Annotated in this window: 42 protein-coding genes; 23 read left to right on the plus strand and 19 right to left on the minus strand. The window is 42.3% G+C overall.

Annotated elements, in window-relative coordinates:
- Positions 1-182: 182 nt before the first annotated feature.
- Together Q0081_RS03885 and epsC are read left to right on the plus strand one after the other, a co-directional pair.
- Positions 183-503, plus strand: coding sequence for a hypothetical protein (locus Q0081_RS03885; RefSeq protein ID WP_298349561.1), 321 nt, complete (start codon positions 183-185; stop codon positions 501-503).
- Between the two features lie 205 nt (positions 504-708).
- Entirely contained in the window at positions 709-1536 is an 828-nt protein-coding gene (gene epsC / locus Q0081_RS03890) for a serine O-acetyltransferase EpsC (RefSeq protein ID WP_298349566.1), read from the plus strand.
- Positions 1537-1619: 83 nt separating this feature from the next.
- Here the strand turns inward: epsC and Q0081_RS03895 are convergent, their stop codons facing one another.
- Both Q0081_RS03895 and Q0081_RS03900 read right to left on the minus strand, forming a co-directional pair.
- On the minus strand, positions 1620-2216 hold the full coding sequence (locus Q0081_RS03895; protein ID WP_298349569.1) for a TetR/AcrR family transcriptional regulator: 597 nt from the start codon (positions 2214-2216) through the stop codon (positions 1620-1622).
- Positions 2217-2377: 161 nt separating this feature from the next.
- Positions 2378-2845, minus strand: coding sequence for a redoxin domain-containing protein (locus tag Q0081_RS03900; RefSeq protein ID WP_298349571.1), 468 nt, complete (start codon positions 2843-2845; stop codon positions 2378-2380).
- Between the two features lie 178 nt (positions 2846-3023).
- On the opposite strand from Q0081_RS03900, the gene Q0081_RS03905 reads away from it, so the two are divergent.
- The 4 genes from Q0081_RS03905 to Q0081_RS03920 all read left to right on the plus strand — a co-directional run bounded on the left by Q0081_RS03905 (position 3024) and on the right by Q0081_RS03920 (position 7061).
- Positions 3024-3950, plus strand: coding sequence for an ROK family protein (locus tag Q0081_RS03905; protein WP_298349573.1), 927 nt, complete (start codon positions 3024-3026; stop codon positions 3948-3950).
- Between the two features lie 68 nt (positions 3951-4018).
- The gene (locus Q0081_RS03910) at positions 4019-4435 is read left to right on the plus strand and encodes an EVE domain-containing protein (protein WP_298349575.1); all 417 of its coding nucleotides are present in this window, start codon (positions 4019-4021) and stop codon (positions 4433-4435) included.
- 100 nt (positions 4436-4535) lie between these two features.
- Positions 4536-6032 (plus strand): hypothetical protein, encoded by a 1497-nt coding sequence (locus Q0081_RS03915; protein ID WP_298349577.1) that lies wholly within the window; start codon positions 4536-4538, stop codon positions 6030-6032.
- A gap of 147 nt (positions 6033-6179) precedes the next feature.
- The gene (locus Q0081_RS03920; protein ID WP_298349580.1) at positions 6180-7061 is read left to right on the plus strand and encodes a class I SAM-dependent methyltransferase; all 882 of its coding nucleotides are present in this window, start codon (positions 6180-6182) and stop codon (positions 7059-7061) included.
- Between the two features lie 47 nt (positions 7062-7108).
- Here Q0081_RS03920 and Q0081_RS03925 read toward each other — a convergent pair whose 3' ends face one another.
- From Q0081_RS03925 to Q0081_RS03945, 5 genes are all read right to left on the minus strand, one after another.
- A complete protein-coding gene (locus Q0081_RS03925; RefSeq protein ID WP_298349583.1) occupies positions 7109-8080 on the minus strand; it encodes a Smr/MutS family protein in 972 nt (323 codons plus the stop codon).
- Positions 8077-8433 carry a DUF5615 family PIN-like protein gene (locus tag Q0081_RS03930; protein ID WP_298349586.1) on the minus strand — a complete coding sequence of 119 codons (357 nt, stop codon included), beginning with the start codon at positions 8431-8433 and terminating at the stop codon, positions 8077-8079. The genes Q0081_RS03925 and Q0081_RS03930 overlap by 4 nt, the downstream gene beginning before the upstream one ends.
- Positions 8430-8678, minus strand: a complete 249-nt coding sequence (locus Q0081_RS03935; RefSeq protein ID WP_298349588.1) for a DUF433 domain-containing protein — start codon at positions 8676-8678, stop codon at positions 8430-8432. Before Q0081_RS03935 ends, Q0081_RS03930 begins: the two co-directional genes overlap by 4 nt.
- A 229-nt stretch (positions 8679-8907) precedes the next feature.
- Positions 8908-10224, minus strand: coding sequence for an adenosylhomocysteinase (gene ahcY, locus Q0081_RS03940; RefSeq protein ID WP_298349589.1), 1317 nt, complete (start codon positions 10222-10224; stop codon positions 8908-8910).
- A gap of 614 nt (positions 10225-10838) precedes the next feature.
- Positions 10839-12605, minus strand: coding sequence for a DNA polymerase III subunit gamma/tau (locus Q0081_RS03945; RefSeq protein WP_298349591.1), 1767 nt, complete (start codon positions 12603-12605; stop codon positions 10839-10841).
- A gap of 119 nt (positions 12606-12724) precedes the next feature.
- Between Q0081_RS03945 and Q0081_RS03950 the strand changes: the two genes are divergently transcribed.
- Together Q0081_RS03950 and Q0081_RS03955 are read left to right on the plus strand one after the other, a co-directional pair.
- A complete protein-coding gene (locus Q0081_RS03950) occupies positions 12725-13444 on the plus strand; it encodes a hypothetical protein (RefSeq protein WP_298349592.1) in 720 nt (239 codons plus the stop codon).
- Between the two features lie 107 nt (positions 13445-13551).
- Positions 13552-14397, plus strand: a complete 846-nt coding sequence (locus Q0081_RS03955; protein WP_298349594.1) for an MIP/aquaporin family protein — start codon at positions 13552-13554, stop codon at positions 14395-14397.
- Positions 14398-14401: 4 nt separating this feature from the next.
- Here the strand turns inward: Q0081_RS03955 and Q0081_RS03960 are convergent, their stop codons facing one another.
- From Q0081_RS03960 to Q0081_RS03975, 4 genes are all read right to left on the minus strand, one after another.
- Entirely contained in the window at positions 14402-14893 is a 492-nt protein-coding gene (locus Q0081_RS03960) for an MOSC domain-containing protein (RefSeq protein WP_298349597.1), read from the minus strand.
- Positions 14894-14946: 53 nt separating this feature from the next.
- Positions 14947-15495, minus strand: a complete 549-nt coding sequence (locus tag Q0081_RS03965; RefSeq protein WP_298349599.1) for an REP-associated tyrosine transposase — start codon at positions 15493-15495, stop codon at positions 14947-14949.
- 143 nt (positions 15496-15638) lie between these two features.
- Positions 15639-16235 (minus strand): ACP phosphodiesterase, encoded by a 597-nt coding sequence (locus tag Q0081_RS03970; RefSeq protein ID WP_298349601.1) that lies wholly within the window; start codon positions 16233-16235, stop codon positions 15639-15641.
- 36 nt (positions 16236-16271) lie between these two features.
- Entirely contained in the window at positions 16272-16754 is a 483-nt protein-coding gene (locus tag Q0081_RS03975; RefSeq protein WP_298349602.1) for a dCMP deaminase family protein, read from the minus strand.
- Positions 16755-16887: 133 nt separating this feature from the next.
- On the opposite strand from Q0081_RS03975, the gene Q0081_RS03980 reads away from it, so the two are divergent.
- Positions 16888-17949 carry a hypothetical protein gene (locus Q0081_RS03980; protein ID WP_298349605.1) on the plus strand — a complete coding sequence of 354 codons (1062 nt, stop codon included), beginning with the start codon at positions 16888-16890 and terminating at the stop codon, positions 17947-17949.
- 13 nt (positions 17950-17962) lie between these two features.
- Here the strand turns inward: Q0081_RS03980 and Q0081_RS03985 are convergent, their stop codons facing one another.
- Positions 17963-18421, minus strand: coding sequence for an FKBP-type peptidyl-prolyl cis-trans isomerase (locus tag Q0081_RS03985; RefSeq protein ID WP_298349607.1), 459 nt, complete (start codon positions 18419-18421; stop codon positions 17963-17965).
- Positions 18422-18536: 115 nt separating this feature from the next.
- Between Q0081_RS03985 and Q0081_RS03990 the strand changes: the two genes are divergently transcribed.
- Genes Q0081_RS03990 through Q0081_RS04000 form a run of 3 tightly spaced genes read left to right on the plus strand, consistent with a single transcriptional unit; the run spans position 18537 to position 19684 of the window.
- The gene (locus Q0081_RS03990; RefSeq protein WP_298349608.1) at positions 18537-18773 is read left to right on the plus strand and encodes a hypothetical protein; all 237 of its coding nucleotides are present in this window, start codon (positions 18537-18539) and stop codon (positions 18771-18773) included.
- Positions 18770-19165: an HNH endonuclease gene (locus tag Q0081_RS03995; RefSeq protein WP_298349610.1), complete on the plus strand. Its 396-nt coding sequence runs from the start codon at positions 18770-18772 to the stop codon at positions 19163-19165. The genes Q0081_RS03990 and Q0081_RS03995 overlap by 4 nt, the downstream gene beginning before the upstream one ends.
- A gap of 3 nt (positions 19166-19168) precedes the next feature.
- Positions 19169-19684: an N-acetyltransferase gene (locus Q0081_RS04000; RefSeq protein WP_298349612.1), complete on the plus strand. Its 516-nt coding sequence runs from the start codon at positions 19169-19171 to the stop codon at positions 19682-19684.
- A gap of 33 nt (positions 19685-19717) precedes the next feature.
- Here Q0081_RS04000 and Q0081_RS04005 read toward each other — a convergent pair whose 3' ends face one another.
- Positions 19718-20164 carry a response regulator gene (locus Q0081_RS04005; RefSeq protein WP_298349614.1) on the minus strand — a complete coding sequence of 149 codons (447 nt, stop codon included), beginning with the start codon at positions 20162-20164 and terminating at the stop codon, positions 19718-19720.
- A gap of 11 nt (positions 20165-20175) precedes the next feature.
- Positions 20176-22044, minus strand: a complete 1869-nt coding sequence (locus Q0081_RS04010; RefSeq protein WP_298349616.1) for an ATP-binding protein — start codon at positions 22042-22044, stop codon at positions 20176-20178.
- A 356-nt stretch (positions 22045-22400) separates the two neighbouring features.
- Here Q0081_RS04010 and Q0081_RS04015 point away from each other — a divergent pair, with 356 nt between their 5' ends.
- The 6 genes from Q0081_RS04015 to Q0081_RS04040 all read left to right on the plus strand — a co-directional run bounded on the left by Q0081_RS04015 (position 22401) and on the right by Q0081_RS04040 (position 29431).
- Complete coding sequence (locus Q0081_RS04015) at positions 22401-23666, plus strand: asparagine synthetase B (protein ID WP_298349618.1); 1266 nt, start codon at positions 22401-22403, stop codon at positions 23664-23666.
- Positions 23667-23983: 317 nt separating this feature from the next.
- Positions 23984-25618 carry a hypothetical protein gene (locus Q0081_RS04020; protein ID WP_298349620.1) on the plus strand — a complete coding sequence of 545 codons (1635 nt, stop codon included), beginning with the start codon at positions 23984-23986 and terminating at the stop codon, positions 25616-25618.
- A gap of 284 nt (positions 25619-25902) precedes the next feature.
- A complete protein-coding gene (locus tag Q0081_RS04025; protein ID WP_298349624.1) occupies positions 25903-26895 on the plus strand; it encodes an alpha/beta hydrolase in 993 nt (330 codons plus the stop codon).
- Positions 26896-26934: 39 nt separating this feature from the next.
- Positions 26935-27579 (plus strand): M949_RS01915 family surface polysaccharide biosynthesis protein, encoded by a 645-nt coding sequence (locus tag Q0081_RS04030; protein ID WP_298349626.1) that lies wholly within the window; start codon positions 26935-26937, stop codon positions 27577-27579.
- 78 nt (positions 27580-27657) lie between these two features.
- Positions 27658-28794, plus strand: a complete 1137-nt coding sequence (locus tag Q0081_RS04035; RefSeq protein ID WP_298349628.1) for an aminotransferase class I/II-fold pyridoxal phosphate-dependent enzyme — start codon at positions 27658-27660, stop codon at positions 28792-28794.
- Between the two features lie 25 nt (positions 28795-28819).
- Positions 28820-29431 (plus strand): Crp/Fnr family transcriptional regulator, encoded by a 612-nt coding sequence (locus Q0081_RS04040; protein WP_298349630.1) that lies wholly within the window; start codon positions 28820-28822, stop codon positions 29429-29431.
- A 25-nt stretch (positions 29432-29456) separates the two neighbouring features.
- Here the strand turns inward: Q0081_RS04040 and Q0081_RS04045 are convergent, their stop codons facing one another.
- The gene (locus Q0081_RS04045) at positions 29457-30479 is read right to left on the minus strand and encodes an NAD(P)-dependent alcohol dehydrogenase (RefSeq protein WP_298349632.1); all 1023 of its coding nucleotides are present in this window, start codon (positions 30477-30479) and stop codon (positions 29457-29459) included.
- Between the two features lie 226 nt (positions 30480-30705).
- Between Q0081_RS04045 and Q0081_RS04050 the strand changes: the two genes are divergently transcribed.
- Entirely contained in the window at positions 30706-30942 is a 237-nt protein-coding gene (locus tag Q0081_RS04050) for a DUF6515 family protein (protein WP_310586474.1), read from the plus strand.
- 85 nt (positions 30943-31027) lie between these two features.
- Positions 31028-32113: a Gfo/Idh/MocA family protein gene (locus Q0081_RS04055; RefSeq protein ID WP_298349637.1), complete on the plus strand. Its 1086-nt coding sequence runs from the start codon at positions 31028-31030 to the stop codon at positions 32111-32113.
- 170 nt (positions 32114-32283) lie between these two features.
- Here Q0081_RS04055 and Q0081_RS04060 read toward each other — a convergent pair whose 3' ends face one another.
- The 4 genes from Q0081_RS04060 to Q0081_RS04075 all read right to left on the minus strand — a co-directional run bounded on the left by Q0081_RS04060 (position 32284) and on the right by Q0081_RS04075 (position 35691).
- Entirely contained in the window at positions 32284-32475 is a 192-nt protein-coding gene (locus Q0081_RS04060) for a hypothetical protein (protein WP_298349638.1), read from the minus strand.
- A 64-nt stretch (positions 32476-32539) separates the two neighbouring features.
- Complete coding sequence (locus Q0081_RS04065) at positions 32540-33673, minus strand: hypothetical protein (protein ID WP_298349639.1); 1134 nt, start codon at positions 33671-33673, stop codon at positions 32540-32542.
- Positions 33674-33687: 14 nt separating this feature from the next.
- Positions 33688-34329 carry an ABC transporter ATP-binding protein gene (locus Q0081_RS04070; RefSeq protein WP_298349642.1) on the minus strand — a complete coding sequence of 214 codons (642 nt, stop codon included), beginning with the start codon at positions 34327-34329 and terminating at the stop codon, positions 33688-33690.
- A gap of 9 nt (positions 34330-34338) precedes the next feature.
- Positions 34339-35691 carry a vanadium-dependent haloperoxidase gene (locus Q0081_RS04075; RefSeq protein WP_298349653.1) on the minus strand — a complete coding sequence of 451 codons (1353 nt, stop codon included), beginning with the start codon at positions 35689-35691 and terminating at the stop codon, positions 34339-34341.
- 499 nt (positions 35692-36190) lie between these two features.
- Here Q0081_RS04075 and Q0081_RS04080 point away from each other — a divergent pair, with 499 nt between their 5' ends.
- The 3 genes from Q0081_RS04080 to Q0081_RS04090 are packed head-to-tail and all read left to right on the plus strand — an operon-like array spanning position 36191 to position 40615.
- A complete protein-coding gene (locus Q0081_RS04080; RefSeq protein ID WP_298349645.1) occupies positions 36191-37147 on the plus strand; it encodes a PhoH family protein in 957 nt (318 codons plus the stop codon).
- Positions 37140-38561 (plus strand): M43 family zinc metalloprotease, encoded by a 1422-nt coding sequence (locus Q0081_RS04085; protein ID WP_298349647.1) that lies wholly within the window; start codon positions 37140-37142, stop codon positions 38559-38561. Before Q0081_RS04080 ends, Q0081_RS04085 begins: the two co-directional genes overlap by 8 nt.
- Positions 38558-40615 (plus strand): ComEC/Rec2 family competence protein, encoded by a 2058-nt coding sequence (locus Q0081_RS04090; RefSeq protein WP_298349650.1) that lies wholly within the window; start codon positions 38558-38560, stop codon positions 40613-40615. The genes Q0081_RS04085 and Q0081_RS04090 overlap by 4 nt, the downstream gene beginning before the upstream one ends.
- Positions 40616-40773 lie beyond the last annotated feature (158 nt).

Genomic DNA, 40773 nt, shown 5'->3' on the forward strand with positions numbered 1-40773 from the left:
CAACGGGGGCATCTTTCGGGTGTATTACACATCAGGTAGGTTATTTAGGTTCTTGGTAAAACAAAAATAACACCCCGATTGCCCCTTACAAAATCAGCACCATAATTGGCGCACTACCCTTTTTTTGAAAGTTAAAAAATAGTCACTAATTGGCTCATTCACCCATTCACTCATTAGTCACAATGAAACTCTACGACATCGCACACAGTCGCGCCGGCGACAAAGGCAATACCTCAACCTTATCTTTGATTCCGTTCAAAGAAGAAGATTTTGCCTTTTTGTGCCACCAAATCACGGTAGAACGAGTCACCGAGCACTTAAAAAACATCGTTTCAGGCTCTATCACCCGTTATGAATTACTCAATATCTCTTCTTTACTATTTGTCTGTGAGCAAGCTTTACTTACGGGCGTTACTACTTCTCCGGCAGTTGATACCCACGGTAAAGCATTGAGTTATGCGTTGCTGGAAATGGAGGTTGACGGCTATCTGAAAAAATTCTAACTTTTTTTTCGGAAATGAACCTTTTTGCACGGTTTTTAGTATGAGAGTTATAAAAACTTTCTCTATGAAATCTATCCGAATCGCTGCGTGTTGTTGCTGTTTTCATTACTAAGCGATGGAAGGGGGAAATGTATTCATCGAAATCAAGAAATTGAGGCGCCCTTTCCCGCAAGAAAGGGCTTATTTTTGCAATCCAACCAATGCCATGACTTTAACTGAACAAGATTTATCTATCCCTTTTTTCGAGCGTCTTGCAGAACAAAACAGGCGTTATCAGTACCGACTTCCTTCCCGCAATGATGTTGGGAAATTTGTGGAAGAAATCATGTGCTTTTTGTTTCCAATTACCCAAGACTGCGGGAATTCTTCGACGGACTTGCCCGAAGCATATCAGCGACTGCAAAAACGTCTTTTGTGTTTGTTGGAACCCTTAAACGTAAATCTGGAAACGGGTAAAATTGCGGTTGCTGAGCAGTTTTTGACGCAACTCCCAACCATATACGAAAATCTTTTGCTGGATGCGCAGGCCATTACCGACAATGATCCTGCTTCGATTGGGATTGAAGAAGTAATCGCTGTGTATCCGGGTTTTTATGCTATTGCTGTGTATCGGTTAGCCCATGCCTTGGTAGATTTGGGCGTCCCGCTTCTCCCGCGGATGCTCACGGAACACGCTCATGGACTGACGGGGATTGATATTCATCCGAAAGCCAATATTGGACAATCGTTTTTTATTGACCACGGGACAGGAGTAGTGATTGGGGAAACCACCGACATTGGTAATAATGTTAAAGTGTATCAGGGGGTTACTTTGGGGGCACTGAGCGTTTCTAAATCGTTGGCAGAGACCAAACGCCACCCTACGATTGAAAATAACGTGGTGATTTATGCCAATGCGACTATTCTGGGCGGTAAAACCGTCATTGGAAATGATTCCATCATTGGCGGAAATGCGTGGCTAACTGCAAGTGTACCTCCTTTCTCGCAAGTCTATCACCAGAGTGACATCAAAATTCGGCAAACAAGTTTATAATTAGGAGTCAGAAGTGAGGAGTCAGTAACGAGAAATAAAATCATTACTGTTAACTTCTCACTTCTGAAGTCTCTCTTCTAAAACTAAGCCAATCCTCTCAAAAATCGCCTTACTGATTCCATAAAAATGGGTTCCAAATTGGGTAGATTAGGATGGGGTTGGGTTACCACAGACACCATCAAAAAGCCGTACGTTAGGCACCACCACTCGTAGAAAGTTTTAGAAACCATTTCAGCAGAGCGGGGACGGATTTGTACCAATGCTTCCCAAATCGGGTGGTTATTGAGCATGGCAAATTCGATTTGATACGCCTGTTTTGACTGGCAAAGCGCCCCTTCAATGTTGAACATAACCTGAAAAACCTCCGTTTGTTCTAGCATAAAACGCCACTGAATTTGGGCAAATTCAATGAACAGTTTTTCGGGGCTTCGGTATAAATTTTTGAGCTTCAGCAGTTCGTCGTGTAAGTAAGTAAACCCTTCGTTTCGGATGGTTTCCAATAATTTATCTTTATTATCGAAGTATTCGTAGAGAATCGGAGGGCTGTATTCAATCACCTCGGCAATTTTGCGGATAGAAACGGCTTGCCAGCCCTCTTCGCGGGCAATGTCGCGGGCGGTTTTGAGGATATCAGTACGAACCTGCTTACGCAGCCGCTCCCGACGTTCAATGATTCCCATGCAAGAAATTTTATGAGTTAGAGAAAATATCACACTGTTAAATTAAGTACAAAGAAAGCCAAATGTTGTAAAAAACCAAATGTTTTGCCAACAAAAAAGCCCCTCAATGTGCTGATTGAGAGGCTTTTTATGTCGAATAAGACAAAGGCGCTCTGGCCTTACTATAAAGATTCCAAAGAAGCTTTGATAGCTAAGAAATCCGGGAGATTGCCGGGATTGTCAAGAACTTCGGCGTATTGAATGGTTCCTTCACCGTCAATCACAAAAGCGGCACGTTTAGCTACGCCCGTCATTCCGAAAACAAAATTTTCAAAATAAACGCCATAGTCCTGAATGGTTTTTTTATTGAAATCTGAAAGTAAATCAAAGGTGTAGTTTTGCTCAGCCTTGAATTTTCCCAGACTGAAAACCGTATCAATCGAAATCCCTACCACTGCGGCGTTGAGTTTGGTATAATACTCAATGTCGTCGCGCATGGTACAGAGTTGGGCGGTGCATACACCCGTAAATGCCGCTGGGAAAAAATGGATAATGAGATTTGTATCTTTAAAATCTTCGAGCGAAACTTGTTTTTTATCAGAGTTGAAAAGTGTAAATGAGGGGGCTTTATCGCCTTTTTGTAATGCCATGATGGTTTTTGTTTGGTTTTATTTTTGCAAAAATAGAAATACCCCATTGAAAACTTGACAAATGCGTAAATGTTCGTAATTATGCCAAAAAAAATTCGCAAACAGTAGTCCACAGTTGGCGGTTTGCAGTCTCTATTTTTAATCAATCATTCATTTAACCATTCAATACCAATAAAAAATGCAGACCATTTGGGGAATAGACCTCGGCGGAACCAAAATCGAGGGAGTCGTTTTATCATCACCATCACCGGATGCGGTTATCATTAGTAAACGGATAGATACCGAGTCGCACAAAGGCTACCAACACATTGCTAATCAGATAGTAAGGCTAATTCGCGAATTGGAGGCAGAAACCGGTTATCGTGCCGAAAGTGTCGGCATCGGAACGCCGGGTACGGTAGAGCCTGCTACTGATTTGATGAAAAACTGTAATACAACTTGCCTGAATGGGATGCCGCTCAGAGCTGATTTGATGAAAACTCTGAATATTCCTGTTGCCATTGCCAATGATGCCAATTGTTTTGCCCTTGCCGAAGCTACGATGGGAATTGTTCCTGATGTAGTTCCTGATTTCAATTGTGTTTTTGGAGTTATTATGGGAACGGGCGTTGGTGGTGGTGTGGTCTTTCGTGGAAAAGACGGTCAACCTTTTGTGCTAAACGGTCGGCAGGGGATTGGTGGTGAGTGGGGGCATAATGAACTGGAATTCAATGGGTACGATTGCTATTGCGGCAAAAAAGGCTGCGTAGAGCAAGTACTTTCCGGACTGGCACTGCAACGATATTATGCCCAAATCAGCGGGAAAGAATTGAAAATGAAAGAAATTGTTGCTCGTTATTATGCTGATTCTGACCCGTATGCTTCCCAAACCATTGACCGTATGTTGGAATACTTTGGAAAAGCAGTTTCGGTGCTGATGAACATTCTTGACCCGGACGCGATTGTGTTGGGCGGCGGAGTTGGAAACATAGATTTGCTCTATACCGAAGGCGTTGAACGGGCTAAAAAATATATATTCAACAGTGGAAACGTCGAAACCAAAATCCTACGTCCTAAGTTAGGAGATAGTGCCGGCGTGTTTGGCGCGGCGATGTTGGCGGAGTAGTTAGCGGTTTACAGTTCACAATCAAAAATCACTAAATCACAATTCACTCATTCACTCATTAGTAAAGTATGAATCATTGGTTAATCAAGTCGGAACCTTTTGCGTATAGTTGGGATGATTTTGTAAAAGCGGGAAGGAGTGTGTGGGACGGAGTTCGTAATTATCAGGCGCGTAACAATCTGAAAGCCATGGCAGAAGGAGATTGGGCACTGTTTTATCACAGCAATGAAGGGATGGAAGTAGTAGGTATTGCGCAAGTGGCAAAAGAAGCTTTTCCTGATCCTTCCACTGATGACCCGCGTTGGGTAGCGGTAGAATTTGTGCCCGTACAGCGATTAGAGCGGCCTGTTACCTTACATCAAATCAAGGCAGATAATAGATTGCAACAAATTGCGTTAATTAGGCAATCCAGGCTGTCGGTCATGCCGATTCGGCCGGAAGAATTTGACCTAATCTTAAGTTTAAGCCAAAATGAAGACGCATAATAACCCAAAAAATCAACGTTTGCATCGATTTGCTTCGCGGTTTGCATTTTTTTGCTTATTGCTCACTACGTATTGCTCAATAGCTCAAACTGTTAAAAGAGTGGAATTGCCCCTGCCGGGCACCAATGAATCTTTTCATACCATTTCGCTGGGTGCAAAAGGGGTGGTTTTAGTTTCTCAACTTTCCAAGAATGCTTTCAATATTCAGAAGTTAAATGCTGATTTAGAAAGAGATTGGTCCATCAACGGTACCATTGAAGAAAATTTAGATTTTGTGAAATCTTCTTACGATGGGCAGTCGATTTATTTGCTGTTCACACGCACCCGCACTGATTTTTATCAAGTCGTAAAAGTTGGCATAGCGGGCTTTATGGAAACGTTTTACCTGACATCGGTGGACCGTTTTCAAATTACGGACTTTCAAACGCTCGGTTATTCGGTATTTATGGCGGGGACTGTTCGGGATGAACCTATGTTGCTTTACACCAATTTGGCTTCTAAACAAAGCAAAGTCCTTCCCGGGGTGACGCAAGCCAACACCGTTATCCAATCGGTTGATATTGATACACTTCACCATTTGGTCAATGTATGCTATGCGGCTCGGAAAGGCCGTGAAATTAAAATGATTTCCCGCACTTTCGATGAGTATGGACAAGCCGTTGGACAGGTAATGGTAGAACCGGAACCCGATTATTCGCTGTTGAACGGACGCCTGTTTATGCTTAACGATTCCACTAAGTTGATGATTGGAACGTACGGTTTTCGGAATATGCAGGGAAATAACAACAGCGCTTCGCAGGGGTTATTTTTGAGTAAAATTGTCTACGACGAAGTGGAGTTTACGCAGTATCACAGCTTTACGGATTTTAAGAATTTCTTCAATTTTATGTCTGACCGCGAGCAGGAACGGATGCAGCGGAAGATTGAACGGAAGAAAGAAAGCGGTGATGATGTCAAATTAAATTATCGATTATTGGTCCACGATATCATTGAACAAAACGGTAACTACCTGATTTCGGGTGAGGTATTTTATCCCGAATACCGCAACAACAACAACGGTCCTTACGGAATGAGTTCTTGGTGGGGCTCGCCGGTCATGTCGCCTTTGGGTTGGGGAGGAATGGGAATGTATCCTTCCATGGGTCTTTGGAATCCTTACTATTGGGATCCTTTTTACGGAGCCCGTCGTATGAACAATGGTCAGGTATTCAACGGTTTTATTTATACGCACGCCATTGTGGCAGGCTTTACGGCCAAAGGAGATTTGTTGTGGGATAATTCACTTCCTTTCGATAATGTCCGCAGCATGGAGTTGAAAGAGAAAGTGCGGGTTAAACCTAACGAAGACCAAACCGTGTCGATGTTTTATAGCAACAGAGGCACGATAAAAGCCAAAGTGTTTGACAAAGATAAAGTGTTGGCCGACACTCAGCCCATACCCATCATGACGGCTGATATGAGTGACCGTGTGCGCCAAACGACAACGGATGAAGTGTTGTACTGGTACGACAACTATTATTTAGCTTTTGGTTACCAACGAATTACCAGCGGTGACGGTCGTAGGAATGTATTTTATTTGAATAAGATTTCGTTTTAAATAGCCCATTGTTCACATACAATAGACTGAATTCACAACGGTGCTGTTGGTTGCTGATTTGCAACTGACAGCACCGAACTATTTAAAAAGCGATTACTTTTGTATCGGGACCTTAAACGGTTCCACTCTCCACTTTAACCTTTTGAAATGCAATTACTGACACCTCTACACTGGAAAGAATACGAATTGATTGATAGTGGTAATTTTGAAAAATTAGAGCGGTTTGGCGCGTATGTGTTGGCTCGCCCCGAGCCACAGGCGATTTGGGATAAGTCGCTTTCCGAAAATGAATGGAAGCAAATGGCGCAAGCCTATTTTGTGCGTGAAAAAAACTCGCCCGAAAAAGGCGAGTGGAAACTCACGAAAGGAATGCCCGAAAAATGGTGGACGTACTACCGCTACGCAGGCTTGAATTTGAGTTTAAAATGCTCGTTGACTTCTTTTAAACACGTCGGTATTTTTCCTGAACAGGCTGCTAATTGGGATTACTTGGAAGAAAAGTTAAGTGCTCTGCCCGTAGAGAAGCCTACCGTGTTAAACCTGTTTGCTTACACAGGAGCAGCTTCAGTAGCTGCTCGGCAAGCGGGTGCAGATGTGACACACGTGGATTCCATCAAACCCGTCGTGACTTGGGCGCGCGAAAACATGGAAGCCAGCAATTCTGACAACATTCGTTGGATGGTAGAAGACGCGTTTAAGTTTGTACAACGCGAAGTGCGACGGGGTAAAAAATACAATTGCCTTATCTTGGATCCTCCTGCTTATGGCCGTGGCCCTGCGGGAGAAAAGTGGGTGTTGGAAGAGCAACTCAACGACTTACTGAAATCCTGTGCCGAATTGTTGGATGAAAAAAACTGTGTCTTTATTCTCAATTTATATTCCTTGGGCTTTTCAGCTTTGATGGCCGAAAACTTAGTAGCCGACCGATTTGGGGCTGTTCCCAATGCCGAGAGCGGCGAATTGTACCTGCCCGACCGCGCGGGGCGTAAATTGCCTTTAGGAATTTTCTTTCGCTTTGCGAGTGTTTAACTACTGCCCCGTCAGTTGTTTTCTACATCTGGCAGGGCAGTGTTTTTTTACTTAATCTTCACTTTTGTGGCTCCGTAGCCAAATTTTTCCTTCTGAGCATCTTCAAAAAATTTCACGTTTTTGTGTTTGCTCATGCGGCGGTGGAGTTCCATTCGTAACACGCCGTTGCCTACGCCGTGGATAAACGTAATCTCGTCCATGCCGCTGGCGATGGCTTTTTCCAATTGAGTTTCAAAGGCATTCAGTTGAATTTCTACCATTTGGGTATTGCTCAACTTCAGAAAATCGCGGGTGAGTTTTTCGATGTGCAGGTCAATGACTGAAGCAGGTCGTTCAATTTTGGAGGGAGTGGTAGGTTCCGGTTCATTTTTTTCAAACATCTTTTCCATCAATGTTTGAGCATTGAGCGGCTCCTCAATTTTTTCGTCGGCATCAAGTTGGAACAGATAGGCGTCTTTGTCGAGAAGTGGCGCTTTACGTTTGTTTTTGAAAAATGTATTAGCTCGAAACTTCAGCCGTTTGCTCAAAGGAGCACGTTCGGGAGCAAAACCTATGGTAAAATACAGGCAATTGAACACAAATGTTCCCCAATCCTCGAAGTCCTTGATCAGTAAGTCCTGTACTTTCAGGCTGCTTTTAGCTTTCAACATTCCGCCCGAAAGGCCGCGTTGGTGGCGCTCGGTAGGCATGGTAAGGGTATAGGGTAAATCCCAATCGGTGTTATTAACCAAATGCAATACTAATTCGCGGTCGTTGAGCGGGACGAATGCCATGAAAATGCCTTTTTCAGCCTTAATTCCCGTTGGACGAGTTTCGGTAGCTTTTTCGGTAGGCTTTGCGCTTGCCTGTCCACGGAAAGCTTGTGCTTCCTGGGCCGATACGACGGCCAATTCACGCTTCATGACGGGTACACGAAATCCGTCTTCTATTTCAACTTCAATTACATTGTTGGGCAAAATGCGAGTAACAATGCCTGCTTCTTTGGAATGTACAAATCTAACTTTATCGCCTACGTTCATTTTGGTATACTGCGTTGTCTAATTCCGTCGTCACTGATGACGGTAAAGTGAAATTCAAATGGATGAAAACCTGTTTCTTGTAAGTTTAATAAAATTTGAGCGGGAGCTTCGGGATGAAATTGGGGAAGTCTGAAATATATGACCCCGATTGGGCGATACCCTTCTTTGAATATTAAGGTTCCAAAATCACTGTCAAAAGTAAGTATAAGTCGATGCTCGTTAATGGCGAATTCAATTACTTTAAAATCTTCTATACTTGGATTTTCTATTGAAATATGCTTAATGTCCCAGTTTTTAGATGCTAATAACTTAAAAGAAGCCATTGGGAAATTTTCGTCAGCTAACCATTTCATGAAGCCTGTTTTAACGGATAAGTAGGTAAGTATAATAGACCATCCTTTGCCATTTGGAGCATAAATGTATATACTGCTAATAAAGATTCGTGCGTTAGTCGAGGGTAATTCTCAAGAATCATTTGTTCTGTCCAACCATCACTTAATCGCTCAAGGATAAACTCAACTGATAACCGGGTTCCTTTAATGACAGGTTTTCCGTTTAGAATCAGAGGGTCTGCGTGTATATGGTCTTGCCAATTCATTTTACTAATAGTTTTTTACAAATTTATCTAATTTTCGGCGAACTCTAATCAATTGCCCTATTTGATTAATATCAAAGTCTCCTTTTACAGATAACGACTTTGCCTCCTAATAGTTCCCGAATGGCAGTACCGGCAGCCACGGTTCATAGCTAAATAATAAAGGCTGCCGCAATTGTTGCGACAGCCTTTATCTTTATTCGGACTCCTCGTTTCTCGCTCCTCAGGTCTATTAATAACGATATAGTTCTGATTTGTAAGGTCCTTCTACCGTTACACCGATGTAATCAGCTTGTTCTACGTCCAAAGTTTCCAATTTGGCACCGATGTGAGCTAAGTGAAGTTTAGCCACTTTTTCGTCCAAATACTTAGGAAGGATATATACTTGTTTTTCGTATTTGCCCGGGTTGGTGTACAACTCGATTTGCGCCAATGTTTGGTTACAGAAAGAGTTTGACATTACAAACGACGGGTGACCCATCGCACAGCCTAAGTTCACCAAACGACCTTCGGCCAATACGATGATTTCTTTTCCTTCTACTGTATACAAATCCACTTGTGGTTTGATTTGTATTTTGCTGTCGCCGTGCGTTGAGTTCAACCAAGCCATGTCGATTTCGTTGTCGAAGTGGCCGATATTACATACAACCGCCTTGTCTTTCATGGTTTTGAAGTGACGTGGCTTGATGATGTTGATGTTACCGGTTGCAGTTACAAAGATATTGGCGCGAGTAGCGGCTTCGTCCATCGTTACGACTTCAAAACCGTCCATCGCTGCCTGAAGCGCACAGATTGGGTCGATTTCGGTCACCAATACGCGGCAACCTGCCCCGCGAAGTGATTCGGCCGAACCTTTACCTACGTCACCATAACCGGCAACGACGGCTACTTTACCGGCCAACATCAAGTCAGTAGCACGACGAATCGCGTCTACCAATGACTCTTTACAGCCGTATTTGTTATCAAATTTAGATTTTGTTACCGAATCGTTTACGTTGATGGCAGGAAGATACAATGTTCCGTTTTTCATACGCTCGTACAGGCGGTGAACACCGGTTGTCGTTTCTTCTGACAAACCGCCGATACCCGCTACTAATTCAGGATACACGTCAAACACCATGTTGGTTAAGTCACCACCGTCGTCCAAAATCATGTTAAGTGGCGCGCGCTCTTCACCAAAGAAAAGTGTTTGCTCAATACACCAATCAAACTCTTCGGCAGTCATGCCTTTCCACGCATATACTGAGATACCCGCTGCTGCAATAGCTGCTGCTGCGTGATCTTGAGTTGAGAAGATATTGCAGGAAGACCAAGTTACTTCTGCGCCCAATGCTGTAAGGGTTTCAATCAAAACGGCCGTTTGAATGGTCATGTGCAAACATCCTGCGATGCGTGCGCCTTTCAAAGGCTTTGATTCACCATATTCAGCACGAAGCGCCATCAAACCTGGCATTTCGGCTTCTGCCAAACGCATTTCTTTGCGGCCCCAATCGGCCAATGTGATGTCTTTTACTTTGTACGGTACGTACGTTCCAGTTGCTGTTGACATTTTGTATCTTAAAAATTAAACTTGTTTGCTGTGTTAGAATGATTCTCTAATTCTGATACAAAATTAACAGGTAATTGAATGAGAATTGTACTTTTTAGGGTAAGAAAATAGACGGTTCTTCTAAAAAAAGATATTTTTTGGCATAATAACGGGTATAATACCCATTATTTTAGATAATACATTATAAATAGGTGGTATTTGTAGATATTTTATCTAAGTCGATAAATGCAAAAATAATGGTATTATCCCGTGTTATGGGTTAGGCATTCGGCATTTTTATAGTTGTTGTACCTTCCAAATTTACCCCTTTCATTAGAAAAATTTTGACAAAATCGAAACTATCTAAGCAAGAACTTTTCGATTTTTCAATCCATTTATTTCAAAAAGTTACCGTTGTCCCCGGTTTCACACTTTCATCAGAAATAGTGGAAGAAGCCTATAATTGGTGCGGAACTATTGACCCTAAAGATGTTTTATAGGTAGCTTTGACATTACAACTCGCCGGCTCAAAGTTTATTACTCGTGACAGTATTCTGCACAACGGCTTAAAGGCAAAAGGTTTCGATAACGTCGTAATGTTTCACGAAGTATTTGGAAGCAGACTTCGTAAACCCCTAAAAATCCACATCCAACCCCAACAACCGCTGTAAGTCAAGCAAAGCAGGATTTCTTTCGGCGAGGGCGTTGAATTTTTCCTGGGGGGTGTAGGGGTTACGTTTTACTTCGTTGGGGGCAATACGGTGCGTGATTTGGATTTCACGGTTTTGAAGATTTCGGCGTAAATAGCCGAGCAATTGTGGTTTTACTTCGTTGAGCAATGTTTCCTGGTGGAGATTATCCAATACCAACTCAATCGTCGTTCCTTCCAGTTTAAACTCCCGATTGAGCATGATTTGCTCGCTGACTCCGCCGCCTTTCTGTTCCCGTAAGCGCGAGAAAGCTTCCCACGTTTGGTTCAACTCTTCCAAGGAAAACGGCTTGTCCGTCGTCCAAGTCAGCGATTCAGGTTCAGGGGTGGCGGGTGTAGCTGTTTTGACGGGTTCGGGCGTAACTACCACGGAGGCATTGAGATTGACCGTAGAGCGAAGTTTTCCCAAATTTCCATTATTGGAGGCGTTCTGGTAGGTAATCGTCGGCTCATTGGTCATGGACTGTTGAGCAGCAACAGGTGACTGGGGAGTAACCCCTCCCTTCTCACTCCTGGCTTCTGACTCCCGGCCACTCCTCCCTTCTACATTAGGCTTTTTTTTTTCGTCTTCCGCGAGGGCGTTCAAATCCAGTACGTCAGTGAGTTTGGCGAGTTTCATCAGGCACAACTCCACGTGCAGGCGCTGCTGTTTGGCGGCTTTGTAATTGATATCGCACTGACTTCCTACGCTCAAGGCCGACAACAAAAACGAAATAGGAGATTTAGCCGATTGGTCAATGTATTTGTTTTTGGCCGTTTCCGATACTTCCAGGAGTTGAACGGTAGAAGGGTCTTTGGAAACCAACAAGTTACGGAAGTGTTCCAGCATCCCGATGACAAACAAATGCCCGTCGAAGCCTTTTTTGAGTACTTCGTTGAAAATCAGCATACTCTTCGACAAATCGCCCGCCAAAAGTGCATCCGTCAGACGGAAATAGTAATCGTAATCAAGGATGTGCAGGTTTTCGAGAACGTCTTTGTAGCGAACCGTTCCGTCGGTAGAAAACGTGACGTTCAAATCAAACATCGAGAGCGCATCGCGCAAACCTCCGTCGGCTTTTTGGGCAATGAGTTCTAAGGCTTCCCTTTCGGTTTTCACACCCTCTTTTACGGCAATTTGCTCGATATGGTCGGCGATGTCGCGCGGCTGAATCCGGTTAAAATCGAATATCTGACAGCGCGACAAAATCGTCGGTAAAATCTTGTGTTTTTCCGTCGTTGCCAAGATAAAAATGGCGTAGCTGGGCGGTTCTTCCAAGGTCTTCAAAAATGCATTGAAAGCCGACGACGACAGCATGTGGACCTCGTCTATGATGTAGATTTTGTACTTGCCCGTTTGAGGCGGGTAGCGCACTTGGTCAATCAAATTACGAATATCATCTACGGAGTTGTTGGAAGCCGCGTCCAACTCGTGCACATTAAACGACGCATTATTTTGAAAAGCCACGCACGAATCACACTCTCCGCACGGCTCTATTTCATCGGTAAGACTCTGACAGTTAATGGTTTTCGCCAAAATACGTGCATTGGTCGTTTTGCCTACCCCGCGCGGGCCGCAAAACAAAAATGCCTGTGCCAAGTGATTGGTGCGAATCGCGTTTTTGAGGGTAGTTGTAATGTGTGACTGTCCAACAACCGTATCAAATGTAACGGGGCGATACTTCCGAGCCGATACCACAAAATTTTCTGCCATGGTCGCAAGTTAGCAAGACAACGGCTGAATTCAAACAGAAAAAAAAAGGCGGGTCGTTAACTAAAAAATTATCAGGATGTTATCCATAAAAACTTAACTTTGGTATAAAATAACCGGCTATGAAAAAACGAATTTTACTCCTTGCTTTTATCACCCATTTCGGGTATTTGTACGCCCAAAATTACGAAAATCGTCCCGCTCCCGATGATGCACCTCGGAAGCTGAGGCACATGGCTTCGCTCTCGTTGGTGGCGGCAATTCCGCAGGGGCTCTTTCGCGACCTTAACAATCACGTCGGATTCGGCCTCCGTGGCAATGTGACTACCGCCGTCAGGCACTTTCCGATTCAAATCGGCTTCGACGGCGGGTACATCACGCAGCAAACTGCCCGGAGAGAATTCAAAAACGGCAACGCCACTTTTCAGGATCGCTATAAAGTAAAAGCAAACAGCAATGTAGTTTCGCTGGGATTTACGGCGCGTTTTGACCCATTTGCCCACCAACGTCATTTGCCTGTTCAGCCATTCATTGACGGTACGGTGGGAACCAATGCGTTCTTTTCTTCCGTTGAAACAGCCTATTATGACAACGGTGAATGGAATAGCAAAAACACGAATACAAAACCCCGATGGGCTTATATGTACGGTGGGTCAGTGGGCGTTGGGATTCCCGTAGGCAAGCAGATGCGCATTGAAGTAAAAGGGTCCTATTATTTCGGCGACCGAACCAAATACAAGACTGACCCCGTGATTGATGCACTCGGTACGGTAGAGTTTACAGAGAAAAAATCGGAAACGACCATGTTAATTCCGCAAATCGGACTCAATTGGCTATGGTAAACAAGGCTTTTTGTATTCGTAAAAATTACCAAAACTGAAAGCGACAACTTTGAATTCATAACGGGGAAAAAGTGTTCATCCCGAAGAGAAGTTAAAATCCCACCATAATGATTGAAACATTTAAAAGAAACTGGAAAAGTTATCTCATAGAGGCATGGACATTGGGTATGTTGATGGGCGCTATTTGTCTTTTTGTCATCTTAATGGAGCACCCCAGCGTTGGCTTAAACCAAAAAATTACTTCCGCGTTTTTACGACGCTTGCTGATTGCCTTAGGAGTAGGAATCACTGTTTGCTTGGTCATTTATTCTAAGTGGGGTACAAAAAGCGGTGCTCACATGAATCCTGCCTTTACCTTAGCCAATTATCAGTTGAATCGAATTTCGCTCACCGATGCCGTTTTCTATATCATATTCCAATGTTTGGGGGCAGTACTCTTTATGTATCTCCTTAAATGGTTGGCCTTTGACTTCATTGAGCATCCCAATGTTACGTATGCCGCCACTGTTCCGGGCCATCAGGGAATAGCGGTTGCCTTCGTAGCTGAGGCAATTTTAGCCTTTGTTCTTTTTGGCACTGTACTCATTATAAGCAACAGCAAATTAGCAACTTATACGGGCTACGCTGTCGGTTTTCTGGTCTTTTTATTCATTGTTTTTGAAGCTCCTCTGTCGGGTATGAGTATCAATCCGGCGCGAAGTCTGGGTTCAGCCATTCCTTCCCATATTTGGACGTCTTTTTGGGTGTATTTGGTCGCTCCCGTCGGCGGAATGCAATTGGCGGCTTATTTATACCGAAGATGGTACCTCAGCCAAACGGGGGAATGCAGAAGTATTGACTGTTTTATGAGTGGCAAACAACACCAAAACGCCGTTTATTACGTAACTCAGTGGTTTGAAAAAAAGCAAACCGGGGAATTAGATACCCACGTGAATAAAATAGCCGACAACTAAGTTCTTATAACTTGCTCACTTCATCGCCTACCCGAATTGTACCTTCCTGAATAACCTTGGCGGTAATGCCTCCGTGCCCGCGCATGGCATTGTAGCCGCCTACACCAAAGTGTTCTTCCATGCGGCTGCACGGTTGACACAATCCCGTCATTTCTAAAATCACATCTCCAATTTGAATACGGTGGTCTTTGAGTGCCAATAGGTTGATGCCTTTCACCACGATATTCCGTCGGGTCAGCGCCGGGTCGATGGATTCTTTTCCCAAATAAGAAGCTACGGCGTCCAGATGCTCTGCCTGAATCAACGTAACCTGACGCTTGCTGTCGGCAGTACCTTTGTAACGATCGCCTTCCAATCCCTTCCCGATGTGCGCATAAGTTTCCGTCACCGACTGCATGGGTTGGCGAGACGCAGGCCGAACCTGTATCAAAACCACTTCGCCTGCCTGCGAAAAATGGCTCATGAGTTCTTTGAGGGGTGATGGGTCTGTAAACATTTTAGATTGTTTTAATTGGAATGATGGTTATTGAAGGACGTTACAAACGCACATCAAATTAATTCCACTTTCACTAAGCCTTTCAACCCCGAATAATCTACTGCGCTACTGTATAAATAATCTTCGGGATTTCCCACAATTTCCTGTCGAACAGGATTTTCATGAATATAATTCAGCTTTTGTTCAATAAAGCGATTGCTTTCCAATAGAACAGGGTGATTTCCGTCTTGCCAAACCTTGAATTGTTCCGCTCTCCGTGTTCGATACGCCTCAAAGCCAAACTTATCCAAGAGCCAATCTCGGCGGCTTTCTTCCCTTGTTTGGATAGTGTCAATAATGGCCTTTGAAGTATATTTCTTAAAATCCCGAAGAAAACCTGACATCGTTTGCGGCTCTTCTATACGAGCCATTAAATGCAAATGATTGGACATTAACACCCAGGCAAACACCACTAACCCTTTTTTCTCAGTACAATAATTGAGCGATTCAACAATAATGTGCTTGTATTCTTTACGAGTAAAAATATCAATCCAATGAACCACAGTCATTGTCAGGAAATAAGCAGCCTGTTGGTCATCAATAAAGTAACGGTCTCGGGCCATTGTTTTGAATTATTTTAGTAGCATCTGTGCGTTACAAACGCACAGCTCGGATGTTCGCGCTGTAAGCGCAAACCAACATTTTTGTTAGTTTGCGTTTGTAACGCAAACCCCTGAGAAGTGCGTTTTCAACGCACGTAAAAAAACTATTCAGGATTCAGAAAATCCTTACAACAGCTAATCAAATCAGGAAAAAAAGCGCGAAAATAGGCTTCATAAACCGACTCATGCAGAAACAATTCTTCGCTTGCTTTTTCTATACCTTTCAAAAATGAAAACCGTTGCGACATTCCGTTAAACGAACGACTCATTCCTTCCCTAAACTGATAATTATACAGCCAATCGTATTTTCGCATCGAATCGACCAAAGAAAGTGACTCTTCGGGTAGAGTCGAACGGTTTTTTAGTAGTACGGCATAAATATGCTCCGTAAATTCTTTCAACGGCTGCGCGTGATAGTCCGCAAAATGCTTGGCCAGAAAATAGTCAAAATACATATCCATAATGATGCCTCGGTATTTCCCAAAACTCGCGGGAAGCGACTGACGACATTCTTGGCCAATGGGATGTGTATCGGTAAATGAATCTATTTGGCGGTGCAGTAAAATCCCCTCTTTGATGGCCTCGTTGTAGCGGGCATTTCGGGGGTGATTGAGTCGTCCTCGGGCAAAATCTCCCAACAAATTACCTACAATGAGCGGTTCTTGGTCAAAAGACAAATAAAAGTGAGCCAGATAATTCATTTGTGATTAGTGATTGGTGGTTTAGTGATTGGCAATTTACTGCCCACTGAATACCGCCGAATGATGCCTCTCAACCTGTACACCGAATTTGCGTAAAAATTCTACTCCTTCATCTATCCCGATTCCTTTGTAGGCTGCATAAGAATTTAAATAAATCACCCGCTTGATTTTCATGGTGTATATCACCCGCGCACAGGCAATGCACGGTGACAGTGTTACGTATAAGGTCGTTCCTTCCAAATTGGCCCCGTTTTTGACTGCGTACAAAATAGCGTTTTGTTCGGCATGAAGTGCCAAAGAACAACTTCCTTTGGAATCACGCGGGCAACCGTGCTCAGGGAATTCTTCGTCGCAATTGTGCGTTCCTGACGGTGGACCGTTGTATCCGATTGAAATAATCCGTGTATCTTTGGTGAGGACCGACCCTACCTGTGCTTTGATACAGTGCGAGCGCCGCGACAGGTTTTGGGCCAATTCCATAAATATATCGTCAAAGGCAGGTCGTTTTTGGGAATTCATACGTTTGTAGCAGGGCGTGTTGCCTTTAAAGTTTTTTTAGATAAGTGTCAATTGTGGGAATACAGGCCGCAAAGTAACGAAAAGAACAGGTATGAAGTACAGTCCGAGAGTAATTATAGGTGTCCTTTTTATCATGCTGAACGCATCTTCTCTCCTTTTTTCCCAAACCCAAACCATCACCCTCAAGTCTGAACGACTGAAGGTGCAACCTAAAGGTTTTTACATCGCCGAGGTGATTGACAGTCGCCCCATTACGACAAATATCGGCAAGGTTTGGAGTCGTCCGCAACCCCTAACTGCGGTATTGCAAGGCGGTACTTCCAAAGGGATTGAGGCATTTTTGAATCGAAATTTTAATCCTTCCAAAACCGATAGCCTTACCCCTATTGTTCTAACCATCAAAGAATTACGCATCAGCGAGATGCTCACGCCAGCTAATCGCGTAGATGGAGAAATCAAAATGGTTTTGGGCTACGAAACCTACCGAGAAGGTCGGCGGGTGTATCTCACGGGCGGCAACGCGACCACTACTTACACTCGGGCGGGAATTCCTCCCGAAGAGATGGTGGAACCCCTGATTCGGAAGTTGTTGGAAAACGAAATGAAGGGATTTAACGATTGGTTTGCCAAAGGAATCAAAACCTCTGATTTGTTGGTCAAACAGGTAAAACTCATTTTTGAAGAAGACTCCACGCTCGTTTCCGACGGCGATACCGTATATTATCATTCCAACCGACCCCTGACCTGGAAAGACTTTTTGGGCGCCCCGGCCGTGATAAGTCGCTGGGCGGCTCAGGTATTTACGAGTTTTGGATTTGAAGCGCGTTCCACGGTCAGTAACCGAGTATTGGAACTCCGTGTTCGGACCAAAGTATGGATTGACAAAACCATTTCGTGGGGACGGGCAGACTCCAAAAATGACTACGTACTCGACCACGAACAACTCCATTTTGACATCACACGTCTAACCGCCGAACGGTTTAAGCGACACCTACGCACCATGACTTTTTCGGTTGAAGATTACAGTAGTGAGCTACAATACCAATACATTGAGTTTTACCGACTGCACAGCCAACTTCAAATGCAGTACGACGACGAAACAAGTCACGGAATCAACCGTCCTGCTCAAGCTCAATGGGTCAAAAAAGTACGGGACGAATTGCGGAGTTATGGAGTGAAACCCGCTCGGCAATAGATTTCCTTAACGTCTATTTCGCAGACACCACTTCAATATCAAACACCAAAGGAGAATTGCCCGGAATGTCAGACCCTGCGCCTCTTGAACCATAACCTAACGAAGAAGGAAAAATAAGCGTAGCGCTTTCACCCACTTTCATTTTGGCAATCCCTTCGTCAAAACCTGCCACGACCTGCCCCAGGCCCAAATTGAAGTTGAAGGTACCCGAATCAAAACTTTTATCAGACAGGAGTCTCCCAGCATATTTTACGGTTATAATTTGACCCACTTTCAGAACTGCTCCCGTCGCATTGGGCTTGGTAAGAATATACCGTAAACCGCTGGCCGTTTTCTCCGTAATTGTTAAATTTTTGCTTTTGATGTAGTTTTCTATTTGTTGCTCTTCAGTGCCGGAAACTTCCTGTTCTTTATTACACGCTACCATCATCACTGAAAGGATAACTACTGCTAACAGACTTACTTTTGACATACCACGTACGGATTGATTGTTAAATTTATTTAAGGAGGACAAAGGTAATAATTCATTAAGGCAAATTTTTTATTCTTCCTAATTGTCCTATTTTTACATAAAAATAAGTTTCAAAATGACGGTATATAATCTGTATGATGAAATTGCCGAACTTATAGCAGGACTAAACCCTGATAAGTTAAAAGGCATGAAAGCATCTGAAGAAATGCAACAACGGCTTGAATATTTAATCGAAAGGTCAAAGAATAATCAAATTGATCGAAAAGAGAAAGATGAACTCGATCACTACATTGTTTTAGAGCGACTTATCCGATTGGCAAAATTAAGAGCCTCAAAAAGATTAGCTGCATGAGCCGTTATGTGGCTGATTCTTTACGTAAGTTAGTAGCTGAAAGAGCCAATTTTTGTTGTGAATATTGCCTTCTCCCCGCCGAAAATTCCTACTTTGGCTTTCATATTGAACACATAGTAAGTTTGAAACATGGTGGAAAAACCGAAGCGGACAATCTTGCCTACTCCTGCCAAATATGCAATCTGAATAAAGGCACAGACCTCGGCACCTATTTAGATAACCCTCTGAACTTAATTCGTTTCTTTAACCCAAGAATTGATAATTGGCAGGATCATTTCGAAATTCTATCAAGTGGTCTTTTACGGGCAAAAACGCAAATAGGAGAAGCTACTATCAAGATTTTAGACTTGAATCACCCTGATTCTATTATTGAACGACTTGAAATGATTTAACCTATGCAGATTATTAATTCAACCCTCCAAGATTTATCGGCCATCATGAGCCTCTATGACGAAGCCATTGCGCATCAAAAAGCCGTTAGCGACTTGGTTTGGAAAGGGTTTGACGAGGAAGTGGTCGTTAATGAAATCAACGAAAACCGTCAATGGAAAATCATGATGGAAAACGAAATTGCCTGCGTTTTTATGACGGCTTACAATGACCCCGCCATTTGGGACGAAAAAGACAGGGATTCAGCCATTTATGTTCATCGTATAGTTACCAATCCAACATTTCGAGGAAAAGGCTTTGTTCAAATCATCACGGATTGGGCAATGGATTATGCTCGCTCCAACAACATTGATTTTGTAAGGCTTGATACATGGCAGGACAACGCCAAACTGCACCAAATCTACCAAAAGGCAGGTTTTACGTACGTAGGTATCAAGTCAATCACTCCCACAAAAGACTTACCAAAACACTATTGGGGAACAAAATTAGGACTGTTTGAAATCAAAATTTCGGCGCTGTAGTTGCGGGTGCAAGCACCCTGCAACGGCAAAATTTCAAACCTTAAATAAAAAATTGGCTTTGTTGAATGGTGGGTCCCGATAAACGTGTGCATACATTACTATTTTATGCAGCGCTTTTTTTAGCATACCAAAGTTATTCGGCTTTTTTAAATACCCATTTGCCCCACTTTGGAACGTTTCCTCAATGTCTTTTTCAGAGGATGAAGTTGAATAAATAGTAACTACAATCTCTTTTAATCTTTCACTTTGTCTTATTTCTTTCAAACATTGCAACCCATTTTTTCGAGGCATATTCAGATCCAGAAAAAGCAAGTAAGGCATCGGAGTTTCTTCTTTGCTGAGGTAATCCATTAATTCCACTCCATCTTTCACAGTATATACACTCGTTTTTAATTTTAATTCATCCAATGCTTCAGAAAAGAGTTGACGGTCGTCTTCATCATCATCTGCAATAACTATGGTTAGGGGGGGGGTATTCATCTTGTTTTTTCTTAGTTAAAGGGAAAGTAAATATCAAATTTGGCTCCCTTGTTCAGTTCACTTGTAGCAGTAATGACTCCATTGTGGTTTTCCACTATTTTCTTTACAATGGCAAGCCCCATTCCTGTCCCTTTGTATTTTTCTCTTCCATGCAGGCGTTGGAACACTTCAAAGATTTTTTCGCTGTATTCGGGCTCAAAACCTATTCCATTGTCAGAAACAACGATATGGCAATATTTTGCTTCCCGCAGCCCTTTTTCGGGCCAATCCGACGGCAACTCACTTTCCAATTCATCCCCTTGCACCACATTGCTTTTTATCTGTATGTGAGGCGGTGTATCCGAATTTGAAAATTTGAGTGCATTACTGATGAGATTATGAATAAGTTGGCGAAACTGAAAAGGAATTATATTAACGACAGGGAGGTCAATGGTTTCAATGGTTGCCTGTTTTTCGTCAATTGTTTCTTTCAAATCGGCTATTATTTCGTTAACAATGGTGTTCAGGTTTGTTCTCTTAAATTTTCTCACTTCATTGTTTGTCCGGGAATAGTTAAGTAAATCGTCCAAAAGTGTTTGCATTCTGACCGCCGCATTCTGCATTTTTTTGAAGTAACTTTTACCATTATCCGTTAAATTTTCATAGTCTTTTCCGACAATCCGCGAAGCAAACATTTGAATACTTCTGAGCGGCTCCTGCAAGTCATGACTGGATATATAATTTAAGGATTCCAATTCTTTGTTCGCAACGATTAATTCACTGGCCCGTTTTTCTTTTTCTCCGTTTTGAAAGAAAAGTTCTTTGTTGGCAATGACCAATTCGGCGGCCCGTTTTTCCTTTTCTCCGTTTTGGAAGAAAAGTTCTTTGTTGGCAATGACTAATTCAGCCGCTCTTTTTTCTTTTTCTCCGTTTTGGAAGAAAAGCTCTTTGTTGGCGATGACCAATTCCGCGGCCCGTTTTTCCTTTTCTCCGTTTTGAAATAGTAATTCTACGTTGGCAATAACTAATTCTGCAGCTCTTTTTTCTTTGTCTTCATTTTCAAAAACGAGTTCTTTATTGGCAATAATCAGCTCTGCGGCCCTTTTTTCTTTTTCTCCATTTTGAAAAACGAGTTCATTATTTGCAATGACCAACTCTGCAGCCCGTTTTTCTTTCTCTTTATTTTCATAAATCAGCTCGATATTCGCAATGACTAATTCAGCCGCTCTTTTTCCTTTTTCTACGTTTTCAAAAAGAAGCTCGTGTTGTAGATTTTGTGTATTATGCAGTTCGGTATTTATCCTGAAATAGGAAACTAAAAGCATCAGTAATGCGCACACAGACAGCACAGTGAGAAAAAATGGGGTTTTAAACGAAAGCTGTGTATAATCTTTAGTACGAAGTGTCAGAAGTTGGTTTTCTGCCTTTCTCATCACTTCAATGTGATGCTTCACGTAGGCTATTTTTTTTGCTTCCTCGATACTGCCGACCTTATCATACTCCGGTACTTTTCCTGCGGAAGTGTTTTTTATGTTTACCAATCCCTCAACTATAGCCAAGTTCAATTTTTTAAGGTTTTGGATTTGCTCCGGATTATCTTTTAATAAACTATCCAGTAAATGCTGTTCAACCTTGAGGCTATTTAAAGCTAAATCTCTTTTTTCGAGCATCACTGCTTCGCCAGACAGGAGATAGCCGCGGTGTTCGCTTTCCGCTTCCAAAAGAGAGGATGAAAGTTTTTGCAGCGATTGATTCACCTGATTAGTATGATTCACCCAATTGGAAATATCAATTAGATTTTTTATTTGAAAGAATAAATAGATAGAAAGTCCGACCAGAAAAATGGTAGTTATCACATAAATAAGTCGGACTTCTAAAAGTGAATGTCTGTTTTTCTTCATAATAGCTACTTTTTAACAATCGAAATGGCTCATTTCCTGCAATGTACCACTTAAATACCGCCTTTGTTGGTTCGGCATCCAACTATTATGACCATTTACCGTATTGATATATACGATTGCCGATTATTATCTCCAAATAGGGGCACTCTTACGTCCAATAAGCAAAAAATTACCTTTTGCTTCAATGCCCGACAGGGTACAGAAAATCTCAAAATCTCTTGAAAAATTAATTCTTTCCGTTATTTTTGTTTAGCTATATCGGCACCCCACAAATATCCACCCATTGACGAGTAAATTTCTGTGATTGAGGTGTTTATCTTCGTGGTATCAAACAGTACCTAATCCCCACATAAGCGATGAAAAAGTGGTATCTGTTCTTCTTCATTTTGGCCTCAGCCGGAAGGCTCCTTGCCAATTCAATCCTCATTCCGATGGACGATAAACAGTCCAATCACCTCAAAGCCTACGGCGTGGCTTATTGGGAACTCAAAGCCGACCAAGAGTTAGATTGGTTGCTCAATTACCGAGGTGGGAGTTTCCTGATGAAGTATTCCACCGCGTTGGAAAAAGAATGCCGGCTCCGCGATGTGTCTTTTGATGTGATTTCGGACGCTACTACCAATTCCATTCTCAAATACGTCACCAATCCCGACGTAAACATGGATGCCGTAAAGCTCCACAAAGCCGCCAAAATCGTAGTGTACAGTCCTATTAAAGTCAGCAGCGCCTCTTTTGAAGACACCGACGCCGTGCTTTTGGTGCTCAAATACGCCGAGATTCCCTTTGAAATCGTGTATGATGAGGAAATCATGAAGGGAGATTTGTCCAAATACGATTGGCTGCACCTTCACCACGAGGACTTTACGGGGCAATTTGGCCGCAACCGCCGCCGAATGAGCATTGCAGATATTCAGGCGCAGGAAAACATCGCCAAAAAATTTGGTTACAAAAAAGTATCGCAGTTGAAGTTAGACGTAGCCCGTACCATCAAAGGCTTTTGCGCGGGAGGCGGGTATCTGTTTGCCATGTGCTCGGGAGCCGAATCGCTCGACGTAGCCCTGGCCGCTGAAGGAGTGGACATCGTTCCGTCGGTTTTCGACGGCGATGGCGTGGATCCTAATGCGCAGTCTAAATTGGATTTCAGCAAAACGTTGGCCTTTGAAGATTTCAAATTGGAACTCAGCGGCGACGACGATTACCGCGGCGGCGGGATGTCGTTTTCCACCATCAATTCATCATCAGGACAAGGATGGGGTGAAGAAACCAACAGTTATTTTTCCCTCTTTGATTTCTCCGCCAAATGGGACGTGATTCCTGCGATGCTTGTTCAAAACCACGAAGCATTGATTCGGGAGTTTATGGGGCAAACCACGGCCTTCAACAAAAAAACGGTAAAGTCCAGTGTTTTGGTCATGGGACAAAGCAAAGCCTCCGACCGCTATATTTACGGAGAGTTGGGTCGCGGACAGTTTACGTTCTACGGCGGCCACGACCCCGAAGGACAACGCGGCTTTCACCGAATGCCCACCGACCTCAATCTACATCCGCACTCCCCTGGCTATCGCCTGATTCTCAATAACGTGCTTTTCCCTTCGGCTAAGAAAAAGAAACGCAAAACGTAGGGATGAGGTAAAAGGAGAAAGTTAAAAGTGTAAAGAGATAGGGAGGCCGCGTGATATTTTTCCGCGCTGTCTTTTTTATGTCTTTAGAAATACATGGATTATTTTTAGATTAGTTTTGGGAATATGAAAGGTAAGACTGCTGCGATGAACTGTAAAATTTTTGTAAATTTGAGGTTATAATTAAGTTATTTAAAAAATGAAAATATCGCTAAAGAAATATTCATCCTATTTCGGGTTAATCGAATTTAAAACGAATGTTAGTAATATGTCACTTATTAATATTCGCGAAAATGACATAATTACTGCTTTCATTAACTTTGAAGAAAATATCAATCCCTATTTACAACTTAGATAATGACGAATGGAATTTAATTCTTGACCATGCTTTTGCAAATTGTTTTTTTATAAACATTAATTCAGATGGTCTCGTTAATTTCGCTGAAGGTGACGAAGATTATGGTCAGTTTTGTTTATATTCCCCAAATGAATTGAACGATTTTGTTAATATCCTACCAATTTTTGGAAACATACAGAATGAAAGCACTAATTTATTTAAAGAGTTTCAACTTGACAAAATAGTTGATCTCTATTTATTATTACCTGGATTCAACACAAATAGCCTTACAAGTATTGATAGCATTTCTAAAGTGCTCCCAAAAGAATTATTTAATAAATTAATGAAAGGGATATTTGACCTTAATGATTTCGCAGAAAATACATATTATTCATTAAATCAATACATTAAAGAAAACTCTTTAACTGACAAACTGGAGTTTATTTCAATTTCAAATATCCCAGTTTTGGTTAATGAAAATTCGACATATATAAATTCTGATTCAGCAATTATAGATATGTTTCCTTATTTAGGCTTTAAAATTAAAAATGAATTTTCAACACAGTTTTTATTTGATTATTTTAAAAATTCAATAGACGGAAAAATACTATTCGAAGAAATAAAAGAATCATTACTAAATCATACACCTTTCAACAAGTTGAAAATTAAAGCGCCTAAAGATAAAATTTCTCAAATAAAATATTCGGCTGCTTTTCGTCTTCAATATGAAGCATATAAATATGACACAAGTAAAATAAGCAATCATATAAACGAGCAAATTAGAGATTTAAAAGAACTTTATAAAGTAAGAAGAAAGGTTGTTCATAAATTTATTCATGATAAAAAAATTTTTAATTTTTTGGACACTTTAAGAAATCCATTGCCGTATAATATCGAAAAGAGCTATAGAAGTTATTTAAGATCGGCTGATGATATTGACAGGTTGACTCTCGGCGGAAAGCTTTACAATCTTATTTTACGTTCAATTATTTTTTATCCATTAGAAGAAATAATTTACTTAGGTTTTGATACAAATGAACCTAATATTTCTGAAATCATTAGAACTATCAAAGACAATAAACCTATTTCAGATGGCACATGGGTTGAGTTATTTAATAAATTGGCAACAGTTATTTATAAAAATGAAAATATAGAACTCAAATATTTTGGCTCATTTATTAGAAAAGTAAACAAAACAATAATTCCAATCTTAAGGGATATGGTTCCACCAAGAAATGATGTTCATCACTATAGAGAACATTTTACTGTATGGCTAAAATTATTGGATAGCAATCTACCAATAATTTTAGACGCTTTTAGAAATGCCTTTTCTGATAGCTTAATTATCCAGATCATTAACCAAAATTATAAAAAAGATGGATTATATATTAAGGCAAAAAAGATTATGGGATATGAAGTTGATATCGAAACCATAGAGTTTAGTACTGCTTTAAATGGCAAATATTTTATAGAAAACGAATTAATAGTTTATAATAAAACTTTGGATTATACTGTTCCTCTTAACAATTTTTTCAAGGTTGAAATTATAAAGAGTGATTCAATTAAGATGGGAATTATTGGGAATTTTATAAATGGTGTTCCAACATTTGATTATTAAGAATCAGAAATAGACATTCAATGTGTACTTCGTATTTACATGAATACGATGGAGGGCTTTGTTGCATGGAGACTAAATAGTGGTAAAGTACAAATATTTAACATAATATATACAATATCAAAAAGAGTTAAGCTCCTCTAATATAGGCTATTTTGGTGTGTAAAAGTCCCGTTTTTGAGTATGTCTTCATATTAAACTCTTTGAGATGCGAACCATGCAGCAAAGCCACTCAAGTATAAAATTTAATAGTTATGTAAAGGATAGCCTAACCCTGAACCCATAACATGAAAAAAACAGCAAAAAAAGTCGTATACGCTATTATTTCGGTAGTGATGGCTGTTGTTATTTTTGGGTTGGTATTGGCCTTTCTTCCAACGAAATCAAAGACAAACCATGCGGGGATTTCGGCCGAAAGAGCCACCGTTTTAAGGCAGAATTTCACAGGCCCTCATCATCTGATTACTACTACTGACGGGGAAACGCTGCTTCTGCGAAGATGGAATCCGGACAGTATTGAACCGTCCAAAAAAGAAATTGCCGTTTTGATTTTTCACGGCATCACGGCCCACAGCGGCGCCTACGATATGGGCGGGAAACCCATCTCAGCAGGCGGATATACGACCTTTGGCTTGGATTACCGAGGGCATGGTTTATCGGGAGGCAACCGAGGTGACAGCCCGGGTAAAGACCAATGGATCACTGATTTAGCCGAGTCGGTCAAGTACATTAAAGGTCTTGGGTTTCCCAAAGTGGTTATCTTGGGGCATAGCATGGGCGTGGCTTCGGCAATATGCGCCGCGAATGCCGTTCCCGATGAGATTTCGGGATTAATACTTCTTTCGGGCGCTTATGAAGGCCGGAAAGGGCTGTCGATACCGCCAACCCTATTTGAAAAAACTAAAATTTTCACAAGTTCTATTTTCCGCCCCTCTTATCAGGCGGTCGAATATTACAGAGATGGCATGACGGTCACCAAAGATTCCCTGTTCAATTTAAGATATACGCTTCGATTTTTAACCATGCTGAACGTCAAAGAACTTCGGCTCCCGAAAAACCTGAATGTTCCGGTATTGGTCGGTGTGGGAGATAAAGATGAGTTATTTGAAGTAGATAAAGTGAAGGATTTCTATAACTTAGTCCCCGGAAATAAAAAGGAGTTTTTAGTGATGAAAAACACGACCCATGCCAAGATTCCGGTGGAAAGTTGGGAACAAGTGGTTGTTTGGCTGAGTAAAACGCACGCCGACGGGCACAAAAAGAACACAGAAACACTTTGAAGAATCAATTATCAAGCAAAACAACAACCAAAAACACAAGTGAAAAAACAACTACTTAACCTCTCTCTTGCGATACTTTTGTGCTCACTGACAGCCCTTGGACAAACCCCCATCAAGCTGACCCAACTCGATAGCAATAAACTCCCCTTTGACATAAAATTGGAAGGAAAAATAAAAAATGCGGTCAGGTGGACGGATAGTTTGGGCGACAATATGGTGATTACGACGGAAACGGGCATTTTTCAAAACAAAAAGTTCAGACATGAAGAAGATGGAAATGATGCCGAACTGTTTGCCTATCACTTCCTCATTTCAAAAGATGAAGCTAAACAAACGTGGAAAGTGTACGATTTTATCAAAGATTGTCCCTTGGACATTGAGGCTTCGTTTATCAAAAATACGTTTCAGGTAACGGACCTGAACAAAGACGGTGTAGCCGAAATTTGGCTCATGTATAAGACCGTTTGCCACGGCGACGTCAGTCCCTGCGATATGAAAATAATCATGTACCAAGGCCCGCAAAAATTTGCCATGCGAGGAAAAAACAAAGTCAAAATTTCGGACCGGGACTATGTAGGCGGAGAGTACAAATTTGACCCGGCCTTTAGCAGCGGACCAAAAGAATTTCTTGAATTTGCCAAAAAGTTATGGCAGAAAAACATCATGCAGACGTGGAGCAAATAAAAGGCTTCTGTATCTTTTTAGACGCAGATACACAAACCATTTGCAGTAATTTTGGAACAGAAAATTTAAAACAGGGATATGCACTTAAAAGATTTCGAGGTTGAACGGTATTTTGCAAAATATGAGTTTACTGCTCAATACCTCTTATCAAGTTCAGACTGTGATGGATACAGTATGAACTACGTTCTAAATTTAGCGTCTGACGTAGAAAAAGAGCACTGGGATACTTTAAAATTGGGCTATACCGAAACCGTAGGAAGTGAACCGTTGCGGCAGGCTATCAAACAGCATTATCAAACCATTGCTCTTGATGAAATAGTGGTATCATCGCCGGGAGAGGCTAATTTCATTTTGATGAATGTGGTGCTGAATGCAGGAGATCATGTCATTTGCATGGCTCCCATGTATCAATCGCTGTATCAGGTTGCCAAAGATATAGGTTGTTTTGTTTCATTTTGGAAACCGGCCAAAACTGAAAATCAATGGTATTATGACCCCGAAGATTTGAAACAATTAATTACCTCAAAAACAAAATTAATTGTCATCAATTTTCCACACAATCCAACCGGTTACAGTCTAACTCCCGCTGAATTTAAGCAAATCACAGAAATCGCACAACAAAACAATATCCTGCTTTTTTCGGATGAAATGTACCGTTTTTTACACCACGATACCGACCAGCAACTGCCTTCCGCCTGCGATTTATACGAAAATGCCATCAGCCTTTGGGGAACAGCAAAAACATTTGGACTTGCGGGATTACGATTAGGGTGGCTTACGTCAAAAAACAAAGAAATCTTAAAAAAGGTGGAGCATTTTAAAGACTACCTTTCGATATGCAACAGTGCCACAAGTGAACTGTTGGGAACGATTGCCATTAACAATATGGCCAAATTTGTCAATCCCAATTTAGAAAAAATCAAGTCAAATATTTTGTTGTTTGAGCAATTCCATCACCGTAACGCCGATTTTTTTGATTTTATAAAACCCAATTCAGGCTCAACCGCCTTTATAAAATTGACCGCAAAAGAGCCCGCCCTGCAATTTGCCGAAAGATTGGTGAAGGATACGGGAATCATGCTTTTGCCATCAGAAACTTTTGAGTATGGTGAATCTCATGCAAGAATCGGTTTTGGACGAGAAAATATGCCCCAAATTTTAGAAAAGTTTGAAGTCTATATCAACAATAACGGGAAACACTACCGGACAGTCTAAACTAAGATGATTAACCAAGACAAGGATGCTCCCCCTTTTACAACAGTCTAAAAACCCACGAATGGAAACCAAACTCCTCAATTATTTTTCCCGAATTATGCCGCTTTCTGAGGAAGAAGCAGCGGCCATTGCGGATACTATGTTGATTCAACGGTACAAAAAAGGTACTGTTTTGCTCAAAGAAGGGCAAATCTCCACCGAAGCTTACTTTGTATTGGAGGGGTGCGTGCGACAGTATTTCCTCATTGACGGGGAAGAGAAAACCAACAATTTTTTCACCGAAGAGCAATGGGTTATTTCCATCAACAGTTTCAGTAGCCGAACTCCTTCCAACCATTACCTGGAATGTTGTTTGGACAGTTCGTTGGTGGTGGGTAATCGGGAAAAAGAAGAAAACCTCTACCGACGATTTCCCAAATTAGAAACCATTTCCAGAAAAGTAATGGAGAAAGTATTTGCCGAACAGCAGGAAATCATGTCTTCCTACGTGACCGATAGTCCCGAACAACGCTACCTGAAATTATTGACGTCACGCCCCGATTTGTTTCAAAAAATACCGCAATACCAATTGGCGAGTTACATTGGAGTAAAACCGGAGTCGTTGAGCCGAATCAGAAAACGAATCATTCATAAATAAGGAAAGCCGCCGCCGTTGGCACGCTCTACACCACAATCGCGACATTCCCCTTCTTGTGTCCTTTTTCCACATACGCGTGCGCTTCGGCCATTTGTGCTAAGGGATACGTTCGGTCAATCACCGGTTTCAGTTGACCTGCCTCGATGAGTTCTTTCAGAAAAATCATGTCTTCTGCCGTTTCACTAATGACGCCCGTCACTACTTTTCGGTTGCCTGTCATGGAAGTCCATGCCCCTCGAATCATTTCTGAAAGGCCCGCCGCACTTAAAATCAATATCCCATTCTTATTCAATGACTTTAAAATGTGTGAAAACAACGTCTTATTGACCGTCTCAAAAATTACATCGTAGGTTTCTCCGTTTTTAGTAAAATCCTCCTTGATATAATCAATGACTTTATCCGCTCCTAACGATTTTACCAAATTCACATTTGCCGTACTGCATACGCCCGTTACATGGGCTCCGAAATGCTTTGCCAACTGAACAGCCGCACTGCCCACCGCTCCCGAAGCTCCGTAAACAAGCACTTTTTGCCTGGGCATAATGTTTGCTTTTTTGATAAAATGCAGGGCCGTTGTGGCGCCAAAGGGAATCGCCGCCGATTCAGCATGAGTGATATTTCTCGGTTTTAAGGCCAACACTGCCTCTTCTGGCAGGCATTTGTATTCTGCATACGCCCCAAAACCAGAACTCAGTGCCGTAGAGCCAAAGACTTCATCGCCCACTTTGAATCGTTTTACGTCTTTGCCGATAGCTTCAATTTGCCCCGAAAGCACACCGCCCAGGATATTGATTTTGGGTTTCATAAGTCCAAAAAACAATCGAACGGCGTACGGGTCTGCTTTTCGAAGCCGCCAATCTCCGGAATTGACAGCCGTAGCTTTAATTTTTACGAGAATTTCGTTGTCTTTTAGGGTGGGTTTTTCTACTTCTTTCAATTCAAGAACTTCCGGGGCTCCGTACTTCGTATAAACAATTGCTTTCATGTTGGTGGTATTCTTTTTGACTTTTTCGAGAGCAAAAGTACGGGGCCGATTTCCCAATTTCATTGACTTTAGTTAAGAAATCGATGAAAACAAAGTCAATCGTTACTACACGATTACGATTGAAAAAAGAAATGTATTGTTGGTTCCCGCTTATAAAAGCTGAAAAAAGAACATTTGCATCCGCAACGTAATGATTCATTATTTTGTATTTCGGCGTTGGATAATCTGGTGGAGGAGCTTATAGAGGCTATGGCTATGGCAGCAGAACTTACGGATACGGAGGAGGATATTGTACGTAGGAGGAATACCTTATTTTTATTATTCGGGCATGTTTTACCGTTCTTATAACAACAACCAATACGAAGTGATACGTCCGCCCATTGGAGCGGTGGTGACAGAACTGCCCGCCGATGCCCAAGGGGTAATCGTTGACGGGGAGGAGTATTTCCTGAGTTATGGTACCTACTACCGTGCCTACGTCAATGAAAATCACCAATTGGTGTATGAAGTAGTGGGTGAGCAATAAATCAGAAGCTTGATTTCAAGTAGATTTTGGTTAAAAGCGGGTTTTAAAGGTACAATTAACCCCTCACTTTTAACGGATAATCCCTATGTTTTCTCGTCGTGATTTTCTCAGAACTACTGCTTTAGGCGGCGCTGCTTCGCTTTTTTCTCCTCATGTGTTGCTCTCAGCTACGCGTCCCAAAAAAGACAAATTGGGCATAGCCTTGGTCGGGTTGGGGTATTACAGCACTGATTTATTGGCACCCGCTCTACAATTGACCAAAAATTGTGAATTGGTCGGGATTGTTACCGGTACCCCTTCCAAAGCGGAAACGTGGAAACAGAAGTACAATCTGAAGGACAAAAACATTTATAATTACCAAAATTTCGACCAAATTGCCAATAATCCGGACATTGACGTAATCTATGTGGTATTGCCGCCCAGTATGCACCGCGAATATGTAGTACGCGCGGCTAAAGCAGGGAAGCAGGTGTTTTGTGAAAAACCCATGGCCCCGAGCGTAGCCGATTGCGAAGCGATGATTAAAGCCTGTGCGGATAATAAAGTGAAATTGGCCATTGGCTACCGTTGTCAACACGATCCTAATACGCAGGCGTATATGAAGTTTGCGAAGGAAAAAACCTTTGGTAAAGTGAGAATGGTGACTTGTGGTGCCGGCTATTTTGATGCCCGTACGACGCACTGGAAACAAAACAAAGCCCTCGGGGGCGGTGTCATGGGCGATATGGGCGTGTATGCGCTTCAGGGGGCGAGGTTGGCTACGGGCGAAGAGCCGATTTCTGCAACGGCGCAATTTCATACCACACGTCCTGATATTTACAAAGAAGTAGAAGAAACGGCTACCTTTCAGTTGGAGTTTCCAAATGGAGCGTTGGCTGCCTGCCATACGAGTTTTGGCATCAATATGAATTACCTGCAAGCCAATTGCGAAAAAGGCTGGTTTAAGATGGAGCCTTTTTCGATCTATAGCGGAAACAAAGGAAGCAGCCCGCTTGGTGCTATTGATTTCCCGCTCCAAAGCCAACAGGCAAAGCAATTGGATGACGACGTTGAGGCTCTTATGAAAAGCACTTCGCTCATTGCACCCGGTGAAGAAGGTCTGCGGGATATTCGCGTGGTGGAAGCCATTTATAAATCGGTCGCAAACGGAGGGAAGACGATTAAGATTTAATGTGAATGAGCGAACGAGTATCTGACAATCAGGGAGTTAAAAATCAATAAGTAACCTGATGGTGATAAACGAGTAATGATTTAAGATATAGTGAAAGAGCGAGGTTTGGGACGGTTCACCGTTGCGACTCGCTCTTTCTATTTATAGACCTCCGTATTTTTTAAAATTCACTAATCCGCTACTTTATTCAGCATCCCAACTCCTACAAACAAAAACAGAGCTCCTACGACGAAAGGAACCAGAGTTTCCCATTTGGTGAGTGTAAAGCCTAATACCGCCTTATCGGACATGAAGGCGATGCAGGCAAAGAGAATAAAAATAACACCCATACCGGTGAGAATGCTTCCTATCGTACGTTTCATTGTGGTTTGGTTTTGGTTTAATTGGGCTGCAAAGCTATCATTTTTGTTAGAAAGCTGCAATGAACTACGATTCAGGTCTGATTTTAAGCCCTTCTTCGTGGACAATGTATTCAGATTGATAATAAAACCGTTGGAACAGATAGATTCCTAACAATAGGGTAGTCAGTACAAGAATGGCAGTTGGAATACGAAACATAATGAGGAAAAATCCGACGAAAAAAGCATAAAATCCCTGTCTCAGCAGCGTATCCATGACATAATGCCGTTGGAGAAATCGACCGAAAATCAGCCAAAGGAGCCCCAAAATGAACCCCCACCACTGAATGGCATAGACCCAACTGACACCCTTGGGTAAGTAGCGCACCAAAAACAACGTTTCGGGAAGAATAAGGAGCGCGAAAAGCTGCAAGTATTGAATCGAACGTTGGCGAAGCGACAGCGGTAAATTGCGTAACAGTGGCAGTTGTAAATGCTCAAATTCGTACAGATGCAGCAGCAGCACCGAATGAACCATGCCGATGGTCAAGGCACCTAATGAAAGCAACCGTTCGTCGTAGTGGTCGGTGGGGTAGATTTTACAAACTCCCAGTACGATAAAGCATGTAAAACCTTTGGTCAGAAACAGTAAAACGGGGTTGTCTTTGAACAGATACAGAATAAAATAAGACCAATAGGGTTTGGTAAAACGGCGATTCAGATATCCACTGAAAGCGCTCAATTTCGTGTCGGGATTGGGACGAAACAGGCGGTATTCGTAGGAGGCTACGGCTGTAAATGGTATCAATAAAATGTAAGAATACGTAGCGATAACGGCGTTTTGCTGACCGATTTTCCATCCGTAATACCCCACAAATGCCGCATAAAGTACTACGGGTAACCACAGCATCGCCTGTACGTACAACAAGGCAAGCCAACGCTGCCATTTCGGAATTAACACCAATTGAAACAGAAAATCGTGTGAATCCCATAATAACCGTTGGCGGACAAAAAAGATGGTTTTGAGGTGATACAACCCAAAAAAGGCAAAGACCAAGCCCAGTAAAAAAGGGGAAGCAAAGACATAGGCCGACAAAGCAATGTGGTCTTCCGGACGCAGAATCCCAAAGGCAAACATCAGTACCAAAAAAAGAAAACCAGTATTGAGGCGATAGTATTCTACTACTAATGTTTTGCGAAGAATGTTGAGAACGGGAATCATAACTTGCTGCTTTATCACCCTGCGGAGGGACTTATTTCTGTTATTTTTTTATCCTTTACCTCAAATAATTGCTTGATGGGTAAGGCGTTAAATCTAAAATCCTGATGCGATGACAACAAAAACGTCACTCCCTTGGCGTGATAATCACGCACCAGTTCATAAACTCGCTGCACGGTAGCATCATCAATCGTAATGAGCGGTTCGTCCAGAATAATTACTTTCGGACTTCCTAAAAATGCCAACGCCAACGACGTTTTTTTTAACATGCCACTGGAGTAAGTACCCGTGGGTTGGTACAAAAATGGTTCGATTCCCAGCATTTCAATGAGAGAGTCAACTTGGGATTCGGAAGCACGCTTGGCGGTGGCAACAAACTGAATTAAATCATTGGCCGTGAGAAATTCGGGGTAGTCGGGTTCGGCTTCACCGTAATTAATATGGAGGCGGTAGTCAATGGGTTGTTTGCGAATGCCCCATTCAACTAATTGAATCTCTCCCTCAAAGGGCAACATTCCGGCCAGCGTTCTGAAAAAAGTGGTTTTACCCGATCCATTGGCTCCTTTGAACCAGTGAATACCCTCCGATAAAACCAAATCGGGCACTTGGATCACCAAATGCCCGCCGTAGGATTTTTGTAAATTTTTGATTTGAAGCATAAATTCAGTTTACTGTAAACTGCTTACGGCTGATTTTCTTGTTTTCGCTACTTCCAGTACGTGTTTTCCAATTTTTGTACCGGCAATATTGCCTTGGTCGCAACCTGATCGGTAGTGAATTCCACCGTAAAGCCGACTGATATTCACACTCTTGGCTGCTTCTCGGAACGATTTAAATGATAGAACTCCGTGGCCATGTTTATATTCCGTTGAATCCGTAAAAGCGATATTATCTCCGTGAACAAAGGTAAGAATTTCTGCCGAGGCAGCCGAGATGGTACTGTGACCGCTGGTATATTCAGGGAAAGGAGGAGTTTGTAAAAACGGTTGCCACTTAGGGTCAATATCCGAATTAATGACCGTTTCAGGGCGAACCTTTCTCGTACGGTATTTTTCTTCCCAACAACCAATAAAACCATCAAGCAATGCAATAGACGTAAGAGAATATCCTTCTACGCTTCTTTCAAACGGGACTTTGTTATTGCGACAAATGGTTGAGTTGATCGCCATCCAATGCCCTCCGGGAGTCATTTTTTTGTTGGCAAACGAAACGTGCCCAACTACATTCATAACAAAAGGATTGTCATCCCAAAACCAGGCAATGCGTTTTTGCTCTTCGGTCAGATTTTTACCAATTTCGTATACTTCACGGGTCTCGCGCCAAAATTCACTGTTTTTATCTTTGGTCCACATAGGAGGGCGCGGCGGCATAAACTGAGTGGCTGAGTCGAGCGTTAGTGACCGGATTCTGTGCCATTCGGGCTCGCAGGCATCCGCATAAGCGGGAGGGGTAGGGACCCAAGTGCCCGGTTCATTGGTAACCGTAAATCGAATTCCGCGTGTTTGTTTGTATTTGTCCTTAGTCGAATACCGCATTATGTGAGCAGCGACGCTATCTCCATACGCCATGGAACGTTCAATGACATCGTCGGGAATCCCCATATCCTCGTATTTTTTGTAAAAATCCTTTTCGTACTCGTCAAAAAAGCTCGCTGAAAAGGTAAGGTTTCGGGCAACTTTCAAAAAAGCGCGTGTACTTGCTAACGGAAAGCAATATTCTTTTCCGGCTTCGGGGGTAGGTGAGGGGCCAAATCCTTTCAGTTGACCCCCTAATGATTGATAAGTAGGGTAGCCCGGAACCATAGCTTCGTAGCCGGCCAAATTGGAATAAGCGTAAATTCGACCTGCTACCGGCGGTTTAAAAATGTCGTGAATAATAACTTCCGTAAGCAATTCGACAGAGGTATGATACAGTTCCGGATCGGCGGCCTTGGCGTTGTATTCTTCGGGTTTAGCAGTGGGTTTGCAGGCGCTCATCAGTAGGAAAACGACTCCTACACTTAGTAAAAACGACTTTCTCATCATATAGGGTTCTGAAAAAAATCAAAATTAAAATTCAAAAAAACATACCGTTAAATCGCAAAATTACAAAACGATACGGTCAATAAATTGATTTTTATCACTTATTTAGGGAATTGTGATTGGACAGATGCCTTTTAGTGGAATGAAAAACAGATTCAATTGAATTGAACATGGGCAAAAGTTTCCAGTGCTACAATCTGATAAGAGATAGTTTCCAGCATTAGCAACACTTCGCCTGGGAGGGAAACGGGTGGAATTTTCGCGGTTCGCTTGGTGTTTTAAATAGCAGTCGTAGAGAGATAGTTCACAAAGATTGGAAGGGGTAAAATTTGGACAGAAAAATGTCGGAGTCAGTAAGGCTGTACTGAGCAATTTCCTTATTATTGCAACTGTTTCATAATCAAACTTTCGCAAAAAATTTTCGCTAAAAAGTCAAAGTAATTGTTGTTTTTTTGAAAGAAAACTCTTATTTTTCCACAAACTAAAACATCTAAAGCATTTGGTAGAAAAAGTAATTTCCTTGGAAGATGTGTCGCTCGTAGATTTTCTGGGCGTCGAAAATAACCACATCAGAGAAGTAGCCGCCGCTTTCCCCATGAGTAAAATCATCTCGCGCGGCAATGAAATTCGGGTCATGGGTACTCCTCCCGAAATCCTTCGCATTGGCGATATTCTGGAATCTCTCCTCCAGCACTATCAGAAGTACGGAAAAATCACCAACGAAAATGTACGGCATTACCTTACTGCTAATGGTGGTTCGGTAGCTCCACCCCACGTACTGGAAGACGAAAAAGACGTTATTCTGTACGGTACGCGCGGCGTAGTGGTCAAAGCAAGAACGGCTAATCAGAGGCGGATGGTCGAGGAAGCTGCCGAACACGATCTGCTGTTTGCCATTGGCCCAGCCGGTACGGGTAAAACCTACACTGCCGTAGCCTTGGCAGTACAGGCATTGAAAGAAAAGAAAGTAAAAAAACTTATCATCACTCGCCCGGCCGTTGAGGCAGGGGAAAATTTAGGGTTTTTGCCCGGTGATTTGAAAGAGAAGATTGACCCGTATCTCCGTCCCATCTATGATGCGCTGGAGGATATGATTCAGAGTGAAAAACTCAAGTTTTACTTAGAAAACAACATTATTGAAATTGCGCCGTTGGCCTATATGCGCGGGCGCACTTTGAATAATGCTTTTATCCTGTTGGACGAAGCCCAAAATACAACACCTTCACAAATGAAGATGTTTTTGACCCGTATGGGGCCAAGTTCGAAGGTGATTATTACAGGCGATAAAACGCAGATAGACTTACCCAAAAATCAACAGTCGGGTTTGAAAGATGCGGCGGAAACCCTCAAAAACGTGAAAGGCATCAGCTTTGTAGAGTTGGATGGCCGCGACGTAGTACGCCACCGCCTCGTCAAAGATATTTTGGATGCTTATGATAAAAAAGAGAATGGGTAGAGTTTACAACGGTCCGCCGTGCGGTTTACAGTTTACAGTTAACCGTTTACAATTGGCAGTGAAATACCAAACGCACTGCCAATTGTCTATTATATGCCGATTGATACCTTCGTGCCGTCTTTTGCCTTTTGCCTTTTGCCTTTTTTTCTTTTTGTCTCCTTCTGCCAACGCTCAGCGCTGCTCGGCGGTTCAGTATGATTCTATGCTGGCAAAACGCTATCCTTTCTGGAAACTGAAGCGCAAAATGCTGGAAGATTCAATTCAAACTTACTTACGGTCACCTCAGAGTCGTGCAGTTCGCACCGGAGCCATTTGTGAGCGAATCAGAATTCCCGTTGTAGTGCACGTGGTGCATAATAATACGGCCGGCACCATAGGAGGGCGCGATAATCCAAACATTTCTGACGACCAAATCAAAGAACAAATTCGTGTTTTGAACGAAGATTACCGTCGAAAAACGGGAACCAGAGGCTACAACACTAATACCGTTGGGGCTGATACGGGTATTGAGTTTTATTTGGCAACCATTGACCCTGATGGTAAAGCAACTACGGGCATCACAAGGCATTATTATGCTCAGAAAACAACGTTTGACGTCTTCTTGGACGATCAGACATTGGCCAATATTGTAAGTTGGAATACGGATCGCTACCTGAATATTTGGGTAACTCGATTTTCCAATAACTATTTAGGGATTTCTCAGTTTCCATCTGTTACCGGAATCAATGGATTGGATAATAATAATGAGCTACAGGAAAAAACCGACGGCGTTTTTATTGATTTTCGCGTGTTCGGAATAGGCTCGGCGGTCACAAGTCGTTTATACAGTTTGGGACGAACCACTACCCACGAAATTGGGCATTGGTTGGGATTGGTGCATACGTGGGGGGATGATAACTGCGGCACTGATTATTGTGCCGATACGCCTACCTGCGAAAATGGGAACCAAACGGCAAACTGCGGCCCTGTTTTTTCCAATTGCGGCGGGGTACGTACTCGGAACATGACCGAAAACTACATGGATTACTCTCCGGATTCGTGCATGAATATTTTTACCAAAAATCAAACCGAACGGATGCTGGCGGTCATTGAAAAAGCGCCCCGTCGGAATCGCTTGGTAAAGTATTGGTGCGCTGCGCTTCCTTTCGGTACTAATCTTTTGGTTGAAATCTACCCAAATCCTACTGACCCTACGACTGATTTAACGAATATCAAAGTGACTTTAAAGGAGTTCGGTACATTTGATATTGAGGTTTTTAGTTTAACGGGGCAGTTGATCAGCCAAAAGCAATACAAAGACTACCCGAGTTGGGTCGTTGAATTTCCTACCACCAATCTTCCGCCGGGCTCGTATATCGTACGGGTAAAAACCAAAGACGAGACGATTACTAATCGCTTGGTTGTTATACGATGAATGCCTTGCTTCGTTATACGCTGGCTTTTGTCGGCGGAATTTTGTTACACGGCATTTTTTCCAAATCTTTTGTTGGAAATATTGGGTACAAATTTGTGTTCGGAGCCGTTCTGTTTTTGAGTGCACTCCTTTTTCTGCTCCTTCGTTTTCGTAAAAGCAATCGTTATAGTCTTGGTTTATTAACCATTCTTCTATTTGTAGGACTGGGGTGGGTTCGTACTCCTTCTTTACACGATAAGACTGATTTTAGCCACGTTATTGCTTATGAGGTGGCAGTTACATCACCACCCGAAACCCGCGCTAAAACCTACAAAATAGAAGCGATGGTGCTGAAAGCTCAATGGGAGAATCAATGGCATCCACTTTCAGGAAAAATACTTCTTTACATTGACAAAGGAGCACCAAAGCCTCATTATGGTGATGTATTACTTATTCGTGGGGCACCCCGTTTGGTAGAACCTCCCCAAAATCCCGCGCAATTTGATTATCAAAGATTCCTCTCTTATAAACAGATTTTTCACCAACATTACCTGCGCAGTACTGATTTTGCTCTGACGGGTAAACGCGAAACAAATTGGCTGAAAGAATGGGCATTCACCGTCAGTGAATGGAGTGATGTCGCCTTACGCCGATTGGTGCCGCTCGACCGTGAATATGCAGTGGCCAAGGCGATGATTCTTGGTCTGCGTGATGAAATGGATAATGAATTGGTTCAGGCTTATTCGGCAGCCGGTGCTGTGCATGTATTATCGGTATCTGGTTTTCACGTGGGGATTTTTGTGCTTTTGTTGGCTTGGTTACTTCGGTTTATAAAAAAACGCCGACATGGCCTATTTCTTTATTTAGGGATTACCTTAGGAATCATGTGGTTTTATGCTGTATTGACCGGGTTGTCAGCTCCCGTGGTTCGTTCGGCATTGATGGTTACGATACTTTTGTTGGCAGAGCCGCTGGGAAAGACAAAAGATACAAAAAATGCCCTCTTCGGTTCAGCTTTGATTTTATTGGTGCTTGACCCGTTGTTGATTTATTCGGTTAGTTTTCAATTGTCGTATGCGGCATTGGGAGGGATTCTTTTTTGGCAACCTGTTTTATACCAAAGCCTTACCTTTAAAGATTGGTTTTTAGATAAAATTTGGGAAGTTTCTGCGGCGGCTCTTACGGCGCAGTTGGCTACTTTCCCTTTGGCTGTCTATTATTTTCATCAGTTCCCTACGTATTTTCTGTTGGTAAATCCCGTAGTGGTTGGGCTGTCGGTGGCTATGCTCTATGTGGCATTTGTCACCCTTGCGTTGTCCTGGATACCGTTTTTATCAGTAGGCTTAGGTTGGCTTTTGACGATGCTCACCTGGCTTTTAAATCAGGCGGTAGTATTGACTGAACAACTACCGTATTCGGTGTTAGGCAATTTATCCTTTTCCAGGTTAGAACTGTTGTTGGTTTATGGAATCGGCGGGTGTTTATTGGCGCTCCTGTACTATCGTAATGTACGTTGGTTTTGCGGGATTGGAATCGCAAGTGTAGGCTTGTTGATTTTGCAAGTGGTTGAAATAAAGACTTTTAATAAACAAAAATGGTTGGTTATTCATTCGGTACCGAAGCAAAGTGCAGTCAGTTTGATAGATGGAAGACAGGCAGTTTTGGTCGCAGATTCGGCTTTTTTTCAGCCTGATCAAAAGCCTTTTAATTTCTATCTTAAGAATTTTTACGTTAATCAAAGCATTGGTTATACTCAATATGAACCTTTAGAGGTTCCTGCGGCGGATGTAAAGATACTTCCATTTGGGAAACTTATCGTATGGCAAGGCCGAAAAATCCTATTCGTTGAAAAACCTATTGCGTGGACATTACCTCCCATTGCTGATTACATATTAATTCGGAATAACGCCTTTCGTAAATCAGAGCAATTACGCATTGTTTTTGGAAATCAAAGGCTCATCTTCGATAATTCCAATAAATTTTATGTATTAGATACATTGGAAAAACAGGCGGTATCTCGCCGACTGCCCTGGTATTTTGTGAACAAGAAAGGTGCTTTGGTAGCTCAATTTTAGTAATTTTTCTTCTTTTTACGGCATCTTTCAAAGAAACTAATTAGGGTGATTGCATCAAGTGTTAAGTTGGTTTAACAGGGTTTTAAGGTAAGCATCGTCGCGAGCGGCTTTCTTTCGCTTACGAGCCAAACTCATTTCAGTCGGCTCTCGCTTTAAGA

Origin of the sequence: Runella sp. (assembly GCF_027484545.1) — a bacterium.
Taxonomy (GTDB): Bacteria; Bacteroidota; Bacteroidia; order Cytophagales; family Spirosomataceae; genus Runella.

What these genes read in the sequence shown, in the direction of transcription:
- Q0081_RS03885 (WP_298349561.1), top strand. Translation starts at nt 183, where the DNA reads ATGAAACTCTACGACATCGCACACAGTCGCGCCGGCGACAAAGGCAAT.
- epsC (WP_298349566.1), top strand. Translation starts at nt 709, where the DNA reads ATGACTTTAACTGAACAAGATTTATCTATCCCTTTTTTCGAGCGTCTT.
- Q0081_RS03895 (WP_298349569.1), bottom strand. Translation starts at nt 2,216, where the DNA reads ATGGGAATCATTGAACGTCGGGAGCGGCTGCGTAAGCAGGTTCGTACT.
- Q0081_RS03900 (WP_298349571.1), bottom strand. Translation starts at nt 2,845, where the DNA reads ATGGCATTACAAAAAGGCGATAAAGCCCCCTCATTTACACTTTTCAAC.
- Q0081_RS03905 (WP_298349573.1), top strand. Translation starts at nt 3,024, where the DNA reads ATGCAGACCATTTGGGGAATAGACCTCGGCGGAACCAAAATCGAGGGA.
- Q0081_RS03910 (WP_298349575.1), top strand. Translation starts at nt 4,019, where the DNA reads ATGAATCATTGGTTAATCAAGTCGGAACCTTTTGCGTATAGTTGGGAT.
- Q0081_RS03920 (WP_298349580.1), top strand. Translation starts at nt 6,180, where the DNA reads ATGCAATTACTGACACCTCTACACTGGAAAGAATACGAATTGATTGAT.
- Q0081_RS03925 (WP_298349583.1), bottom strand. Translation starts at nt 8,080, where the DNA reads ATGAACGTAGGCGATAAAGTTAGATTTGTACATTCCAAAGAAGCAGGC.
- Q0081_RS03930 (WP_298349586.1), bottom strand. Translation starts at nt 8,433, where the DNA reads ATGAAATGGTTAGCTGACGAAAATTTCCCAATGGCTTCTTTTAAGTTA.
- Q0081_RS03935 (WP_298349588.1), bottom strand. Translation starts at nt 8,678, where the DNA reads ATGAATTGGCAAGACCATATACACGCAGACCCTCTGATTCTAAACGGA.
- ahcY (WP_298349589.1), bottom strand. Translation starts at nt 10,224, where the DNA reads ATGTCAACAGCAACTGGAACGTACGTACCGTACAAAGTAAAAGACATC.
- Q0081_RS03945 (WP_298349591.1), bottom strand. Translation starts at nt 12,605, where the DNA reads ATGGCAGAAAATTTTGTGGTATCGGCTCGGAAGTATCGCCCCGTTACA.
- Q0081_RS03950 (WP_298349592.1), top strand. Translation starts at nt 12,725, where the DNA reads ATGAAAAAACGAATTTTACTCCTTGCTTTTATCACCCATTTCGGGTAT.
- Q0081_RS03955 (WP_298349594.1), top strand. Translation starts at nt 13,552, where the DNA reads ATGATTGAAACATTTAAAAGAAACTGGAAAAGTTATCTCATAGAGGCA.
- Q0081_RS03960 (WP_298349597.1), bottom strand. Translation starts at nt 14,893, where the DNA reads ATGTTTACAGACCCATCACCCCTCAAAGAACTCATGAGCCATTTTTCG.
- Q0081_RS03965 (WP_298349599.1), bottom strand. Translation starts at nt 15,495, where the DNA reads ATGGCCCGAGACCGTTACTTTATTGATGACCAACAGGCTGCTTATTTC.
- Q0081_RS03970 (WP_298349601.1), bottom strand. Translation starts at nt 16,235, where the DNA reads ATGAATTATCTGGCTCACTTTTATTTGTCTTTTGACCAAGAACCGCTC.
- Q0081_RS03975 (WP_298349602.1), bottom strand. Translation starts at nt 16,754, where the DNA reads ATGAATTCCCAAAAACGACCTGCCTTTGACGATATATTTATGGAATTG.
- Q0081_RS03980 (WP_298349605.1), top strand. Translation starts at nt 16,888, where the DNA reads ATGCTGAACGCATCTTCTCTCCTTTTTTCCCAAACCCAAACCATCACC.
- Q0081_RS03985 (WP_298349607.1), bottom strand. Translation starts at nt 18,421, where the DNA reads ATGTCAAAAGTAAGTCTGTTAGCAGTAGTTATCCTTTCAGTGATGATG.
- Q0081_RS03990 (WP_298349608.1), top strand. Translation starts at nt 18,537, where the DNA reads ATGACGGTATATAATCTGTATGATGAAATTGCCGAACTTATAGCAGGA.
- Q0081_RS03995 (WP_298349610.1), top strand. Translation starts at nt 18,770, where the DNA reads ATGAGCCGTTATGTGGCTGATTCTTTACGTAAGTTAGTAGCTGAAAGA.
- Q0081_RS04000 (WP_298349612.1), top strand. Translation starts at nt 19,169, where the DNA reads ATGCAGATTATTAATTCAACCCTCCAAGATTTATCGGCCATCATGAGC.
- Q0081_RS04005 (WP_298349614.1), bottom strand. Translation starts at nt 20,164, where the DNA reads ATGAATACCCCCCCCCTAACCATAGTTATTGCAGATGATGATGAAGAC.
- Q0081_RS04010 (WP_298349616.1), bottom strand. Translation starts at nt 22,044, where the DNA reads ATGAAGAAAAACAGACATTCACTTTTAGAAGTCCGACTTATTTATGTG.
- Q0081_RS04015 (WP_298349618.1), top strand. Translation starts at nt 22,401, where the DNA reads ATGAAAAAGTGGTATCTGTTCTTCTTCATTTTGGCCTCAGCCGGAAGG.
- Q0081_RS04025 (WP_298349624.1), top strand. Translation starts at nt 25,903, where the DNA reads ATGAAAAAAACAGCAAAAAAAGTCGTATACGCTATTATTTCGGTAGTG.
- Q0081_RS04035 (WP_298349628.1), top strand. Translation starts at nt 27,658, where the DNA reads ATGCACTTAAAAGATTTCGAGGTTGAACGGTATTTTGCAAAATATGAG.
- Q0081_RS04040 (WP_298349630.1), top strand. Translation starts at nt 28,820, where the DNA reads ATGCTCCCCCTTTTACAACAGTCTAAAAACCCACGAATGGAAACCAAA.
- Q0081_RS04045 (WP_298349632.1), bottom strand. Translation starts at nt 30,479, where the DNA reads ATGAAATTGGGAAATCGGCCCCGTACTTTTGCTCTCGAAAAAGTCAAA.
- Q0081_RS04055 (WP_298349637.1), top strand. Translation starts at nt 31,028, where the DNA reads ATGTTTTCTCGTCGTGATTTTCTCAGAACTACTGCTTTAGGCGGCGCT.
- Q0081_RS04060 (WP_298349638.1), bottom strand. Translation starts at nt 32,475, where the DNA reads ATGAAACGTACGATAGGAAGCATTCTCACCGGTATGGGTGTTATTTTT.
- Q0081_RS04065 (WP_298349639.1), bottom strand. Translation starts at nt 33,673, where the DNA reads ATGATTCCCGTTCTCAACATTCTTCGCAAAACATTAGTAGTAGAATAC.
- Q0081_RS04070 (WP_298349642.1), bottom strand. Translation starts at nt 34,329, where the DNA reads ATGCTTCAAATCAAAAATTTACAAAAATCCTACGGCGGGCATTTGGTG.
- Q0081_RS04075 (WP_298349653.1), bottom strand. Translation starts at nt 35,691, where the DNA reads ATGAGAAAGTCGTTTTTACTAAGTGTAGGAGTCGTTTTCCTACTGATG.
- Q0081_RS04085 (WP_298349647.1), top strand. Translation starts at nt 37,140, where the DNA reads ATGGGTAGAGTTTACAACGGTCCGCCGTGCGGTTTACAGTTTACAGTT.
- Q0081_RS04090 (WP_298349650.1), top strand. Translation starts at nt 38,558, where the DNA reads ATGAATGCCTTGCTTCGTTATACGCTGGCTTTTGTCGGCGGAATTTTG.